Here is a 56,129-nt window from a genome sequence, read left to right as displayed (position 1 = left end):
CAAGCTGGTGACCTACGTGGCCACCGCGATGACGCTGGTCTATGCACGCCAGTACACGCAAGACCGCGCCATGATGTCCGGTAACCTCGGCGGCGAGTTCTACGTGCTCGCGCTGTTCTCGATGCTCGGCCAGATGATCATGATCTCGGGTAACAGCCTGCTGTCGATCTACCTTGGCGTCGAACTGATGTCGCTGTCGCTCTACGCCCTCGTTGCGATGCGCCGCGATCACGCCATCTCGACCGAAGCCGCGATGAAGTACTTCATCCTGGGCGCGCTGTCCTCGGGCTTCCTGCTGTACGGCATGTCGATGGTCTACGGCGCCACCGGCTCGCTCGACCTGAACGCTATCGCGCAGGCAAGCAGCGGCGTCGACGCCAACCGCACCATCCTGGTGTTCGGCCTGGTGTTCATGGTTGCCGGCCTGGCATTCAAGCTCGGCGTGGTCCCGTTCCACATGTGGGTGCCGGACGTGGTGCAGGGCGCCCCGACCTCGGTCACGCTGCTGCTGGGCGGCGCACCGAAGCTGGCGACCTTCGCCATCGTGGTGCGCATCCTGGTCGAAGGCCTGCCCGCCATGGCCTTCGACTGGCAGCAGATGCTGCTGGTGCTGGCCGTGCTGTCGCTGGCCGTGGGTAACATCACCGCGATCGCGCAGACGAACATCAAGCGCATGCTGGCCTACTCGACCATCGCCCAGATGGGCTTCGTGGTGCTGGGCATGATGACCGGCGTCGTCAATGGCGACAGCAGCAATGCCGCCGCCTCGTACAGCGCCGCGATGTACTACACCATCACCTACGTGCTGACCACGGTCGGCAGCTTCGGCCTGATCATGATGCTGGCGCGCGCCGGCCACGAGGCGGAAACCATCGCCGACTTCAAGGGCCTGGGCAAGCGTTCGCCGTGGTTCGCGGTCGTCATGACCATCATGATGTTCTCGCTGGCGGGCGTGCCGCCGGCGATGGGCTTCATGGCCAAGTGGGCCGTGCTGCAGGCCGTCGTCAATGCGGGCATGGTGTGGCTGGCCGTGGTGGCAGTGCTGTTCTCGCTGGTGGGCGCCTTCTACTACCTGCGCATCGTCAAGACCATCTGGTTCGACGAGGCTGCGGACACCGCCCCGATCAACACCCCGGCCGACATGCGCGCCGTGATGTCGCTCAACGGCGTGGCCGTGGTCGTGCTGGGTGCCGCTCCGGGCTGGCTGCTGGCGGTGTGCTACGCCGCGATGCAGGCCACCCTCGTCAAGTAATCAGGCGCCTGGGTGGATTCCTCCCTCGCTGCCTGGCTGGTGGTCGCGATCTCGATCGCGGCCGCCAACCTGCCATTCCTCACCGAGCGCGTGTTCGGCGTCATTCGCTTGACGCCGAACAGCGCCGGTGACGGCAACCCTTCCTCCGCGCGCACGAAGTCCTTCCCGCTGCGCCTGCTCGAGTTAATTGTTTTATACTTTGTCGTCGGCTTCCTGGCTCGCATGCTGGAATCCCGGATCGGCGGTGTGTTCGCGCAGAACTGGGAGTTCTATGCGATCACCGGCTGCCTGTTCCTGGTGCTGGCGTTCCCCGGTTTCGTCTTCCGTTACCTGCGCAAACGCCGCACCTGATTCCTGTAACGCTGTACAACTGGAGACCGCATGGTTTCAGATTTACGCGAGACCCGCATCGACGGCGGCGTCGCCTATGACGGCAACTTCCTGAAAGTCGAACGCGACCGCATCAGGCTGCCCGACGGATCCATCACCCATCGCGAATTCATCCGCCATCCCGGCGCGGTCGTGATCCTGCCGCTGCTGCCGGACGGCCGCATTCTGCTGGAACGCCAATTCCGCTATCCGAATGCGCAGGTCTTCATCGAGTTCCCGGCCGGTAAGATCGATCCGGGCGAGGACCACCTCGACTGCGCCAAGCGCGAACTCGAGGAAGAGACCGGCTATACGGCCGCGAAGTGGCGCTTCGTCTGCACCATCCACAACGCCATCGCCTATTCGGACGAGCACCTCGAACTGTTCCTGGCCGAAGAGCTCAGCGCCGGAGAACAGAAGCTGGACGAGGGCGAGTTCCTCGAAACCTTCAGCGCGAGCTTGCCCGAGCTGCTCGAGATGGTGAAGCGCGGCGAGATCACCGACGTGAAGACCATCATCGGCACTTTCTGGCTCGAGAAGATCCTTTCCGGCACCTGGAGTCTGGCCCCTGCGGCCTGACGCTTGACGTCATGATGCGGCTGCTCGTGCTTGCCCTCCTGTGCTGGGCCGCGGCAGCCGCATCGGCGGTGCAGGCTGGGCCACGCACCGATTTCCAGGCGCGCTGCGAGGACACCATGGGCGATACCCTGTCGGTGCTGACCGGCACCCAGAACGGCTTTCGCATCGATAACACCGTGGGTTTCCGATCGCTCACGGCCATGAAGGGCAAGGCACCGAATCAAAAGTTGAACCCCGGCCAAGTGGTGCTGGGCCTGACCCGCACCGAGTCGCGCGTCAGCATCAACGTCGGCGGACGCCTGCTCAGCGACCCGGCCAGCGGCTACGAATGCATTGCGCCGCACATCGAGATCAAGCTGTACTACCCTCCGATCGTGGTCTACATCAGCCGCGAATTCCGGCCCGGTTCCTGCGCGTACGAAGAAGTGCTGGCGCACGAGATGCGCCACCTGAACGCCTACCTCGACTACCTGCCCAAGGCCGAGGCCAGGGTACGCCTTGCCCTCGAGCGCCGCTTCGAGGAAAAGCCCCTGTACGCGCGCATCGGACAGGCACAAAGCCTGCTGCAGCGCGAAATCGACCGTGGCTGGATGCCCTACATTAAAAGCGAAATGGCGAAGGTCGAGGCCTTGCAGGCCGCGATCGATTCGCCGCAGGAATATGCCCGCCTCGGCAAGGTTTGCGGAGGTGAGGTACAGTCGCTGCTTCGACCTGTACAGAAACGCAAGCAATAATGACAAACCCGGCAGTACAAGCCAATCCACCGTTGCCGCAGCGCTCGCAGCGTTATTTCGCGCTGCTCCCCGCGGCCGGGGTCGGCGCACGCATGGGAGCGAGCAGCCCCAAGCAATACCTGCAGATCGGCGGCAAGCCGATGCTGCGCCATACGCTCGACGCTTTCCGCTCGAGTCCCCTGGTCGCCCACACCTATGTGGTGGTCAGCGCCGACGATCCCTACATCGATGGCGTCGTTCCGCCGGACGGCGTGACCGTGCTGCGTTGTGGCGGCGCTACCCGCATGGAGTCGATCCGCAACGGCCTGCGGGTGCTGCACGGCAGCATCGGCGTCGACGACTGGGTCCTCGTGCACGATGCCGCCCGTCCCGGCCTGGATGCGGAACTCATCGAACGCCTGATCGTCGAAACGGGTGAGCACCCGGTCGGCGGACTGCTGGCCTTGCCCGTGGTCGACACCGTCAAGCGCAGCGTCGCGGGTAAGGTCTCGACCGTCTCGCGTGACCGACTCTGGCTGGCGCAGACGCCGCAGATGTTCCGCTACCGGCTCTTGCTGCGGGCCCTCGACGCGGCGACCGACCCGTCCGCGATTACCGACGACGCCAGCGCGGTTGAAGCGCTGGGACTGGCCCCCAAGTTAGTGGAAGGGCATCCCCGCAACCTCAAAGTCACGCTGCCCGCCGACATCCGGATCGCCGAGATGTACCTGGCAGCTTCCGAACGAACCTTCTTGATGGATAACGAAGCGAACTGAACCACCATGGCACAAGCATCCTGGAATCCTACCCCGCCGTTCCGCATCGGAACCGGCTATGACTGCCACGCGCTGGTCGAGGGGCGCAAGCTCATCGTCGGCGGCGTGACCATCCCGCATCGTCTCGGCCTGCTCGGCCACTCGGATGCCGACGTGCTGCTGCACGCGATCATCGATTCGCTGCTGGGCGCCGCCGCACTGGGCGACATCGGCAAGCACTTCCCGGACACCGATCCAATGTTCGCCGGCGCCGACTCGCGCACCCTGCTGCGCGAAGTGGCCCACCGCGTGGTGGCGACCGGCTACACCATCGGCAACATCGACGCGACCATCATCGCCCAGCAGCCGAAAATGGCGCCGCATATCCCGCAAATGGTCTCGCGCATCGCCGAAGACCTGGGCGTGTCGCCGCAGCAGGTCAACATCAAGGCCAAGACCAACGAGAAGCTCGGCTTCCTCGGACGCGAAGAGGGCATGGCCGCGGAGTCCGTGGCCATGCTGATCCGCGCTGCCGAACCGGGATGACATGATGATGCTCTGACATGTACGTGCATATGCACTATAATCCTTCGGTGGCGCGATCTGGCCCAACCGAGTAGGAGCCGTACATGTCTCACCTGAACGAGCAAGGAGCGATGACGCCGCGCGCGGCCTGGATGTTGATCCTGGCCGCCAGCACGATCCTGATGATCACGATGGGTGCCCGCCTGACCACAGGCCTGTTCCTGTCGCCGATCAATACTTCTACCGGCCTCGGCGTCGCCACGATCAGCTTCGCGATGGCCGTGGCCCAGCTCATGTGGGGTGCTTCGCAGCCCGTCTTCGGCGCCATCGCCGACAAGTATGGCGCGGCCAGGGTCATTGTCATTGGCGGCATCATGCTCGCCGCGGGTACCGCCGCCACCCCCTTCGTCGAGTCCGAGTGGGGCTTGTTGCTCACGATGGGCATCCTGTCCGCAGCCGGTGCCGGGGCCGGCAGCTTCTCCATCCTGATCGGCGCCACTGCCCAGCGCCTGCCCGCGGAGCGCCGCGCCTTCGCGTCCGGCTTCATCAATGCCGGCGGTTCCTTCGGCCAGTTCGTGTTCGCACCGCTGATGCAGGCGATCATTGCCGGTGCCGGCTGGGTGACGGCCATGCTGACGATGGCGGCCACGACCCTGCTGACGATTCCCCTTGCGCTCGGCATGCGCAACAAGAAAGCAGCCGCACCAATGACGAGTGCCGGCGTTGCCGCTGCCGCGCCAGCCGCCACCGCGCCGGCAGTGCCGGCGCCACCCGGCATCACACTCACCGAACAGCTGCGCCGGGCCATGCGCGACCGCAGCTACCTGTGCCTGCACCTCGGCTTCTTCACCTGCGGCTTCCATATCGCCTTCCTCGTCACCCACTTGCCGCAGGAAGTCGCCCTGTGCGGCCTGCCGGCCGGCGTCTCGGCCACCGCGCTGGCCCTGATCGGCCTGTTCAACATTGCGGGCAGCCTGGCCGCGGGCGCGCTGGCCGGTCGCTATCGCATGAAGTCGCTGCTGGCCATCATCTACGCCAGCCGCGCCGTGCTGATCGTGATCTACCTGCTGGCGCCCAAGACTGCGCCGACCTTCTACCTGTTCGCGGGTGCCCTTGGCTTCACCTGGCTGGCCACCGTGCCGCCCACGGCCGGCCTGGTCGGCAAGCTGTTCGGCATGCGCTACCTGGCGACCCTGTTCGGCATGACCCTGCTGTCGCACCAGATCGGCGGCTTCTTCGGCGCCTGGCTGGGCGGCTTGTCCTTCGTCCGCTTCGGCGACTACACCTGGATGTGGTACGCCGACATCCTGTTGGCCCTGGGGGCCGCGCTCGTCAACCTGCCGATCCGTGAAGCGCCGGTGGCCCGTCCGGCGGGCTGGGCGAAGGGCTGAGCCGATGGCGCGTGACACCTGGGCCTACCGCGACGTTGCCGTCGAATCCGCCATCGATCCGCGCACCGGGCGGGTATGCATCCGCCCGGTCTCGGGCCAGGCCTACGCGACATCGCTGCGGATACAATGTTCGCGCGCACTCGGCGATCTCGAACGCTATCCGCTCGGCACGCGCTTCCTGGTGTCGGCCAAGCTCACCGACCGCCAGGGAGGGGAGCCTTTCCTCTATGTGTGGCACGGCGATCCGGTGGTGGTTCTCTCCGCTGCCGCCTTGAAACGTTTTCTTGCGGAGCGCAAGCGGCTGCGGATCTGAGGCGCCGCCGGCGTCCCGGGCACCCGTTGTTTCCCGGACACGAGAGTTCCCAACAGTTGGGTTAGGATAGGAGGATGGACGGTCACCTTCTTCCTGAACAATTCAAAGCGATCTTCGAGGCACTGCCGGGCGCCTTCCTGCTGCTGTTTCCGGATCCGGACTTCACCATCGCAGGCGTCAGCGAAGAGTACCTCCGCGCCACGCTGCGCCGGCGCGCCGAGGTCGTCGGCCGTCCGGTCTTCCAGGTCTTTCCGGACAACCCGGACACGCCGGAGGCGAACTCCACCCACAACCTGTCGCGTTCGCTGCGGCGGGTGGTCGAGACACACAAGACCGACGTCATGGCAGTCCAGCGCTACGACGTGCCGAACGCCGACGGCACGGGTTTCGAAAAACGTTACTGGAGTCCGGTCAATGCACCCGTATTCGGCCGCGATGGCGAGCTGCTCTGCATCATCCACCGTGTCGACAACGTGACCGAATACATGAGCCTGCTCGAAGAGCATGCCCGGCAGCGCAGCTTGAGCGAACGGCTGAGCGCCGACAACCTCAAGATGGAAGCGGAGATCGTCCAGCGCAGCCGCGAACTGGACAGGCTCAACGATGAACTGCGCGACGCCAACGGGGAGTTGTCCGAGTATGCCCGCCGGGCCCGCGAGGAGGCGGTGCGCAAGGATGAGTTCCTGGCGATGCTGGCCCATGAATTGCGTAATCCGCTGGCGGCGATCTCGTCCGCCCTGCAGCTGTGGAATGTCGTGCCGGCGGACGAGCAACGCAAGGCAAACCTGCTGGACATTTGCCGGCGCCAGGTAGGCAACCTGACCCGCTTGGTGGACGACCTGCTCGAGATGTCACGGATCGACCGCGGCGCGGTGGAGCTGCAGCGCGCGCCGCTCGACCTGCGCGACGTGGTCGAGGATGCGATGCACGCGGCGCGCGAGCTGTTCGAACGGCGTGGACTGGGCGTCGCGACGCGCATCGCACCCGGTGGATTCGCCGCCTACGGCGACGCGGCCCGCCTGGAGCAGGCCTTGAGCAATCTGCTGACGAACGCAGCCAAGTACAGCGAGCCGGGCGGGCATGTCGAGGTCAGCCTCGAACCGATCCGCTCGGGGGACGCGGCCTGGGCCCGGATCGAGGTGAGGGACGAAGGACGCGGCATCCCGCCGGACAAGCTCGAGGCGATCTTCGACATGTTCGTGCAGGTGGACGTCAGCCTCGACCGTTCTCGCGGCGGGCTGGGCATCGGCCTGGCCCTGGTACGCGCGATCGTCGAGCTGCATGGCGGCCGGGTCGCGGCCTGGAGCAAAGGCCTGGCCTATGGCAGCAGCTTCACCATCGAGCTGCCGCTGACGCCGCAGTTGGTACAGCAACAACGCGAGGACCGCTGCCTGGCCCCAGGCGCCACGCCGCTGCCTCAGCCATCGGGCAGCCTGCGCCGGGTCCTTATCGTCGAGGACAATGTCGATGCGCGCGATACCCTGAGGGATCTCTTGAGCGCGTCGGGCTACCTGGTGACGGCGGTCGACAATGGCAGGGACGGGCTGGAAAAGATCATCAACGAGGCGCCGGACCTGGCCATCGTCGATGTCGGCCTGCCGGGGCTGGACGGCTTCGAAGTCGCCCGCCGCGCGCGTACCGCGATCGGCAATGCCACCCGGCTGGTTGCCTTCACCGGCTATAACTCCCCGGCGGTGCGCGCCGCCGCGCTGGAAGCGGGGTTCGACATGCACGTCCCGAAACCGTGCACGGCGGAGCGCCTGGCAGAGATCCTGAGGCCACCCCTTGACGGTCCTGCTTGAGTGCCGCGTGCATGGGAGCCGGCGCTGGCGCCGCCAGCGCGATGCTGTCAAATTGGCTACCATCACGCTTTGCAACCGGAACTGTTGAAAGGAACGCCATGACCACTCGGAACATTGCCATCATCGTCGGCAGCCTGCGCAAGGACTCGTTCACCCGCAAGGTGGCGCAATCGATGATCGAGCTGGCGCCTGCCAGCCTCAGCATGGAAATCGTCGAGATCCGCGACTTGCCGCTCTACAACCAGGACGACGAGACCGACAATCCGCCGGCCGCGTTCACGGCTTTCCGCGAGCGCGTCAAGCAGGCCGACGGCATCCTGTTCTGCACGCCGGAATACAACCGCTCGGTGCCGGGCGCGCTGAAGAATGCGATCGACGTCGGCTCGCGCCCGTACGGCGCGGCGGCCTGGGCCGACAAGCCCTGCGCGATCGTCAGCGTCTCGCCCGGCGCGCTCGGCGGCTTCGGCGCCAACCACCACCTACGCCAGATGCTGCCCTTCCTGAACATGCCCTGCATGCCGGCACCGGAAGCCTATGTCGGCATGGTGGCGGGCAAGTACGAGGGCGACAGGCTCATCGACGAATCCAGCCGCGCCTTCTTCCAAGCCTTCATCGACACCTTCGCCGCCTGGGTCGAGCGCCATGCCAGGTAATCCAATCGCTGTCCGCGGGCTCGACCACATCGTACTGCGCGTGGCCGACCTCGAGGCCATGATCGCCTTCTACGGCGAGGTGCTGGGTTGCCGGGTGGAGCGCCGGTGTGACGACATCGGCCTGGTCCAGCTGCGCGCCGGCCATTCGCTGATCGACCTGGTGCCCGTCGACGGCAAGCTGGGACGCGAAGGCGGCGCAGCGCCGGGTGTCGGCGGGCGCAACCTCGACCACCTGTGCCTGCGGGTCGACCCTTTCGACGAAGCGGCGATCCGGGGGCACCTGGATGCGCATGGCGTCGCCGCAGGGCCGGTCGAATCACGCTACGGTGCTGAAGGCGAGGGGCCGTCGATCTACCTGCGCGACCCCGAACGCAACACGGTCGAGCTCAAGGGGCCGCCGGCACGATGAGCGCAAGGAAGCGCCAGCGCGACGCCTTCTTCCCGGTCGACTACGCCGGACCGCCGGGAGGATGGCGCGCGCGCGTACATGAGGTCATCTTCGGCATCGACACCCCGGCGGGACGGGCCTTCGATATCGTGCTGGTGGCGGCCATCCTGCTCAGCATCCTGGTCGTGGTGCTCGACAGCGTACCGACGATCGGCGGCGCCCATCGGAAGGTAATGTATGCCCTCGAATGGTTCTTCACGCTGCTGTTCACGGCCGAATACGCGGCGCGGCTGCTGACGGTGCGCCGGCCGCTGCGCTATGCCCTGAGCTTCTACGGCATCATCGACTTGCTGTCCGTCCTGCCGACCTATATCTCCCTGCTGGTACCTGGCAGCGAAGCGCTGCTGGACATCCGCATCCTGCGCCTCCTGCGCGTGTTCCGCATCTTCAAGCTGACCCTGTACATCGAAGAGTACACGCGGCTGGGCGAGGCGCTGGCCGCCAGCCGGCGCAAGATCATGGTGTTCCTGTCGGTGGTGCTGATGGCGGTCCTGATCCTGGGGACGGTCATGTACGTGGTGGAAGGGCCGGAGCACGGTTATACCAGCATTCCCATGGCGATGTACTGGGCGATCGTCACCATGACCACTGTCGGCTATGGCGACATCACCCCGCATACGCCGCTCGGCAAGGGCATTGCTTCCTTCATGATGCTGCTCGGCTGGGGCATCCTGGCGGTGCCGACCGGCATCGTCACCGCCGAGATGACGGCGCGCCGCGGCGACCGCCGCCTGGGCCCGACGCGCCCGGCGCGCACCTGTGATGCCTGCAACAGCAGCGGCCATGATGCCGGCGCAAACTTCTGCAAGGATTGCGGCGCCGAGCTGCCTGCGGCGCTGGCCCGCCGATGAATCCCGACCGGTGCACGTTTGGTTTACATCAAACGTGTTCCCGCCAGTCTCTTTAGCCTTCTACCTTCGTGTCACGGCTGCTTCGTCGGTCGTGGCGTGCCTTTTATTGCAACCACATAATGAGGTCAATGCATGTATTTCCTTCCGCAATCCGTGACCCCGGCCGTGCGTACCCACATGGACGCGCAGACCGCCTTCCTGAATGACATGTCCAAATCGATGTTCCGCTCGTTCCAGCAGATGTGCGACCTGAACATCCAGCTCGTCCAGACCATGGTCGAGGAAAGCACGCTGGCGAGCCAGCAGGTGCTGAGCGCCGAGCGCCAGACCGAGGCGCTCAGCGCCGCTTCCGCGCGGGCCCAGCCGACCACCGAGAAGCTGCGCGCCTACCAGCAGCACCTCTCGCGCGTTGCCGCCGATGCCCAGGTCGAGCTGGCGCGCGTGACCGAGCAGCACGTGCAGAACACGACGCGCACCGCACGTGCCCTGGTCGATGAGGTAGCGCGCACCACCGCCGAGGAAACCGAGCGCAATCTCCGTAACCGGCAAGAAGCAATGCGCAACATTGCCGATCCGTTCGCACAGCCCAATGGCGATGCCCACGCCGCGTCGGGTGGCAATGGCGAGGCGCAGCGGGGCCAGCAGGCGCAGCAAGGCCAACAGGGCGGGGGGCAAGGCGGCCACCAGGCCGGCGGCGGCCAGGGTAGCCGTCCGACCGGCGCCCAGACGCACTGAGCGCTCGGTGAGTAGATAGGGCCTGGGTGTCTAACCGGCCGTAGCCTGCACATCAGCAGGCTGCCTCAGCGCCGGCGGGGGAGGGGCTGCTTCCTCTGCCGGCGCCACATCGCGGCGCCGAGGCGCCAGCCCGAACAGCGGACGCATTACAGGTGCGCGCCTGAGCAGCTCGAAGGCGCCGAAGCTGAGGCTCACGGTCAGCACGACCAGCAGCACGGCCTCGGTACCCGGGGCGATTCGCAGCGGCTTCATCCCATGCGCGAGGACGACGATGAGCGTTTGGTGCAGGATGTAGACGGGGAAGATCGCTTCGTTCAGGTAGCGTCGAGCAGGGCCGTCGCGGTCGAGGTGGCGCGCGGCGAACCCGCAGGCGGCCACGATCGCACTCCAGGCCAGCAGGGCATATATCGCATGCATGATCGCCCGAATCACGGCCGCCACTTGCGGGCCAACCACATCATACGTCACCGCATTCCACATCACCAGCAAGGTCCAGCCGGTGGCGGCGATACCGAGCGCCTGCCAGCGCAGCAGCGCGGGCCGCGTCCAGAACCCCGGCACCCGCGCCACCAGTGCGCCGAGCAGGAAGGGCAGGAAGGACATCGCATGGTTGTACCAGTCGCCGACGACACTGTGGTTGGTCGGGAAGTGCTCGACCAGGTTGATGCGCGCCAGCGCGAGCACGGCGGCCGGTAGCGCAATCAGCCTCCAGCCCTGGAGCAGGGCCCCGGCGCGCGCCGCGATCCGGTCGAAGCGCGTCCCCAGCATGCCGGTGATGGCGCCGAGCAGCACCGTGTAGATCCACAGGTAAGCGACAAACCACAGGTGGTTCCAGGTCGGCAGGATCAGGCAATGCTCGCGGCAGAAACCGTTGTAGGCTTGCAGGTACAGGCCCATGAAGGCCGGATAGCCGTCCGCATAGCCCAGCTTCTCGACCACCTCGAGATAGGGCTGCGGCGGCACGATCACCAGCATGCCGAAGACCAGCGGCACCAGCAGGCGTACACTGCGCCGGTGCAGGAAGGAGGCCGTGCCGAGCTTGCGCAGCATCATGCTGGCCCCCACGCCCGCGACGAAGAACAGCAGGCCGAGCCGCCATGGCGAGGAAAGCATCATGAAGGCTTCCGGACCGGTGCCTGCGAACGGGCTTTTCACGTGCCAGTCCCAGCTCACGTAGTACATGCCGACGTGGTAGAGGATCAGGACGAAGAAGGCAAGGATGCGCACCCAGTCGAGGAAGTACAGGCGCGTGGCGGATGGAGGAATGTCGCGGTGCATGGCTCGCTCTCGTTGGAATAGTGGCGCCAGCATGCCGTGATGGGCTGAGCGCGGCGAGCGCTTTGTGGCGAGATGGGTCCGCCATGGGGCGGAACGGACGGCCGATCCGTGCAGGAGAGGAGTGCCTAGGCGGCCTGGAGCGCAGCCATGAGTGCGCCGCGGTACTGGCGGCTGCAGGCTACTTGCGCGCCGCTGCGCAGCACCAGCTCGCAGTCGCCCTTGTCGAGCGGGACGATACGTTCGACGGCGTCGGGACGCACCGCCGCGCGCCGGTGGCAGCGCACGAAACCGCTGCCCAGCTGTTCCAGGAGCGCGGACAGGGTCTGGCGCAGCAAGGGCGCTCCCCGCGCCGTGTGCAGGACCACGTAGTTGTCGGCCGTCTCCAGCCATTCGATGTCGGCAACCTGCACCACGCGCGTGGCGCCGCGCTCCGTCACCAGGAGCTGGCGCGCCGGCAGGCCGGACGATGTGGGAGGCCTTGCAGCGCCGAGGCCCTGCAAGGCATGCCGCCCGCGCAGGCGTTCCAGCGCCCGCCTCAGGCGCGCCTGGTCGAAGGGCTTGAGCAGGTAATCGACGGCGTTCGCATCGAAGGCGCGCAGCGCGTACTCGTCGTAGGCCGTGACGAACACGACCAGTGGCGAAGGCAGGGGCAGCGAGGCCGCCAGGTTGATGCCCGACAGCTCCGGCATCTCGACGTCGAGCAGCAGCGCGTCAGGTCGGAATCCCGGCAGCATGCGCAGCGCCTCGATGCCGTCGGCCGCTTCGGCAATGGCCTCGATGCCCGCTTCCAGCGTGAGCATGCGGCGCAGGCGTTCGCGCGCCGGGCGCTCGTCGTCGACGATCAGGATGCGCATGGCATCCTCAGTTCGGTCCGCACGCCGGAAGGCAGGAGCTGGGCCAGGGTCAGGCTGGCAGCGCCGCCGTGCAGTCCCGCCAGGCGCGCGCGCAGGTTGGCCAGCCCGATGCCCGACCCGCCGTCGTGCACTTCCTTGCCGAGCATGCCGCCATCATCCTCGATGCGCAGGACGAAGTCCTCGCCCTCGCGCGCCGCGCTGACCGTGATCCGGATCGTATCGCGCCGGCGTTCGACCGTATGCTTGAACACGTTTTCCAGCAGCGGCTGCACGCTCATCGCAGGCAGCGACACGCCCAGCACCGTGCTGTCGATGCGCCAGTCCACCTGCGCGCGGCCGTCGAAGCGCCCCTCCATCACGCCGGCATAGGCGCGCGCCAGCCGCAATTCTTCCTCGAGCGTGGCCAGCGGACGCTGGCCAAGCGCCAGGGCGGCGCGCAGCAGGTCGGCCAGTTGCACCAGGGTGGCGTCGGCGCGCGCCACGTCGGTGTGCATCAGCGAGGAGACGGTATTGAGCGCGTTGAACAGGAAGTGCGGCTGCATCTGGCGCGCCAGCGACTGCAGTTGCGCTTCGCGCAGCAGGGCATTGGCTTGCTCGGCGCGCAGTTGCGCGCCAAGCAGTTCGCGGTAGGACAACAGGCCGAAGCCGATCACGGTGAACAAGCTTGCGAACACCGTCACCTTCAGCGATTCATAAACGAACAGCTGCGGCCATGGTGCATGGCTGTAGCTGTGGCCTGCCAGCGCATACACGGTGTGGCGAATGCCGAAGGCCAGCGGCACGAAGGCAATCCAGTAGAGCGGCAGGATGCGCGCTTGCAGCGCGAACCAGCGCCAGGGCGCCACGACCAGGCGATCGTAGCGGGCGCTGATGCGGCGCTGGACCATCAGCAGCGCCGTGAGCGCCAGTGCCGAGGAGGCTTCCCAGAGCACCGGCTGCCAAACCGCACTGCCGCCGTCGCGCCGGTAGTCCTCGACGGCAGCGAACGTCATCAGGGTCCAGAACAGCAGCCAGGCGATGCCGGCGGCGATCTTGCTGCGGGTCGAATTCATGGGCACGAGCGCTGTTGCGATGCCCGGATCATCCTGCATCCGCCGGCGCTTGTCAAAGCGGCAAAGCCAGGCCGGGCCTGCCGCCCGTTCAGTTGCCTCCACCGGCCGCCGGCTGGACCTCCCGCTCTTCTTCCAGCTCAGCGCGCATCGCCTCGACATCGGCGATGTACTCCGCCACCGTGGCATCCGGGCTGGCGCGCAGTTCCGGCGGCAGCAGCACCGACATGTAGAGTTCGTCGGCGAGGCGGCCGTGCTGCTGCTGGTTCACGATCAGCACCAGCCCGGATCCCAGCACGGCCGCGGCGGCGCAGATTGCACGCAGCCGGCGCCGCAGGGACGGCTTGATCGTCGCCAGGTGGAAGTAGATGATGCCCGCGACGGTGGCCACCGCCACGTGCGAACCGTAGCGCGTGAGCCATTCCAGCGACCAGGCATAGGCGATGACGGCCGCGAGCAGGCGGAAGCCCACCAGCGCCGCCACTCCGCAGCCGAAGATGAACAGGTGCCGCCCCAGCCGCGTATAGCGGCCGAACAGGCGGTTCAGGAAAGCCCACAGGCTGCTCCATAGCAGGGCCGCGCCGATGCCGGCGCCCGGGGCCAGCACATAGTTCAGCAGTTCGAAGGGCTCGGCATCCAGCAGCCAGGTCACGAACAGCGCCACCAGGCCGGCCAGCAGCACGCCCACGACGCCGGGCAGCAGGCCCTCCCAGCCGTGCATGGTGCGGTCGCGCAGTTCGGCCGGCACCGGGAAATCGGCCGCTCGCACGCGTAGCGAGGTGTGCCCCATGCGCACCACGGTGTCGCCGCCGAGGGTGAGTTCCTTGACCCGCTTGCGGCCGATGTTCAGGCCATTGCGCGTGCCGAGGTCGCGCATCACGAGCGCGCCGTCGGGTCCTTGTTCAATGAGGGCGTGGTGGGCGGCGGCATACTCGTCGTCGAGGATAAAGTCGTTGTCGTAGGCGCGGCCGACGCGGATCGGCAAGCTTGCCGCGCGATGCCGGTGCAGCACCTCGCCGTTGCGGGCCAGGATCTCGACGGTCCAGGGACCTTTCATCGTGCGCCTCCCGGTTCGGCAGCGGGCGCTGGAGCGCGCCGGATATTGCGCCCGAACGAGCCGAGGAAGGCGCGGGTCACGCGCATGCCGTTTTCATAGGACACGCCGGACACGTCCAGCCGGCTCTGCAGGCTCGATTCGGCCGCATTGGTGCTGGCGATCAGCAGGGTGAAGTTGTACAGCCCCCCGAACTTGCGGTAGGCGCGCACGCAGGTCACGGCGCGCAGCGGGAGGGTGCGCGTGTGCACGAAGCGTTCCGTGCACATCGGCTTGGTCAGGTGCCCGCCCCCCGTGCCCCCCAGCTTGGCCGAGCCGAACAGGCGGCTGCTGAGTGCCGCGAAGGGCAGTCGGGCCAGGTTGTCGGAACGGATGTACTGGTGGGTCATCGACACGTGTCCGGTCTGCTGGGTCGAGGACACGTAGATCGCCGACTCCATCGCGCAGCTCATCGAGTCCGAGGTGTAGGCGGTCTCGGCCTTCACGTTCGAGCGTCCCCAGCAACGCAGCTGGCCCGATTCGCGCACCGGCACCAGGTAGGGTCCCATGCTCTTGATCGCCAGCGGCTCTTCCAGCAGGCGGTCGACCATGCCGCGCTGGTGCTCCAGCAACTGGGCCGCGATCAGCGGGTTGAAATCGTCCGGCGGGACCGGCTGGCTCTCCACCTTGCGCAGCAGTTCCTGCACATACTTTACCGGCACCAGGAAGCTGACCGACTCGCCGTCGCGCCGCTTGGACACGTTGACGCCGGCCACGGTGCCGTTGCTGGTCACGCTGGGGCCACCGCTCATGCCGGAATTGATCGGCCCGCCGAACATGAGCTGGTCGTAGAAGCTGCGCGTAACGATGCCGTTGTAGGCGCCTTCGGAAATCGCGAAGCCGAGGTCGAGAGGATTGCCGAGCGAGTACAAGCGCTGCCCCTGGTTCAGCCGCATGGGCCGCTCGGGCACCTTGAAGAAGCCGCTGCCTTCGCGGTTGACGCGCAGGACGGCCAGGTCGCGCAGCACGTCGACGGCCAGCAGCTCGACCGGGCCGCTGTTGCCGTCGGTGTCGATGTATTCGGCGGTGTAGACGTCGGGGTCGAGCGCCATCTGCGACACCACGTGGTAATTCGTGACGACCAGGTTGCCGGTGCCCACCAGGAAGCCCGAGCCGACGGTGGACTGGGTGCGGCCGTTCTTGAGCAGCATGCGGATCTGCAGCAGGTCGCCGCGCGCCGCGGAGTACAGGTCCTGGGCGGCGGAGGAGGGCGGCGGCAGGGCGTCCTGGGCGTCGATCTCGCCCGGCGCCGGGGCCGGCGGCGTGGCGCCGGGCGCGGCCGTGGGCGGTAGGTGTGGAGGCGGCGCCGGCACCGTGGTGGCGCTGGCGCGCGGTGGGCGGTCAGCCTGCTGTGGCGGTGCGGTGGCTGCGCCCGCCGCGAGGCAGTAAAGCAGGAGGGCGGCGGCAGTCCGTTTCATGCAATCCAATCAATGGCAAGAAAGAAGCACTATCTTGCCATCGGACGCGGGCGCCGTGCGCGCGCTAGGGTGGACGGAGGAAATCAGGACGCGTCGGCAGGCACCTCGGCGGGGCCCATCATGTGGCCCAGCTTGGCCTGCTTGGTATTCAGGTAGCTGTTGTTGAACGCATTGCGGTTGACCAGCAGCGGCACGCGCTCGGCGACCCCGATGCCCAGGCGGGTCAGGGCGTCGATCTTGCGCGGGTTGTTGGTCATCAGGCGCAGCGAGCGCACGCCGAACTGCGCCAGCATCGGCTTGCACAGCTCGTAGTTGCGGGCGTCTGCATGAAAGCCCAGCTGCAGGTTGGCCTCGACCGTGTCGGCGCCGGCTTCCTGCAGGCGGTAGGCGCGAATCTTGTTGACCAGGCCAATGCCGCGGCCTTCCTGGCGCAGGTACAGCAGGACGCCGCGGCCTTCCTCGGCGATGCGCCGCAGCGCGCCTTCGAGCTGGGCGCCGCAGTCGCAGCGCTGCGAGAACAGCACGTCGCCGGTCAGGCATTCGGAATGCACGCGCGCCAGCACCGGCTCGCCGTCGCCGATGTCGCCCAGCACCATCGCCAGGTGCTCCTTGCCGGTCGAATGTTCGATGAAGGCATGCAGCGTGAATTGCGCCCATGGGGTCGGCAGGGCGCACGAGGTGACGTAATCGAGCAGCTGGTCGGTGTTGACGGGTGGGGTGGACATGGCGGTTATCTTGGCGTTTCTTGTTGTTGCATGGTGCACAGGGCGGGTGCGCACGGCAGCGTGCGAATCGGTAGCCGTCTAGTTTACAGGAAATCCGTTTCCCCCGTGCGACGCCCACCGCCATGTTCATGGTCTGTCGAGCTGACGTATGTTACGCTGACGCAATTGTTTCAGCAACGAGCCAGCATGGATACACAAGCAACTTCCCCTAGCCGGCAGCGCAGGCGTGGCCTCGGCGCCTGGCTGGCGCTGGCTTTTTCGCTGTTGACGGTGATCCTGACCTTGCTGCTGGTCATGGTCATCGAGCAGTCCTCGACCGAACAGGTCAAGGAAAGCATCGGCCACAACCTGGGCGAGATGGCGCGCCAGACTGCTGACAAGCTCGACCGCGGCATGGCCGAGCGCTACCGCGAAGTCAGTTTGATGGCGCGCCGGCGGACGCTGCGCGATTCCGGCATTGCATTGGTGGAGCGCCGCCAGGTGCTGTCCGACATGCGCGAGACCTACGGCTACTACGACTGGATCGGCCTGACCGGCCTGGACGGCCGCGTCATCGTCGAGGCGCGCGGCCTGCTCGAGGGCGTCGACGTGTCGCAGCGCCCGTGGTTCCGCGATGCCCTCCAGGGCGTCAACGTGGGCGACGTGCACGAGGCGGTCAAGCTCGCCAAGCTGCTCCCCAGCGAGAACGGCGAGCCGCGCCGCTTCGTCGACGTCGCCTTCCCGTACACCGACCTGGCCGGCAGGACCGCCGGCGTGCTGGGCGTGCACCTGTCCTGGCAATGGGCGCGCGACGTCGAGCGTTCGATCATCGCCCCGGTCCAGGCCCGTGGACGGGTACAGGCCCTGATCGTCAGCCAGCAGGGCGTGGTCCTGCTCGGACCGAAGGGGCTGCAGGGCAAGAAGATCGCCACCGGGAGCCTGCGGCTGGCGCAGCAGAAGCGCACCGGCTACCTGGTCGAGCAGTGGCCCGACGGCGCGTCTTACCTGGTCGGCTACGGCGCTACCATCGGCCGCGGCATGTACCCCGGCCTGGGCTGGACCGTGCTGGTGCGCCAGGACGTGGAGGACGCCTACGCGCCGGTGCGCCGCCTGCGCGAGAAGGCGCTGTGGAGCGGGGCGGCGCTGGCGGTGCTGTTCTCCGTGGCCGGCGTGCTGGTGGCGCGCCGCATCACCCGCCCGCTCGGGGCGCTGGCCGAATCGGCCGAGCGCCTGGGGCGCGGCGAGGCGGTCCAGTTGGTGCCGAACGCGAAGGACTACTTCGAGGTGCAGGCGCTGTCGACCACGCTGAACCAGCTGGTGACCGACCTGGTGCGGCAGCGCGGCGAACTGCGCGACCTGAATGCCACGCTGGAGCAGCGGGTCGAGGAACGCACCCGCGAGCTGGAGCGGGCGCTGGCCTCGGTGCGGGCCAACGAGCAGCGCATCAATGCCATCGTGGAAGCGGCCCAGGATGCCTTCATCGCGGTCGACCAGCGCGGCATGATCCTCGACTGGAACAGCGCGGCCGAGCGCATGTTCGGCTGGCGCCGCCACGAGGCGGTGGGCTGGCCGCTGTCGGAACTGGTGCTGCCGGAGCGCTACCGTGCCAGCCTGGGCCAGGCCCTGCACGCCTTCCGCCAGACCGGCCATCTGTCCATGCTCGACCAGCGCCTGGAGCGCGCAGTCATGGACCGCCAGGGCCGCGAATTCACGATCGAGATGACGGCCGGCCTGGCCGGCCAGGGCGAGGATGCCTTCTTCAGCGTGTTCCTGCACGATATCTCGGAGCGCAAGCGGGTCGAGCAGATGAAGAACGAATTCGTCTCGACCGTCTCGCACGAACTGCGCACGCCGCTGACCTCGATCCAGGCCTCGCTGGCGATGCTGGCCGACGGCATGGCGGGCGAGCTGCCGCCGGACGCCTTGCGCTTGACTGCCATCGCCAGCCAGAGCAGCGAACGGCTGGTGCGCATGGTGAACGACCTGCTCGACATCCAGAAGATCGAAGCCGGCCATATGCACTTCGAACGTTCGCCGCAGCCGCTGCTGCCGGTGGCCGAGCGCGCCCTGGCGGCGATGGAAGGTCATGCGCAGAAGGCCGGCGTGCGCTTGCTGCACGACTGGGATACGGGCGCCGCGCATATCGCGGCCAGCATCGACGCGGACCGCATGGAGCAGGTGCTGACCAATCTGCTGTCGAACGCCATCAAGTTCACCCCGGCGGGCAAGGCCGTCACCCTGGGCCTGGCGCAGGGGCCGGGCAAGGCCCGCCTGTCCGTCGCAGACGAGGGACCCGGCATTGCGCCGGAATTCCAGCAGCGCCTGTTCCAGCGCTTCGCCCAGGCCGACGGGGCCGACTCGCGCACGCGCGGCGGCACCGGCCTGGGGCTGGCGATCAGCAAGGCCATCATCGAAGAGCATGGCGGCACGATCGGGTTCGACACCGCCCCGGAGCGCGGTACGCGCTTCGTGGTCGAACTGCCCCTGGCGAGCGCCTGAGCTAGCGGCTGGACAGGACCTCGCCAGCGACCTGGCTTCGGGTGCATGGGCCGAGGTAGGCGGCGCCCATCGCCAGCGCGTAGCGCAGCGCCATCGCATCGGGCCCTGCGGCGAGCATCGCCGTCGGGGCGGCGAAACCGGCCAAGCCGGTCAACGCGACCAGGATGAACATTTGGACACGTGGGAAGCCCTCGCGCAGCAGGCGGGCACGCATGCGCAGGATCGCCGTGGCGCGCGCGACGGCAGGCAGACGGACGGGGACGTTTTGCATCACATTCCGCATCACATTCCGTATCACATTCCTTTCGCTAAGGGTCGATAGTAGCTGCGGTCGATGAAGCTGACGACATCGAGCGGTCCCGAGAACGCGATGCTGCTGTCGTCCGCGATGCGGCCCGGATCGCTGAACAGCACCCTGCAGCGGCCTTCGGTGGCGTCGGCAACCGCCTTGCCGTCCACCAGGATCGCGCCGCTGTCGTCGTGGAAGCAGGCCTTGATGCCGTCGTAGGGCTGGCGCTTGACGGTCTTCAGGTAGAGATGCGAGTGGCCCGAGATTTTCCCCTGTACTGCGGCGATCTGCGCCCGGGCACGGCGAACGTCGGCGTAGGCCATGCGCCGGCTGTCCGGCACGCGCAGCGTCCACCAGACGCCCAGCCAGGGCCTGGAGGTGCCGCCGACCACGAGTTCGGCATCCTCGTCGTAGGCGTCCTGGATCGCGGGCAGCGAAAAGTAGGCGCCGCGGCGCATCGGCACCGTTGCCCGAACCGACTTGCCGTGCACGGTAATGGTCCGTTCGGGCGGCACATGTGCGTCGCGCTCGGTCTCCCGCATTCCGGAGTAAGAGAGGCGATACCACAGGTCCACCAGGTGCGACTCGGGCGGCATGTGCTGGTGCAGTTCGTATTGCACGCCGAGGAAGAAGCGGTAGGACAGTGCGGCGGTGTCGCGGGAGGCGGTCGTCACCACCACATGGCCTGCCGGCCCGTCCTGCGTTTGGTTGCGGGCAGCAGCCTGCTTCCGATCGACCGAGTGGGCCGGGGAGGCGCATCCACCCAGGGAGGCGGCAAGGACGGCAAGGTGGAGCAGGCGCATGAGCAGGAGCTTTCCGGTAGGGGCGACGCCTCGACTCTACTGGTAAAACGCACCTGAAATTTCACCGAAACTCACGCCCGGCCGATCAGGGCAGGCAGGATGTGCGCGGCACTCCCCCTCAGGTTCCATGTGCATGCACGATCCAGCTCGCTGGCCGCCGGGTTGACCTGGACGACCGGGCATCCCGCCCGGCGCGCCACGTCGGGAAGCTGGGCAACCGGATAGACGGTTCCCGAGGTGCCGACGACGATCAGGAGATCGCTGGATGTGCACGACGCGAATGCCTGCGCGAGGATGTCTTCGGGAAGCGATTCGTTGAACCACACCACGCCGGGCCTGACCGCCCCCCCGCATGCCGGGCAGCTAGGCGGCGCCAGGCGCCGGCCGCCTTCGGGCTCCACCGGAGCGGCCGCCGGCAGGGAGAACGGGCGGGCGCAGCCGGAACAGCGGGGATGATGCAGGCTGCCGTGCAGGTGCCGCACGTCTGGGCTGCCGGCGCGCTCGTGCAGGTCGTCGACGTTCTGCGTGAACAGGTTCAGATGTCCGGCGCGGCCGGCCAGCCGGGCGATCGCGACGTGCGCCGCATTTGGCTGGGCCGCAAGCGCTCGCATGCGCCGCCACTCGTACCAGCCCCAGACCAGGGCCGGGTCGCGCCTGAAAGCGTCGGGTGTGGCAAGCGCGGCCGCATCGAAGTTCTGCCACAGGCCCGTCAATGCGTCGCGGAATGTCGGGATGCCGCTTTCGGCGGACACCCCCGCACCCGTCAGTACCGTGATCTTGCGCGCCTTCCGCAGCGCACCGATCAGGTCGGGATCGAAATCGATTGCCATCTTGGTCGTGTCATGCGCTAGCCCGGTGAGGGCGAAGACTGGTTTGGGCGCCAGAAGCGGTTCAGCAGCGGCGTGACGCTTGTTCCATGCAGGAAGATCGAGCCGATGATGACAGCGAGGGTGGCATTGACCAGGTCACGCGCGAGCGGGTCCGGCAGGCCGTGGTTGATCGCATAGGTAAGGTAGTAGATCGAGCCGATGCCGCGCACGCCGAACCAGGCGCTGATGGCGGTTGCACGTGCGCCAATGCCGGCCCCGACCATGCTGGCCAGCACACTGACCGGGCGCACGAGGAAGAACACGAACAGGGCAAAGGCCCAGAGTTTCCAGTCGAGCAGGAACCACGATGCAGCACCGCCCAGCAGCAGCACGAGGGTCAGCTCGGAAAGCCGCTCCAGGTGCTCCTTGAATACCAGGGCGCCGCCGCTGACGGTCGGGGCTTCCGGCACCACGGCAGGCGCATGGGCCTCGTCGGTCTTCGGTTCGAGCAAGCCTTCCCTGTTGGTCGGTGCCTGGATCAGGCGCAGCTCGGTCTGGCGCAGCGCCACGCCGGCGGCGAAGACAGCCAGGAAGCCGTAGGTATGGATGGACAGGGCGATCCCGTAGGAGAGGGCGATCAGTCCCAGTCCGAGCAGGTCATCCAGCACTTCATGCTTCGCGAAGCGCTTGTGCACAGCCCCCCCGGCCCAGGCCAGCAGCGCCCCGCAGGCCGCGCCGACGCCAAGCCCGCCAAGGGTAGCCCAGGCCACGTCGACCAACAGCCAGCGCGATCCCATGGCGCCCAGTTCGTGCAGGCCGAGCAGCCCCAGGCCGAGCATGATGAATGGGAACGCACTGCCATCGTTCAGCCCGGCCTCGCAGGTCAGCGTAAAGCGCAAGGGATCGTTGTCACCTGCGTGCCGGACCTGGACGTCGGTGGCGAGGACCGGATCGGTCGGCGCCAGGACCGCGCCCAGCAGGATTGCCGCACCGACCGGCAGGCCCAGCACCAGCCAGCCGAATCCGGCGATCAGGGAAACCGAGAGGAACATCGCCAGCCAGGCAAGCCGGATCGCGGGCATCCAGCGCTTCAGCGAAAACGGTACGGGCATCTTGATGCCCGCGGAGAACAGCGAAATGAGCACGGCGACTTCGGCGATCGGTTCGAGCACCTTGGCTTCGCGTAGTGGATCGAAGGCGAACAGGCCGAGCGCCAGGGGGCCCAGCAGCAGCCCGATGGCAAGGTAGATCATTGCGGACGTGAATGGCAGCCTGGCGATCGTCTGGCCCCACAGGCCGCGCACGAGCATGAGGCCGCCGAGCAGCATGAACCACTGATAGTTTTCCAATTCGCGCTCCGGAAGATGGTGACTGGCCCGAGCTCGCAAGCGGAGCGGCAGGCGAGGTTGATTCTATCGATAAGGACGAAGTCCTTGCGTTGAGTCGCGCACGTAAGGACTCATTTTCGATAAATCGTCATCCCGCTCGAGGACCCTGTTCCGTAAGGGCAGCGTCGGTGCAGCTCGGCTATACTGGGCGAGGGGGCGTTGCCCACATTCCAGGGAGGCCATGTTGGATGTCGTGATCGTACTCGCTGCACTGTCCTTGCTCATGCTGGCCGCGTACCGCGGCTATAGCGTGATCCTGTTCGCCCCGCTGTGCGCGCTGCTCGGGGTGCTGCTCACCGATCCGGACGCGGTGCTGCCGATGTTCAGCGGCGTGTTCATGGAAAAGCTGGTCGCCTTCGTCAAGCTGTATTTCCCCGTTTTCGTGCTGGGGGCGATCTTCGGCAAGGTGATCGAGCTATCCGGGTTTTCCCGGGCCATCGTCGGCGCGGTGATCGGCCTGGTGGGAAGACAGCGCGCCATTCTGTCGATCGTGCTGGTGTGTGCGCTGCTCACCTATGGCGGAGTTTCCCTGTTCGTGGTCGTGTTCGCCGTCTACCCGTTTGCAGCGGAAATGTTCAAGCAGGGCGACATCCCGAAGCGGCTGATCCCGGCGACGATCGCACTGGGCGCCTTTACCTTCACCATGGCGGCCATGCCCGGTTCGCCCCAGATCCAGAACATCATCCCGACGGGCTTCTTCGGGACCACCACCTGGGCCGCGCCTTTCCTCGGCCTGCTGGGATCGGCCTTCATCGCGACCGTCGGCATCTTCTACCTGGAAGTCCGGCGGCGCCGGGCCGCGGCGGCGGGGGAAGGTTACGGCAGCGGCCACCGCAACGAGCCCGAGGCGCTGGACAGCGCCGGACTGCCGCATCCCCTGCTGGCGGTCTCGCCCCTGTTCGTGGTCGGCGCGCTGAACTGGCTGTTCACCCAGCTCATCCCGCAATACTTCGGCAGCGCCGTCACGATCGACGTTTCCGGCACGCCGCTGACCGTCCAGGTGACGCCCCTGGTCGCGATCTGGGCCGTCGAGGGGGCGTTGTTTTGCGGAATTCTTTGGGTACTGCTGTTCGCATTCAGGCAAGTGGCGGCCCGCTTTGCGGAAGGCTCCACCAGCGCCGTCGGCGGTGCACTGCTGGCTTCACTGAATACGGCTTCCGAATACGGGTTCGGCGCGGTGATCGCGGCGCTGCCGGGATTCACGGCCATTACCGGTTTGCTCAAGAGTATTCCGAATCCGCTGCTCAACGAAGCGGTCAGCGTCAGCGTATTGGCGGGGGTTACCGGTTCCGCCTCCGGCGGCATGAGCATTGCGCTGGCAGCGCTGTCCGATACCTTCATCGCCGCCGCGAATGACGCCGGCATTCCGCTCGAAGTGCTGCACCGCATCGCCTCGATGGCCAGCGGCGGCATGGACACGCTGCCGCACAATGGCGCCGTCATCACCCTGCTGGCCGTGACCGGACTGACACACAAGGAATCCTACCGCGACATCTTCGTGGTGTCGGTCCTGATCGCCACTTCGGCCGTCCTGCTGGCGATCGGCGCCTATTACCTGTTTGGCCTGGTCTGAGCCAGGCGCCGCGACTCAGCGGATTTCGTGCAGGGCGATGCCGGCGAAACCCGGCCAGGCGCCGAAATCGGCCTCCAGGCGGGGCAGCAGCGCGCGCAGCGCGTCCTTGTCCTTGTGGAAGGTGGTGGCGGAACCGTCGATGCGGCGGGTGTCCACCAGTCTGTAGGGCGCGGCACGCGGATGCGCCATTGGCTGGCGCAGCAATACCAGCACCTGCTGGTCCTCGACCGTGAACAGCAGCATGTCGCCCGCGCCGCCGTCCTGGGTGCGGAGGTAGCGGCGCTGGGTTTCAAGCGGCAGCGGGCCCGCCTCCAGTGCGATGCGCACGCGCTTGCCGTTGGTCGCCCCCCAGTCGAGGAAGGGAACGGCAAAGCGGAGGATCTGGCCCGGATCGGTGCGGTAGTCCATCACCGAGACCGCGTCCGCATGGCGCGCCAGGGCGTCCAGCACCTCCTGCCTGCCGCCCCACCAGAAGGGTACGACGAATTCGAGCGGCATGTCGCCCGCCGCCTCGCGCAGCGCCGCCAGGGTGGCCACGTATTCCCCGTCCAGGCGTGCGGCCGGCAGCACGTGCTCGGGCAGCAGGTAGGGTTCGATGTCGAACTGGATGCCCCGCAAGCGCGCCGCCGGCTCGGCCGCGGCATTGTAGGCGGCGTAGGCGCGCGCGCGCGCGGCGGTGGCGGCGCGTTCAAGCGGCAGCACCATGTGCGGGTCGCCTTCCACCGCGCTGATGCCGATGCCGCGCCGGCGCGCGTGGCGGACAAACGCCGCCAGGGCGTCCGGGTCCTTGACCCGGCCTTCTTCGAGCTGCACCACGATGAACAGTTCGCCGAGGCGTTCGCGCACGGCCCAGTCGAGCAGCTCGTCGCCGCGTTCGAGCCACGCGCTGCGGTCCCAGATCCAGGTCGAGCGCGGCGCGACGACTGGCACATCCGGTTCGAGCGTGAGCGCGTCGAGCGCCAGGGTGCCGCCGGCGGCCGGGCAGGCCAGCGCGAAGTGGCGCCAGTTGGTCCGGTCGAGACCGGCCGGTAGAAGCAGGGACGCAGTGCCGGCGCCCGCGGAAATCTGGCCCATCCCGAGGGCGGATTCGCGCGCGGCCTGGGCCGCGTCCGCTGCCTGCCACGCGAACCTTCCCTTGCCGGAATAGGTGGCCTTCAGGCTCGCACGCAGGCGCGGGATGGTCCAGGGGCCGGTGAGCAGGACGCCGGCCGGGCGTGCGCCGGCGCGGCAGTCGATGCGCAGGCGGCCCCGGTCCAGGCGCGCCTGCACGCGCTCTTCGACACCGTAGGGGCGCACCTGCATCGCGGCCAGCAGGTTGGTGCGCAGCGGCATCGGCTCGGGCGCCGCGGGTTCGTTGCCGCCGCCGTCCGGCACCAGGGTCTGCTCGCTGACGGCGAAGCGCCCGTCCTTGTCGTCGCCCTGCAGCAGGATGGTGGTGGTCGGTGTTGCCGTCGGCCCCAGCACATGCAGGGCCTCGACCTGGGCAGCCCCCAGGTCCAGCGAGCGGCAGCCGGGCAGCGTGGCCGCGCCGGTGACGACGAAGCGCAGTTCCTTGCCTCCGGGCCCCAGGGCCTTGGCGGAAAGGGCGCCGCCAGGTGCCGACGCCGCGGGACAGAGGTGCAGGAAGGCGGCGTGGGCGGGAGCGCTCATCGACAACAGGAAAAGTAGGGCAAGCCGTGACATGGCGTTCAGTGTAGCCGCGATGGGAAGGTACCTGCGCTCATTTGCCGGCCGGGGTCTGGCCGTCCTGGCTTTGCCAAGACCCCTTGCGCTTCATGGTGCCCCAGCTCGACTCCTTCTGCATCGCCCAGCGCCACAGCCCGGTCAGGCGCCAGACGGTATTGAGCTGGCGGTAGCCGAAATTCTCCAGGATCACCACCAATCCGAGCATCAGGAGCTGCTTGCCGCGCGGGTAGATGTGGAAGGACATCTCTTCCAGCAGCAGGCCGGAGGCCGACAGCAGGATGCCCATGCCGATGGCGACGAACAGGAAGGCGCCGAAGGCCTCCCAGGAGATCATCCCCGTGAAGAAGGCCCAGGTCATGAAGACATAGCCGCCCAGTTCCACGAGGGGCCCGAGCCACTCGAACAGCAGCATGAAGGGGAAGGCCACCCAGCCCGGCACGCCGCCGTTGCGCGAGAAAGGCAGGCCCCAGTTGGCGTTCAGGCTCTCGGCCAGCCCGCGCTGCCAGCGGATGCGCTGGTTCTTCAGCGTGCGGTAGTCCTCGGGCGCCTCGGTCCAGCACACCGGGTCCGGGACGAACTCGATGCGGTAGGGCTGGCGTTTCTCCCGCAGCAGGCGGTGCATGCGCACCACCAGTTCCATGTCCTCGCCGATGGTGTCGCGCCGGTAGCCGCCCGCCAGCACCACGGCGTCCTTGCGGAACACGCCGAAGGCGCCGGAGATGATCAGCATGCCGTTCATCGACGACCAGCCGAGCCGCCCGAACAGGAAGGCGCGCAGGTATTCGACCACCTGGAACAGGGCCCAGATGTTCTTCGGCAGGCCGACGCTGGTGAGGAAACCGCCGCTGACCGTGCAGCCGTTGGCCACCCGCACCGTGCCCCCGGCCGCCACCACGGTCGGGTCGCGCAGGAAAGGCTCGGTAACCTTGGCAAGGCTGTCGCGCTGCAGGATCGAATCGGCGTCGACCCCGCACACCAGCGGATAGCGTGACACGTTGATGGCGGCATTGAGGGAATCCGCCTTGCCGCCGTTGACCTTGTCGATCACGCGTACGTTCGGGTAGCGCGTGGAGCGAAAGATGCCGCGCACCTCGGCGGTCGGGATCTGGCGCCTGTAGGCCTCGGGGAAGGGCAGCAGGGCGAACTCGCGCTTGAGCACGTCGAGCGTGCCGTCCTTCGAGCCGTCGTTGACCACGATGATTTCGAACTCGGCGTAGGTGAGCTGCAGCATCGAGCGGATCGAGGCGGCGATGGTCGCTTCCTCGTTATAGGCCGGCACCAGGATGCTCACCGGCGGCTCCAGGCCGGAATAGGCGCGCGGCAGGTCGGCGATGAACAGTTCCTGGCCCTTGATGCGCAGCGCGCGCAGGGCGATCGCGTTCAGCAGCAGGTAGCCGCCGTTGAGCGCGATGAAGTAGCAGAACACGAACCAGGTGATGAAGTCGGTCAGCAGCCGTCCCCAGTGAAGCTCGTTCATGCTTCCTCCTCGGCCAGCACCTGGTCCAGCATGTCGAGCGCGAAGCGGTCGCTGAGCGAGGCGCGCACCGCCTCCAGGTCGGCGCGCGACAGCAGCGGCAGTTCGCGCAGCGCCTGTGCCGCGCGGTAGCGTACCCACCATTGCGGGTCGCCCAGCAGCGCGGTCAAGCGGGCGGCGTCGCCGCGCTGGCCCACCCGGCCCAGGGCGCGTGCCGCCTGCACCCGCACCTGCCAGTCTTCGTGGCCGAGCAGGGCGCGGACGTCTTCCAGCGTCTCGGGCGTGAGCACCCCGCGCAGCGCGGCGATCACCACCGCGCTGGACGGGCTGCGCAGGGCATCTGCCAGCACCCCGGCCGGCAAGCTCACCCGCAAGGATTCGGCGATGCGCAGCGCACGCGGCAGGCGCTCCTCCGCCAGTTGCGGCAGGATACGCGCCAGCACTTGCGCCACCGGACTGCTGGCCTGTTGCAGGATGCCGGCCACGTGCGACAGCGCCCAGTCGTCGCGCTCGATGAACAGCGGCGTCAGGTAGTCGGCCGCCGCCTCTGGATCGACCCGCACCAGGGCCCACAGCGCGGTGAGGGACAGCACGCTGTCGGGGGCGCTGGCCAGCGGTAGCAGCGCGGGCCAGGCGGCGCGGTCGCGCAGGTGCCCCAGCACCAGGGCGGCCAGCAGGCGTTCGTCGCGGGCGCCGCGCGCCAGCATGCCGCGTGCAAGCCGGTCCACGCCGAGCCGGCGCGCCACGTCGTTCAGGGCTTCGCCGGCCTCGCCGCGCAGCGAACCCTGCAGGTGCGCCCACAGGTGCAGGAAGGGCAGGCGTTCGCTTTTCCGCAGGGGCGGCAGTTCCGGTTCCTCACCGACGATGGCCTGGTTCAGCAGCGGGCGCCAGCGGGCGACGGCGCGCGCCGCGCGCCGCTCGCGCCGGCGCAGTCCCATTCGCAGCAGCACGATCTGCAGGGCCAGCAGCAGGGTCAGGATGAGCGCGACCGTCCCGGTCCAGACGGCGGCGGTGACGAAAGGGTCGCTGGCGCCTGCAGGCAGGGCGCTCGGGATCATGGTCCCGTCTTCAGGAAACGGCGTACCCGCGCCAGCAGTTCGTTCGGCTGGAAGGGCTTGATGACGAAATCGTTGGCGCCGGCATCGAGGGCGCGCACGGTGTCGCGTTCGGTATTCTTGGCAGTGAGCATCAGGATCGGTACGCCGGCCCAGTCGCTGCGTTCGCGCGCGAGCTGCACCAGCTCGAACCCGTCCACGTAGGGCAGCATGACGTCGAGCAGCACCAGGCCGGGCCGCTCGCTGGCGTTGCGGATGTGCTCGCTCGCGACGCGGCCGTCGGCCAGGTGGACGACGCGGTAAGCCTGGCGCTCGAGCATGAAGCGCAGGACCTGGGCGATGTGCTCGTCGTCCTCGACGACCAGTACAAGGGGAGCGTGTTCGTTTTCCATCGAATTCGGGAGAGACTGTTTGGCGGCCAGTATAGCCGACAAGCATGCCTGCGGCGCCCCACGCTGTTGCGCAGGATGGGCGGCGGGCCTGGCGCTCAGCGGGTCCGAAGCGGGTCGAGCAGGCTGCGCAGGTTGTTATGGTCGAGTTCGTACATCAGGGCCAGCAGCTGGCCCAGTTCGCCGCGCGGGAAACCTTCGCGCGCGAACCAGCCCAGGTAATGGCCCGGCAGGTCGGCGATCTTGCTGCCCTTGTATTTTCCGTACGGCATATCACGCACGAGTAGTAGAGAGAAGTGATGGGTGTCCATTGGCGCGTCCTATGGAACGCACTTTAGCAAATAATCTCAAAGTTGTAGCATTAGTCCGACCAGGAGGATGAAAAATGGACAATGAATTTGACCTGGAACGATTCGTCCAGGCCCAGGAGCCGGTGTACGCCACGGTGCTCGCCGAACTGCGCGCCGGCCGCAAGCGCAGCCATTGGATGTGGTTCATCTTCCCCCAGATCGCCGGGCTCGGCAGCAGCGAGATGGCGCAGCGCTATGCGATCGCATCGGCCGATGAAGCGGCGGCTTACCTGGCGCATCCGGTGCTGGGCGCGCGCCTGCGCGAGTGCGCGGGCAGCGTGGCTAGCCGTGAGGGCCTGTCGGCCGAAGAGATATTCGGCCACCCCGACGATCTCAAGTTCCACTCGTCGATGACCCTGTTCGCCGATGTTGCGCCGGACGAAGCGGTCTTCCAGGACTGCATCGACAAGTACTTCGATGGCGAGCCGGATGAGGCAACACTGGCGCGCTTGTAAACGCTTCTCATGAACGCAGGCATCGCCTAGCTGAAAGCTCTGTTCAATGCGCAATCCATTTTGATAGCGGAGTCCGTTCGCGTCGTCGTACCCGTCGTCCGCGTTTGCGGTAGTTCGTCCTGTTCGCTCTGGCAGGGCCCTACATTGGTCCTGCCTCATGCAGGCGCATGAGCACTCTACCGGAGACAGACATGCGAACTTTCTCGATCGGGCGGTTTTCCATGATGACAGGCATGGTGGCGATGGCGACGGCGGTGGCCACCGCGAATGCCAGCGATGGCGTCGGCAGCGGCAATGCGACAGCCAGGCCAGGGGAGCAGGAGCAGCACAAAGCCGGCAGCCAGGGCAAGGACGTCTATGGCATCGTCAATCTTTCAGGAGGAACCGTCGGCTACTTCGCCGACATCAATGCGCGCGGCCAGGCCGTGTTCGAATACGAAGGACTCGATGGCCTGTTGAAGGTGGGCTACTTCGACGGTAGGCGCGTGATCGATATTTCGCCGCCGAACAGCGGATCGGTCCGCTTTGGCGGCCTGAATGAACAGGGCGAAGTCGCCCTCTCGGCGAGCATCATCGAACCCGCTGCGCCCCGGGGCGGCCCGTTACGGCCGTTCCGCTGGTCGGCGTCGCGCGGCCTGGTTCCCTTGCCGAGCCTGAGCAGCGAAGGTTCCACCTTCGTCACGGCCATCAACAACCGCTCGGAGATCATCGGACATTCCGCCCTCTCGGCCGAGAGGGGCACGAACCGGGCCGTGCGCTGGACGGCCACCAACCGCCTGATCCCGCTGCCTGCCCCCGCAGGCATCGACCAGAGCTTTGCCAGCGACATCAACGACCACAACGTCACGGTCGGGTCGGGAGACCGGGCGAGCGGGGAGCCGAATCTGCTGGCCTGGGATGCCGCAGGCCGGATGATGCACCTCGGCGCCTTCGGCAAGCGCTTCGCATTCGCTTCATACAACAACAACCGCGGGGAGGTCGCCGGGATGCTCGACGTTCACACCCGGAATCGCAGCGCATTCCTGTGGAGTCCGGGCAAAGGCGCAGTACGTATCGGCGCAGGCACCGTCGCGCACCAGCTGAACGAGCTCGGCGAGGTGGTGGGCCGCAGGGATGGCGACAACGCCAATGGCACACCCCGCGCCTTCCTGTTTTCCCGGGCGCGCGGACTGGTGGACCTGCACCCGCGCGGGCTTGACGCATCCGAAGCCGACGACCTCAACGATCATGGCGTGGTCGTCGGGGTGGGATATCGCGCCTCGGGCGAACGCATCGCGTATCGCTGGACGCGTGGCGGCGCGGCCGACCTGAATACGCGCCTGCTCGACCCGCCGGCGGGCCTGGTGCTGACCTCGGGGCTCGCCGTATCGAACAACGGCGACATCATTGCCGATTCCAATGCCGGGGTGCTGCTCCTGCGGGCCAATGGCGGCGGGACCGATGCGCCGGTGCTGGGGCCGATCCGGCACGCCGACCCGCGCCTCGACCAGCCGCTCGGGATCACGCTGTCCTTCCGCGACCGCAACGTGGGCGACACCCATACCGCTACGGTCGACTGGGGCGACGGCAGCGGTCCGCAGGCGGTGCCGGTGCGCGAATACCGGGGCAAGGGCGAAGTGCGCGCCAGCCACACCTACAAGGCTAGCGGCGACTACAACATCATCGTCCGCGTCAGGGATTCGACCGGCAGGGCCACCCAGCTGTTCGAGCGGATCACGGTCCTCGAGCTCGGGGCGCCGGGCGTCCAGGGCCAGGGCGCGGTCTCCTCTGGCGCAGACGCGCGTCGGCAGTTGCAGGCGCGCGCGCCGGCGGAGCGGCTGCGCCACAGGCCGACGCAGATGTTCCGGTAGGGAAGGGCAAGAGGCGGGGGGGGCGGGCCCGGCTTTCCGGTGCCGCAAGCGCGACGGGAGAGTTGGGACGGCCTAGGCAGTGGCCAGGATCGCCTCGAGCCGCTCCATGTCGACAGGCTTGACCAGGTGGTGGTCGAAGCCGGCGGCCATGATCTGCTGGCGCTCGCCGTCCTGGCCATAACCGGTGACGGCCACCAGCAGGGCGCCCGCCGTGGCCGGATCGGCGCGCAGCCGGCGCGCCAGCTGCTTGCCGTCCATTTCCGGCAGGCCGATGTCGAGCAAGCAGACCTGCGGCGCCGACCTGCGCGCACGATCGAGGGCGGCCAGGGCCCCATGCTCGACCAGCGCCTCGTGGCCGGCCGCCTCCAGCACCATCGAGAGGGTCACGGCCGCGTCGACATTGTCGTCCACGACCAGGACCCGCAGCGGCGCCGCCGTGCTGGCGACCTCGGCAGTGACAGGGAAGTCGGACGCCGTCCCCGCTGCGCTGTCCGGGCCCAGGCAGGGCAGGCACACGGAGAAGGTGCTGCCCAGGCCCTCGCCCGGGCTCGAGCACGCGACCGAACCGTCGTGCAGTTCGACCAGGCTCTTGACCAGCGCCAGCCCCAGCCCGAGGCCGCCCATCGCGCGGTCGACACTGCGCTCGGCCTGGGCGAACAGATCGAACACGCGCCCGGTCAGCTCCGGAGCCATCCCGATGCCGTTGTCGATCACCTCGATGCACGCGTGCCCGTTGTCCGCACGACCGTGCACGGCCAGTCGCCCACCTTCCGGCGTGTACTTGGCGGCATTGTTGAGCAGGTTGGCGACCACCTGCACCAGCCGTTTCTTGTCGCCCATGACCATGGCCGCGCCTTGCGGCAGCGCCAACGACAGGTCGTGACGGCGGGCGCGCGCCAGCGGCGTCACCTGTTCGGCCGCATCCCGCAGTACCTCGCGCTTGCGGCGCGAAGCCTTGAGGAAGGCGTCGTTCACAGCCAGCACGACGGCATCCGGTGTGGGCGAGAGCAGGTAGGCACCGCTGGGCGAGCTGTTGAACGCTGACTCGAAGACGGCTGGCGCAGGCATGGGTCGATTCCGGGTCAGGGAGTGGAGGAGCCGGGATGATATAAGCGAAGGTATCTGAAAAGCAGCATTGTGAAATGAATCGTGTTCGACTATCGCTCCTGGGTAAGCGCGCGCCACGCCTTCATCGGGCGGGTTGCGTATAATCGCGGTCAGTTTGTCCTACTATTATCTGAAAGCAATACTTCATGGCTTCCTCCGACAACATCAGCATGGCGGTGTTCTGCGACTTCGAAAACGTCGCGCTCGGCGTGCGTGACGCCAACTACGAAAAATTCGACATCAAGCCCGTGCTGGAACGCCTGCTGCTCAAGGGCAGCATCGTGGTCAAGAAAGCCTATTGCGATTGGGACCGCTACAAGACCTTCAAGGCCCCGATGCACGAAGCGAACTTCGAGCTGATCGAAATCCCGCACGTGCGCCAGTCGGGCAAGAATTCGGCCGACATCCGGCTCGTGGTCGACGCGCTCGACCTGTGCTATACGAAGTCGCACGTCGACACCTTCGTGATCATCTCGGGCGACTCCGATTTCTCGCCGCTGGTGTCGAAGCTGCGCGAGAACGCCAAGCGCGTGATCGGCGTGGGCGTCAAGCAGTCCACCTCGGACTTGCTGGTGGCGAACTGCGACGAATTCATCTTCTACGACGACCTGGTGCGTGAAGTGCGGCGCGCCGCCGCCCAGCGCAAGGAAGAACTCGATGCGCGCCGCGGCCAGCCTTCGGCACGCCGCCCGAGCAACGACAAGCGCCGCGAAGAACTGGAAGCGCGCAAGGCGCAGGCGCTCGAGATGGTCGTCGAGACCTTCGATGCGCTCGTATCCGAGCGCGGCGACACCGGCAAGATCTGGGCCTCGCTGCTGAAGGACACCCTGAAGCGCCGCCGCCCGGACTTCTCCGAGACCTTCTACGGCTTCCGCACCTTCGGCAACCTGCTGGAAGAAGCCCAGGCGCGCGGCCTGTTCGATTTCGGCCGCGACGAGAAATCCGGCACCTATGTCTACCGCAGCGCCGCTGCGCCGGTCGCGATGCCGGCGCCGGAGCTGGTCGTGGTACCGGAGACCCAGGCCGCCGAGGACAGCGCAGCCGTCGAGCAGGCAGGCGAGGAAATCGCAGCGCAAGAGGCCAAGGCGGAGCCGCGCCGGCGCGGACGGGGCGGACGCGGTGGAAGAGGCCGCGACCTGCCGCCCGCCGTGCCCGAGCTGACCGCAGTGGACGCTGCCCTGGCGGCCGAGCTGCCTCCGGCACCGGACGCCACCGAAGAGACAGCACCGGAAGCGCCTGTCGAGCAGGAAGCCGCAGTGCCGCCGGCGGAGCCGGCAGCCGCAGCGCCGGCCCCGGAAGCCTCCGCGGAGCCGGCGCCGGCGCCTGCCAAGGAACGCCGCCGCGCGCCGCGCAAGCCGGCCGCGAAGAAGGCAGCGCAAGAGGCGCCGATCGCCGTCGACCCGGGCCCGGAAGCGCAGCCCGCGCCGACGGTGGCGCTCGACAGCGCAGCGGATGCCGTCATGGATGCCGCGCAGGTGACCAGTGATGCAACGCTGGCCGACGCCGACGCCGACGCCGACGCCGACGCCGACGCCGACGCCGACGCCGACGCCGACGCCGACGCCGACGCCGACGCCGACGCCGACGCCAAGCCGGCACGCCAGAAGTCTGCCCGCCCGGCCCACAAGGCGCCGGCCCGCAAGGCCGCTCCACGCGGCCGCCGTCCAGCCAAGCCGAAAACCACGCCGGAGAATGGCTGAGGTGGGTAGGGAGGCCGGCTGCGCCGACCGCGCGTTCACGTCACGCAGGAACGGACCCATCGGCTCAGCAACTTCTGCTTGAACGCGCGCTCGGCAAGCCGAGCACCCTACGGCCGAGAGTCGGTGGAGCGGCGCGTGCGCCGTGTGCGCGCCGCCGCTGCAATAATGGCGTCGTCCGCATGCGCGGGCCTGCCGCGGCGTCCGCCCGGCTGTCGCAACGTGGGAAGGAGCCTGCCATGCGTGTGCCTGCCGCAGTGTTCACTGGGGCCGTATTGTTGTCTGCCTTGATTTCCGTGCCGTCCGGTGCGCAGGCCGCGCCCCCGGCCGACCATCCCATCCTCGGCATCTGGAAACTCAGCCTGCCCGACCTCGGCTGCTCGGAAACCTACCGCTTCCGCGCCGACGGCACCACTCTCGTCACCAGCGCCGAGGAAGTGTCGGAAAGCGAATACCAGATTCCCGCCAAGCCCAGCGCCAAGGGCTTCTATCGTCTGGAAGACCGTGTCGTCAAGGACAACGGCAAGAAGGACTGCGCGGGCGCCATCATGAAGCCGGGGACGAAGGCCACCAACTACATCCGCTTCCATCCCTCGGGAGCGCTGTTCCTGATGTGCGCCGACGAGTCGATGAATACCTGCATCGGGCCGTTCGAGCGGGTGCAGGGCGAGGAAGCGTAAGGACGCGGGGGCGGGGAAAACCAGCCTGCCAGGCATAACCACCAGGCATGGCAGGGCAAGCTTGCGGCATTCCGGCTTGGTTCCCGGTGGCATCGCTTAGGTGTATATTGCTGGGCGAAACGACAACCCCACTGGAATTCCATGTCCCCGGCACTCCTTTTCGCAATCCTCATCGGCTACTTCGCGCTCCTGCTCGGCGTGGCCTGGGCCACCTCCCGCAACGCCAACAACGACAGCTTCTTTATCGGCAACAAGAGCAGCAACTGGATGCTGGTCGCCTTCGGGATGGTCGGCACCACGCTGTCCGGCGTGACTTTTGTGAGCGTGCCGGGCGCGGTCGGCGCCGACGCCTTTGGCTATGCCCAGATCCTGATCGGCTACGTGATCGGCTACATCGCCGTGGCTTACCTGCTACTGCCGCTGTACTACCGCCTGCAGCTGACTTCGATCTACCACTACCTCGACGTCCGCATCGGCCGGCGCGCTTACCAGAGCGGGGCGGGTTTCTTTATCGTTTCGCGCCTGCTCGGCGCCACCGCGCGCCTGTACCTGGTGGTGAACATCCTGCAGGCGATCATCCTCGACAGCCTCGGCGTACCGTTCTGGCTCAGCACTCTCGTCGTGCTTGGCATGATCCTGCTCTATACCTACAAGGGCGGCGTGAAGACCATCGTCTGGACCGACACCCTGCAGACCAGCGCCATGCTGTTCGGCCTGTTCGCCTGCGTCTGGATCCTGCTGGGCGAACTGAACATGTCGGTGCCGGAAAGCCTGAACCAGATGCAGTCGCAAGGTCTGGCCAGGATCTTCACGCACGACCTGGATAGCCCCAACTTCTGGCTCAAGCAGATCGTCGCCGGCGCCCTGATCACGATCACGATGACCGGCATGGACCAGGAAATGATGCAGAAGACGATTTCCGTCAAGACGCTCAAGGATTCGCAGAAGAACCTCCTGACCCTGACCGCCGTGCTGGTGGTCGTGCTCATGAGCTTCCTGTTCCTGGGCGGCCTGCTGTACCTGTACGCGCCGACCGTCGGTGTGAGCGCCACCGGCGACAAGATCTTCCCGGCCGTGGTCATGGGCCACCTCCCGGCCACGGTACAGATCATCTTCCTGATCGCCCTGATCTCGGCGCTGTTCCCGAGCGCGGACGGCGCCATCACGGCGCTGACCTCCTCGTTCTGCATCGACATCCTCGGCATCAAGCGCCGCACCGACCTGAGCGAAGAAGCCAAGGAAGGACTGCGCCGCCGCGTGCACCTGGGCTTCGCCGGGCTGTTCCTGCTGCTGGTGATGGGCTTCAAGCTGGCCGACAACCCGAGCATGATCGTGGTCATCCTCAAGCTGGCTGCCTATACCTACGGTCCGCTGCTGGGCCTGTTCGCCTTCGGCATGCTCACGCGCCGGACGCTGACCGATCGCCTGGTGCCGTATATTACGATTGGCGCGCCGATCCTTTGCGCGCTCCTTGAGTACAATCAGGAACACCTGCTCGGTTCCTACCGCTTGGGACTGGAATTGCTCATGGTAAATGGCATACTCGTGTTTGCCGGCCTGTTCGCCATCTCCCAGAAGGAGAAGGCGAGTACGGCCGCGGTGACGGCTTAATGATGTATTGACTGGAGACGGAGTTCCGATGGCTTTCAAACCCCTGAGTGCGCTGCGCCGCGCCTTCGGCATGCTGTGGCACGCGGTCGACGTGTCGCGCCGCACCTTCATGAACCTGTTGTTCCTGCTGTTCGTGATCCTCGTCGTGATGATCACGACCTCCGGCGGCGTCAAGCCGATCGGCGAGAAGACCGCCCTGGTGCTGGAACTGAAGGGCGACCTGGTCGAGCAGTACCAGTCGAGCTTCCAGGACACCGTGCTCGACTCGGTCGGCGGCGACAGCAAGCGCAGCGTGCGCCTGCGCGACCTGCTGCGCGTGCTGGATACCGCAAGCAAGGACAAGAACATCGGCACCGTGGTGCTGCTGCTCGACCAGATGGACGGCGGCGGCCTGGCCCAGCTGCGCGAGATCGGGGCCGCCATCGACCGCGTCAAGGCGTCCGGCAAGCGGGTGGTGGCCTGGGGCGGCACCTATGACCAGAAGCGCTACCTGGTGGCGTCGCATGCCGACGAAGTCTATGTGCACCCGATGGGCATGGTGCTGATCGAAGGCTTCGGCGGGCGCCGCAATTATTATCGCGACGCCCTCGACAAGCTGGGCGTGACCGTCAACCTGATCAAGGTCGGCACCTACAAGAGCTTCGCCGAACCCTACATCGCCAACGGCCCGTCCGAGGCGGCGCAAGAGGCGGACGCCTTCCTCTACAGCGCCTTGTGGCAGGACTACACGGCCCAGGTCGAGAAGAACCGCAAGCTCCCCGCAGGCAGCGTGGCAAGATGGGTCGAGACCCTGCCGCAGCAGATGGAGGCGGCCGGCGGCAGCGCGGCCCGGGTGGCCCTGGGAGCCAAGCTGGTGGACGGCCTCAAGACCCGCGACGAGATCCGCGACATGCTGGCCAAGCGCGGCGCCTGGGACGAGCGCATCAAGTCCTTCCGCCAGGTCGGCTACCAGGACTACCTGGCGCGCCACGAGCCCAGGCCCTTCGGCGACGCCGTGGGCGTGATCACCGCTTCGGGCAACATCACCGAAGGCACGAGCGGTCCGGGCGTGGTCGGCGGCATCACGGTCGCCAACCTGATCCGCCAGGCGCGGGAGGACGAGCAGGTCAAGGCCGTGGTGCTGCGGGTCGACTCGCCTGGCGGCAGCGCCTACGGCTCGGAACTGATCCGGCGCGAGCTGGAACTGACGCGCGCCGCCGGCAAGCCGGTGGTGGTGTCGATGGGCAGCGTGGCGGCATCGGGCGGCTACTGGATCTCGATGGCGGCCGACGAGGTGATCGCCGACCCGGCCACCATCACCGGCTCGATCGGCGTGTTCACCATCCTGCCGACCGCCGAGAAGGTGAGCGACAAGCTGGGCATCCATACCGGCGGCTATACCACGACCTGGCTGGCGGATGCCTACAATCCGCTGCGCCCGATCGACCCGCGCTTCAGCTCCCTGGTACAGAGCAGCATCAACCACGTGTACAGCGAGTTCACGACCAAGGCCGCGCAAGCACGCAAGACCACCGCGGCGAAGATCGACGAAGTGGGGCAGGGCCGTGTCTGGACCGGCGCCCAGGCCAAGGAACGCGGCCTGGTCGACCGCCTGGGCGGCTACCGCGACGCGCTGGCCTCGGCCGCCAAGCGCGCCAAGCTGGGCGAGGACTACCGCGTCGCCTATATCGAGCGTCCGGTCAGCCGCATCGAGCGCTTCCTGAACATGATGGGCGCCTCGACCGCGCAGGCCGTCAACATCCAGGTCAAGCTCGGCTTGATGGAAGAGGTGCTCCCTGGCGGCCCGGTAGCTCAGGTGGCGCAGGACATGGCCTTTTTGAAGGAAGTCGCCGACGGCCGCAAGCCCTTCGCTGCGGTGACGCATTGCATGTGCGACTCGCCATGAACGCGTCGATCGCGCTGGGATTTGTAGCGGCTTTGTAACCGGCTGCAAGGACAAACAGACGGGTGCGGAAGCTGTTCCGCACCCGTTTTCCGTTTGCCCTTGTCCGTCCACTGCCCGGCTGACTGCGCGATCACGCGGACATCGGTGTAAATCGGTGCGAAGACCGTTCGAGACAGGTAACAGCATCGCGCACGCAATGCAGCGTACGAAACATATCGGGGCGCGCTCGGCGCATCGGCGTGGTGCCGGACCCACGCAACCGGGGTATCATGGACGCTCAGCGAAACAGACCACCATCGGGAGATCCCATGCTGTGCGGTTCGACCCCGGCCCGCCGGTACAATGCCTTGAAGTCGACCGCCCTGGCCGCGGCGTTCGTGTTGGCCGCCGGTGCGGCCGGCGCGGCGGCGCCAGCGGATACCCAGCGCACCGCCTGGGTACTGGCTTACGAAGGACAATCCAGCAACAGCTTCGTCTGGGACCGCCGTGCGAAGAGCCTGGTTGCATCGCGCGTTCCCGCGACCCTGTCGGGTGAGGTGCTGCGCGGTATCGGGGGGCCGCCGGACCCGGTGCTCGTCACGCAACGCCGCTACCTGGCCGTTTCCGGATGCGTTGCGCATTCCTGCCCCGACAAGGGATTCTTCTGGATCGACGCCGGCACGGGCATCGGCCTGGGCGCCTATTACTCGGGTGGCGAATTGCGGCTCGGTTCCAACGCCATGCAGGCGAGCCGGATACCGGCACCGGCGCAATTGGCGGTGACTGCCTGGTTGCGCGAACTTGAAATCAACCCGGTCTCGGTCCAGTTCGTGTCGCGCACGGGAAAGACGACGTCGCTGCCCGCCGCGCATTTCACGCCAGCCGGGCACTTCCGGCCATCGTCCACGGGCCCCTCTTTCGATTGCCGCAAGGCGTCCACGCGGATGGAGAAGGCGGTGTGTGCCAATGCCTCGTTGTCGATGCAGGACCTGGAGCTGGGGATGCTGGTCAAGCAGGTGCGCCATGGGCACGCGACCGTTGGCGCCCGCGACGAACTGCGCGCACTGCAGCGCCGGTGGCTGCAGGAGCGTGACGCGCGCTGCATCCCGTCGACCGACCTGGAGGCCTGCCTGGCCTCGCAGTATCGCGCCCAGTACGAACGGATCGGTAACTGGGTGCCGAGCGGGCGCCCGATGTAACAGCGCGCCAACGAAGCCTGTCATTACGCCAAAAAACGACCTCGTGCATATGTAACAAAGCTATACTGTCGGGTGCATTTTTATTCACCCGGGGTCTCATCTTGTTCAAATCGTTTGTCCTGCCCGTTGCCTTGATGGGCGCCGCGAGCCTCGCGGTCGCCGATGAAGGCCAATGGCAACCGCACCAGCTGCCGCAACTCAAATCCGAACTCAAGCGCATCGGCATCGCCATGCCGGCCGAGAAACTGGCCGACCTGACCAAGCATCCGATGAGCGCCATCGTCTCGCTGGGCGGCTGCTCGGCCTCCTTCGTGTCGCCCGAGGGCCTGGTGGTCACCAACCACCACTGCGCCTACGGCGCCATCCAGCGCAACTCGACCCCGGAAAAGAACTACATCGTCAATGGCTTCCTGGCCAAGGACCGCGCCGAGGAACTGCCGGGCGGCCCGAACACCCTGGTGTACGTGACCGAGAAGGTCGAGAACGTCACCGAGCGCGTGCTGAAGGGCTTGAGCTCCACGATGTCGGGCCGCGAGCGTCACGAACTGGTGGCGTCGCGCATCAAGTCGCTGGTGGCCGAATGCGAGACCGACAAATCGGTTCGCTGCTCGGTGCCGGCCTTCCATCGCGGCCTCGAGTACTACCGCATCAAGCAGCTGATGATCCGCGACGTGCGCCTGGTGTATGCGCCGTCCGACCGCATCGGCAACTTCGGCGGGGACATCGACAACTACGAATGGCCGCGCCAGACCGGCGACTACGCTTTCCTGCGCGCCTACGTCGGCAAGGACGGTCGCCCAGCGGATCCCTCGCCGGACAACGTGCCCTACAAGTCGAAGGACTTCCTGGTCGTCTCCGCCGAAGGCCTGAAGAACGGCGATCCGATCCTGCTGGCCGGCTACCCGGGCCGCACCAGCCGCTACAAGCTGCCGAGCGAGATCCGCTTCGCGCGCGACGTCGACTTCCCGGCCAAGGTGGCCAGCATCACCGCCGACCTGTCGGTGATCTCGGCCGCCACCATGGGCAACCCGGCCTGGGACGTGCGCTATGCGAGCGTGGCCAAGAGCCTGAACAACGTGTTGAAGAAGACCCAGGGCCTGCTGGACGGCTTTGCGCGCAAGGACATCGCCGCGATCAAGGACGTGCAGGATGCCGAGTTCCGCGCCTGGCACAAGCAGAACGGCAAGGGCGCCAAGGGTCTGCTGGGCGAGCTGGATGGCGTGATCGCCCAGGACATGGCGGCCTCGCGCCAGGAAGCCGCCTGGCTCGAGGCGACCCACAGCGACCTGCTCAAGAGCGCACGCACCCTGTACCGCCTGGCGCTGGAGCGCCAGAAGCCGGACGCGCAGCGTGAAGCCGGCTACCAGGAGCGCGACCTGTCCTTCATCAAGGCACGCTTGACCCGCCTCGAGCAGTCCTTCGTGTCCCAGGTCGACGAAGCCCGCTGGGGCGCCGCGCTGGCGCGCTATGCCCGCATCGACACGAAAGTGCGCCCGCAGGGCCTGGACGGCCTGCTGCCGCCGCCGAACGCGCTGAACGCGATGTACAAGGGCACCGAACTGGCCGATACCGCCAAGCGCCTGGCCTGGATCGGCAAGGATGCGGACGCCTTCCGCAAGTCGAACGATCCCTTCATCCAGCTGGCCGTACGCCTGCACGAGACCGGCATGACGCTGGAGAACCGCCGCAACGAGATCGACGGCAACCTGGAACGCGTGATCCCGCAGTACATGGCGGCCGTCATCGCCTGGAAGAAGTCGCAGGGCAAGCCGGTCTACCCGGACGCCAACTCGACGCTGCGCGTGACCTACGGCACCGTGTCGCCGTACTCCCCGCGCGACGGCCTGGTGAAAGGTCCGTTCACGACCGTGGAAGGCATCGTCGAAAAGGCGACCAACAAGGACCCGTTCATCGCGCCGGCGGCGCTGCTCGACGCGATCAAGGGCAAGCGCTACGGTGAGTTCAAGGACCCGGTGCTGGGCACCGTGCCGGTGAACTTCCTGTCGAGCGCCGATACCACGGGCGGCAACTCGGGTTCCGCGGTGATGAACAAGCACGGCGAACTGGTGGGCCTGAATTTCGATTCGACCTATGAATCGATCACCAAGGACTGGTACTTCGACACCGGGATCACGCGCGCGATCCACGTCGACATCCGCTACATGCTGTGGGTGATGAAGGAAGTCGACCGCGCCGACAACCTGCTGAAGGAAATGACGGTCAAGTATCCGAAGAAATAATCAGCGTGGAAGTGCAATGAACAGCGCCGGGATGTCCCGGCGCTTTTTTTTGTGCTGCGGTGCCGGGCGCCGGGACGACTGGCGCCGCTCAAGGCTGGCCGAGATGCCGGCCCAGGAAGCTCTCGAGCCGGCGGTAGAACTCGGCCTGGTTCTTCGTATCGTAGAAGCCGTGTCCCTCGGACGGTGCGACGAACCATTCGGGTGCCCGGCCAGCCGCGGTGAGCGACTTGCGCATCGCCTCGGCATGGGCGATCGGCGTGCGCTTGTCCTGGCCGCCGTGCACCAGCAGTACCGGTGCCTTGATTCGTTCCGCCTGCGTCACCGGAGAGGAGCGGGTCAGTTCCGCCTCCTCCTTGCCGACGAAACGGTCGACCGCCACCCCGATGCGACGGTCGAGAACGGCCTCGTCGGTTTTCGTGAGCAGGTTCAGGTCGTAGACGCCGGCATAGCCGACCGCGCACCGGAACATGCCGGGCTCGCGTGCCGCCAGCATCATGGCCGAGTAGGCGCCGAAGCTCGCGCCATAGACGCAGATGCGTCGCGGATCGATGTCGCCCTGGGCGATCGTCCATTTGACGCCGTCGACCAGGTCGTCCTGGATCTTGCCGCTCCACTGGCGGTAGCCGGCGTCGCGGAAGGACGGGCCGCGACCACCCGAGCCGCGGAAGTTCAGCTGCAGGACGGCGTAGCCGCGGCTGGCGAGGAACTGGGCGTCGGTGTCGAAGAACCAGTTGTCGTACACGCCGTGCGGACCGCCGTGCGGGATCAGGATTAGCGGCAGCTTGGCGCCCGCGGCGCGGCGCGGCATGGTGAGGTAGCCATGGATTTCCAGGCCGTCGCGTGCGCGGTAGCCAACCGGGCGGCGCTCGGCCATCTGGTCCGGCTCGATCGCTTCCATCGATGTGAACAGCAGGTCGGCCTTGCCGCTCTTGCGGTCGAACAGGTAGTAGGAACCGGGATCGCGGTCGCTGCGCACGCTGAACAGCATGGTCTGGCCATCCCTGCTGGCGCTCTCGAAGTTGACGAAGTTGCCGGGGAACTGATCGCTCAGCAGCTTGTGCAGGCGCGCGTCCTCGCTGGCATCGTCGAAATAGCTGGCGCGCGGGATGCCGACGCTCGATGCCGCGCCGAAGGGCAGGCCCCCGCGTCCGCCGTACAGGCGCAGCGGCATGGCGACCGGGTCCGCGTACAGTGTCTTGCGCTCGCCGCTGCGCGCATCTTCCACCACCAGCGACTCCGGCTCGCCCGTTTTCGAGTACAGCGCCGCGAAGCGGCTGTCGTCCGGGGAGAACGCCAGCGGCGTGTACCGGCTGCCCATGCCGGTGATCTTGTCCCAGGCGCCCTTGGCCTCATTGTTGCGGAAGACGACGGCGTGGAAATCGGCGTCAACGCCGAAGGCGAAGCGCGGCCTGCCGTCGTTCTGGACCAGGAAGTTCAGTTCCTTCATTGGCAGTTCGGCGATCAGCTTGCGCGCGTTGTTCTGCGTGTTGATGTCGTAGAGCAGGGTACGGTCGGCTTCCCATAGCTGGGACGAGACGAACACATGGTTGTTGTATTCGCGGGCCACGCCTTCCACGACGCCAGTGGCGTGATCGTCCGGATGGCGCCCGCCCCGCACCATCGTCCTCGGCATTCTGTAGCCGTGCAGGTAGACCTGGTTCTTGCCGTCGATGTCGCTGGCCAGCAGTTCGCCGTGGTTCAGCAGCGTGGTGCGCGAACCCTGCTCGAAGCCGCGCGCGATGACCAGGCGCGCATTGCTGACCCAGTCGTAATCCAGCGGGACTTCGTGCACCGGCAGGCGAATGCCGCCGGTGACCTTCAGGTCGGGCAGCGAGTAGACCATGATGACCGGCACGGTGCGTTCGCCCGAGGGCACGCGCACCGTGATCGCGAGCTGCTTGCCGTCCGGCGACAAGCGCGGGATCGTGTACTTGTTTTCGTCGACGAAGGCCGAGATCGGCACGATGGGCGCCGCCGCGAAGGACGGCAGGTGAAGCGCCAGCAGGGTGGCGCAGAGCAGGGTCGCACGCAGGCGCATGGCATCTCCGGTGATGCGCCGCATCGGCGTGCGGACAGTATAGCCAGGCCGCTCCGGCGTAAATATCTCGCTTTGTCACAGCGGCCGGCCCCTGCGGCGCCGTCCGGCTTGCGGATTCCCGCGCCAGCTCCCATAATCGACTGTTGACCTGGATTGGCCGTCCGCTTTGCACCTGCCAGGACCGAGGCCACGCAGCCCGTACTTTTCCTGCACTTATTTGCTGCACATACTCTCGCATTCTCAATCAGCGCATGAACGAACCGCTTGCCTTGCTGGGCTTTAGCACTACCCCGCTGGAACTCATCTCCTTTCTGCTGGCGGCGACCACCGTGCTGCTGAACATCCGCCAGAAGCACTGGGCCTGGCTGTTCTCGATCGCTTCGTCCGCCACCTATGCCGTGGTGTTCTACGACGCCAAGCTGTACGGCGACATGGGCCTGCAGTTCGTGTTCATCGGGGCCTCGGTCTGGGGCTGGTACCAGTGGCTGCATGGCGCCGGCGAGCAGCCGCTGGTGGTCACGCGCCTCAAGCGGGCAGCTTGGGGCTGGGCCATCGCCGGCTGGGCCGCCGGCTTCGTGCTGCTGTCGCAGTTCCTCGACCACCTCACCGACACCGACGTGCCGCATGCCGACGGCTTCCTGACCGCCGGCAGCCTGGTGGGCCAGCTCCTGCTGGGCCGTAAGAAAGTGGAGAACTGGCTGGTCTGGATCGTGGTGGACGTGCTCTACGTCGGCTTGTACGTCTACAAGGGCTTGAACCTGACCGCCATCCTGTATGCCGTGTTCGTGGTGCTGGCCTGGACCGGCTGGCGCGCCTGGTCGAACATCGCGCGGAGGGACGCATGAAGCCTTCAGTCCAGCGCGTCGCGGTGCTCGGCGCCGAATCGTCCGGCAAGTCGACCCTGTGCGAAGCGCTGGCCCGGCACTACGGCACCGTGTGGGTGCCGGAATACCTGCGCGAATTCGTCGACAGCCGTGGGCGCGTGCCCTTCGAGAGCGACCAGTACCCGATCGCCTGCACCCAGCTGGTGCGCGAAAACGAGGCTGAGGCCCGTGCCCATCGCTTCCTGTTCTGCGACACGACGCCGCTGATGACGGCCCTGTACAGCCGCCAGTACTGGGGCCGCGTCGACCTGCAGCTGGCGCGCCTGGACGAGCGCCACGACTATGCCTGGACCTTCGTCACCGCGCCGGACAGCCCATGGGAGCCCGATGGCCTCCAGCGCGAATCGGAAGAGGTACGCCAGAAGGTGCACCGGATGCTCGTCGAAACGCTGAAGGAGAGGAAGATCCCTTATGTCCTGCTCGAAGGCGGCCTGGAGCACCGGATGCGCCGGGTGGAGGGTTTGCTGGGGCCGGCCTGTCTTATTGATCAGGATCCAAATGACAACTGATTACATTTGCCTTTTTGTTGCCCTGTGGTATTAGAATAGCTTCTCCTACTGCGTAAAGACGGCGGTGCGCTGTGAAAAACTGGATAGGCCGCCTGCTGGGCGGCACCGAGAAGGAGCCCGCTGCCGCGGCGAACATCGAGGCGGCCGCGGCGGCGAATGAAGAGAACATGGCGGCCGATGTGGACGCCGCCTATTATCGCTGGCTGGCCGCATCGAGCGGCACCAACGCCAGTCCGGAAATCGAGCAGCAGATCCTCGACGAGGTCCGCGCCCTGGCGGACGACCCGGAAAGCGCCTCCGGGCTGGTGCCGCGCGTGCCGGAACTCGTGACGCAACTGCTGGGCGCCTTGTCGGACGAGAACATCTCCACCGCCGCGCTGTCGGCCGAGGTGGGGCGCGACCTGGTGCTGGTCGCCGAGGTGATCCGCGAGGCGAACAGCGCCTATTACCGGCCGGCCAAGCCGATCGAGACCCTCGAGGGCGCAGTGACGATGCTCGGCCTGAACGGCCTGCGCATGCTGCTGGCGCGCATCGCGATGCGGCCGCTCATCCGGGTCAAGGTGCAGGGCGTCGCGCGCCAGGTGGCCCCGAGCGTCTGGCGCCACTCCGAGCGCTGCGCCTTCGCCGCCAGCGTGATGGCGCCGGGCCTGTCCGCCGGCGTGTTCGAATCCTACCTGGCCGGCCTGATGCAGAACGTCGGCTTGCAGGTCGCGTTCCAGGTGGCGGACCGGGTCTGCCATGGCAAGGTGCCGGGTTCCGGAACCTTCGGGGTTGCGCTGTTCGAGGCCAGCCGCCAGCTATCGGCGGTGATCGCGCGGCATTGGGACTTTCCCGCGGACGTGGTCGAGGCGATCGCATGGGCGGGCGACCCGGACGGGCCGCACCTGGCCCAGGCGCTCACCCAGGGCGATCGCATCGCCAAGCTGCGCCTGCTGCTCGATGCGGAGGTGATCGGGCCGGAAGACAGCTTCGTCACTGCCGGGCTGGATGGATTCCAGCGGCGCTGCCTGGGCAAGCTGGCCGAGCTGGCCGACTGAAGACGCCACCGTAGGGTGGGCGGCGAAGCCGCCCACCCTACTTATCTCAGAAGTCGAACTGCGCCGACACCCTGAACGTCCGCGGCGCGCCCGGCAGCAGGTAGCCGCCCAGCGACTGCGTCACGTCGCGCCAGTAGAACTTGTCGAACACGTTGTCCACGCGGGCGCGCAGGATCGTGTTCATGCCGCCCACGCGCAGCGCGTACGAGGTGCCCACTGCCGCCACGTGGTAGCCCGGCACGATGGCGCGGTTGGCCGGGTCGAAGGCCTTGCTGCCCGAGTACTGCCAGGTCGCATCCACCTTCATGCCGCGCACCAGCGGCAGCGCATATTCCACCCATGCCGTCGAACGGAACTCCGGCACGTTGGTCACGCGCTTGCCTTCGACGCCGGCGTCGCCGGTGCCGGTCTGCTCGGCATCCAGCGCCATCAGGGACAGGCTGTAGTTCAGGTCTGCATTGACTTTGCCCTGGGCCGCCAGTTCGACGCCGCGATGGCGCTGCTGGCCCGCGCGTACGAAGACGTTGGCGGCGTTGACGTACTCCAGGCCCTGGCGGATGTCGAAGGCGGCGGCCGACAGCATCACCGCATTGTTGACCAGGCCCTTGACGCCCACTTCGACCTGCTTCGAGCGGCCCGGCGGCAGCACCGACGCTTCGTTGGCGGTGCCCATCTCGGCGATGCCGCCGTGCTGCAGGCCGTGGCTCAGCGAGCCGTAGACGCTCCAGTCGCGCGCCGGCTTGTAGACCAGGGCGACGCTCGGCAGCACGAAGGAATCATCGGCATGTACCCAGCCCTGTTCGATCTCGGCCAGCTCGTCGCGCTTGAGCTTCACCCAGCGCAGGCCGGTGTGCAGGGTCAGCCGGTCCGACAAGGTGGCGACGTCCTGCACGAACAGCGCGCTCTCGCGATCGCTGCGGCGCTCCATCACCGGGCCGGTGCGCGGGTTGCCCGGGGCCGGATCGACCGTCCGGTTGTTCCAGATATTGCTGTAGCCGGCGTAGTCGTAGACATACTCGCCGAAGCTGTCGTGGCGCTCGGACATCGACGCGCCGACGGTCAGCTGGTGGCGCACGGCGCCCGTGGCGAAGCGGCCCTGCAGCATGGCCTGCGCGCCCCACGGGGTCTTGCGCTCGCCGACGCTCTGGTAGTCGTAGACGTCGTAGTCGCCGTTCGAGCAGTAGCCCGGATAGAAGCCTTCGGCTTCGTTGCTGCAGCCGTAGGGGAAGGCGGTGTAGTCGTCGCGCTTGAACCAGTGCTTGTTGGCGTTGACCGTGGCCGTCCAGTCGGGGCTGAAGCGGTACTCGAAGCGCAGGCCGAGGTTGCTGCTGTCGGTTTCCACCGGCCTGGTCCAGGGCTGGTCGTTCAGCAGGGTCTTGGGCGAGACTCCCGTCGGCAAGGCTTCGTTGCGCAGCAGCTGGTAGCCCGGTGCGGTGATCTGCGACTTGCGCTGGTGGTCGAGGTCCAGCGCCAGCTGCGCATTCGGACTGAGCTGCCAATCGAAAGCGGCGGACACGAACTGGCGCTCGCCGTCGGCGCCGCGCACATAGGATTTCAGGTCCTCGGCCGCGGCATTGATGCGATAGCCGAAGCGGCGGTCCTCGAATCGGCCGCCCAAATCGATCGAGCCGTGCAGGGTGCCGCGTTCGCTCACTTCGACCAGCGCCGAGCGCAACGGTGCATCGGTTGGACGCTTGGTGACGAAGTTGACCATGCCGCCCGGCGCCGCGACGCCCGCCTGCAGGCCAGCCAGGCCGCGCAGCACTTCGATGCGTTCCTTGTTCTCCAGCGGGATCTGGGTGTCGGCGGGGATTGCGATGCCGTCCTTGCGGTAGCTGCTGGCATTGTCGAGGGCGAAGCCGCGGATCGAGAACTGCTCGGCGTAGCCGACCGCGTTGTAGGCGTCGCCGATCGAGGCGTCGTAGCGCGCCGCGTCGGTCACGTTGCGGATCGACAGGTCCAGCATCTGGGTGCGGTTGATGGCGGTGATCGACGCCGGGGTGTCGAGCAGGGGCGCGCTCGAGAAGCCGCCGATGCTGGCGCGGTCGCTGGCGACCCAGCGGCTGCCGGTGACGACCACCGAGGCCACGCCCTCGGCCTGCTCGGTGTGTTGTGCGGATGCGGTGGCGGAGAAGGCCTGCAGGATGGCGCAGGCGATCAATGAAAACTGCGGGGAATACTTCAGCTTGGATGTCATGGGTTGCTCGTCTTCGCGCACCACGCTGGAACGTGGCGCGCTGCTTTTAATGAAAAAGCCGGAGCCAACGTGGGGGAAGGGCAAACAAGAATGGGAACTGCGTTGCGCTTTCCTTCGCTGGCATTATCCAGATCAGGTACGAAGGGTATCTCTCACCCGGCAGCGCGCTTGTGCGCACACCAGGACCCCTAGCGAGGCGGCAGTGTACCACGGACCCGGGCGGGTGTGGTGAATGTGGCAATGGCTGGGCATCGTGGTGCGGCTGCGCGTGCCTCACCGGTCGCTTCGACCCGCTTTGTCATTGCAGGCTGGAGACCTTTGCATCGAGCGCGTTCAGCCGCGCCGGGCGTGCGCCGCCCTTGGCGCGATCGCCGCGCTTCAAGCTTCGGCCGTGGCCGGCGCCTCGACCGTGTGCGCCTGCGCGCTGGCGGCCGGGACCATGTGTCGCAGCATGGTGGTGCGGGTGGAGTCGCCGATGGCACGCCAGAATTCACGGCGCTGGGCGGCGCGTTTGCGGTGCTTGGACGGCATGTCGGCCAGCGGCTTGAGGTAGAAGGGCAGGCGGATCAGGTAGCTGCGGCCCGGCATTTCGACGCCGCCGAGGATTTTCCAGAAGCCGTCGTAGGCGTTCTCGAAATGCTTCACGTCGAGCGGATCGTAGGCGATGTGCGAGGTGCACTTGATGGCCACTACCTGGTCGATGCCCAGGGCCTGGGCCACACCTTGCATCGCGGCGAAACAGAAGAAGCTCGGCGAGTTGTTGGGGAAGGCTTCCTCGAAGGCCTCGAAGGCGGCGCCGGAATCGGTCCAGCGGCCCTGGTTGCGGGTAACGAAGGGCACGGTCGGCAGGTCGACGCCGGCCAGTTGGCCGTCGATCCAGGTATAGGACAGGCGGTGCAGGTACTTGCCGTCGGCAACCAGCGAGATGGTAAGGTCGCCTTCCGCGTCGTGGCGCGGCGCCATTTCAAGGCGCATGATGAAGTTGTGCTCGCCCGTGTCATGCTGCCACAGCGTAAGCCCGCCCCCGCCATAGACGGCCTGGTGGTAGGCATTGCTGAAAGCGGCGTCTTCGAATCGGTAGTGCGAGAGCACGCACTGCACGCGCTGGCGCGCGCTGAGGTCCCTGGACAGGTAGCTGCGGTGACTCAGGTGGTGGAACAGGTCATCGTTGGGAGCGGCCGCGACGAAGCGGCGCACCAGGTCGAGACGGCACAGGGCTTGGTGCTCGCGCCAGTAGCGCAGCACGCGCAGGCTGCGCACGATGCTCAGCATCCAGGAAGCAGGCGTGTACTGGCTGCGGCGTGCGAGCCAGTGTCGTGTCAGGTGAGCGAATATCATGTGAGCGCTCCAGTCGGCGTAAAGTTGCGGGCGCCACCACGGCGCCACTGCTTTATCTTCGATGCCCGCTATGTCAACGGGCTTGCATCGCAGAAATCACATTCTGCCATGCAATTTGCCGGGAGGCTAACTGGTGCTGTGGTAATACGGAGAAAGCTGGGGGAAGTGAATGAAACCGCTGGGACGGGTTGCGTTCATGTTGTCTCTCTCTCGTGGTTCGAATCTTGTTTCTTCTAAGTTTTTACGACTTTTTGTTTTCGCCTGACAAGCACTACAAGATTACCATGTTTGTGCGGCGACACGCTTCCGATTCATCATCGATAATTGCGCCAGACCGAACGAGACCGGAGGTGCGAGATGGCATATGAACTTTTTTACTGGCCGGGTATACAGGGACGTGGCGAGTTCGTCCGGCTTGCCCTGGAAGAGGCGGGGGCCGAATACGCGGACGTGGCGCGCCGTGAAGGCGGCATGGAACTGTTGCTGTCGGCGCTCGAGACCGAAGCCCATCCCTCGTTCGCGCCGCCCTTCCTGCGCGCCGGCGAGCTGACCATCGGCCAGGTCGCCAACATCCTGCTCTACCTGGGCGAGCAGCATGCGCTGGCGCCGCGCACCGATCCGGGCCGGCTGTGGACCCACCAGTTGCAGCTGACCATCGCCGACCTGGTCAGCGAAATCCACGATACCCACCACCCGATCGCCACCTCGCTCTACTACGAAGACCAGAAACCGGAAGCGCAGCGGCGTGCCGCCGACTTCATCGAGACGCGCCTTCCGAAGTTCTTCGGCTATTTTTCGCGCCTGCTCACCAATCCGGAGCCGCGCGACTGGCTGGTGGGCGACAAGCCGACCTATGCCGACCTGTCGCTGTTCCAGGTGGTCGAAGGCTTGCGCTATGCCTTCCCGAACGCGATGAAACGGCTGGAGGGCGACTATCCGGCGCTCGGCGCGCTGCGCGACCGCGTGGCGGCGCGCCCCAACATCGCGGCCTACCTGGCATCGCCGCGACGCATCCCGTTCAACCAGAACGGGATCTTCCGCCACTATCCCGAGCTGGACGAGTAGTTTGGTTGCCATGGCACTCCCATGGCTCACTCCCAGCCAGGCCCAAACTCGGGGCTGACCAGGCGCTCGCCCCGGTCCGGCGCATCGATCCGGGCAGGCCGTCGCGGCGATTCAGCCGGCGCGCGAGCAGGGCCAAGGCAAAGGCGCCGGCGACGATCAGGGCTCCGATCCATGACGTGGCCATCAGCCCGAGCCGTGCCACGATCAGGCGCCGCCGAGGCTCCCAGCGCGATGCCGACATTGACGGTAGCGATGTTCAGGCCGGAGGCCACGTCCACCGCATGCGGCGCACCGCGTTCGGCGCGCTACACCGCGTGGATCTGCAGGCCCGGCACGTTGCCGAAGGCGACCGTGCCCAGGCCAGCACGGTGGCCAGCACCAGCCACTTGTCGGGCGCCGCACACCAGCATCACCAGGCCCACGCTCGAGGAGGCAAAGCCCGAGACTTCCTGCGGGATCGGCGCCAGGTAAGCAAAGGCGATGAAGGAGCCGCCGTAGCCGAGCGTGGCCATCGCGTGCACCAACAGCAGGCGCGGCTTCTTCAGAACCGCGAGCTGGGTGAGCAAACTGGATGGCTGTCATCCAGGCCACCATGGATACGGGCTCGTTCTCGAATGCTGCCGAGCGGCTCGAGGATTATCTGCGGATGACGCTGATGCACCGCACGACGCGGCGCTTGCAGCTGACGGAAGAGGGCAGCTGGCTGCTGGGCCGCGCGCGCAGCCTGCTGGCCGACCTGGCCAACACCGAGGCGGAAGCGGCCGCGCGGCGCTCGCAGCCTTCTGGCCTGGTGCGGGTGAATGCGGCAACGCCGGCGCTCGACCACCTGCTGGCGCCCCTGGTGCCCGAGTTCCTGGACCAGTATCCTCTGGTGCAGCTGGAGCTGGTCAGCGGCGAGACCTATGTCGACCTGATCGAGGAGCGGGCCGACCTGGCCATCCGCATCGGCGCCTTGCCGGATTCGACGCTGAACGCGCGCCGCCTGGGCAGTTCGCGCGTACGCGTGCTGGCGGCTCCCGCGTATATCGAGAGGCACGGCCTTCCCGTCGGCGTCGAAGCGCTGAAGGAACACCGCACGCTCGGCTTTACGGCGCCGGCGCTGCTCAACACCTGGCCGCTGCGGCACGCGGGCGGGGAAGGGTGGACGGTCGCGCCCGGCGTGGTTGCGTCCAGCGGGGAGACCATACGCCACCTGGCGCTGGCCGGTGCGGGCGTGGCCTCGCTATCGGATTTCCTGACGCGCGCCGATGTGGCGGCGGGGCGGCTGGTGCCGGTGCTGGAAGAGGCGACCCTGCCGTGGGCCCAGCCGGTGTGGGCGGTGTTCTACAAGCAGGGATCGCTGGCGCCGCGCGTGGCGGCACTGGTGGATTTCCTGGCCCGGCGCCTGCAGGAGGTGCTGGACCGGTAACGGGCGCCTTTGCTAGGCCTCCAGCGTCCCCGCCCGCTCCAGCCGCTTGTAGTAAAGGAGCGAATACACCGCCGGCAGCAGCGCCGATGCCACCAGCGCCGCCACCGCCACCGGTCCCGGCAGCGCAAAGGCCGCCACCAGCGCCAGCAGGCCGCCTCCCACCATGCTCTTGGCCGCCAGCCGGTGCGTCGCGTACCACACCCGCTCGTTCGCCAGCGTCCACGGCGTGCGGATGCCGAGCCAGAAATTGCGGCGCACCTTGCCCATCACGTTGCCGAGCAGGACGAACAGCAGCCCGAGCCCGCCCAGCACCGCGCTGTCCATGGGGAAACCGGGCTTCCATGCGGCCCACAGGTGCATGCACTGGAGGTAGCCCATCAGGCAAACGATGAGCATCCCGCTGAACCACCAGGTGCTGTCGAAGCCGTCCACGGCGAAGCGCTGCGGCGACACCTTCGGCAGCACCAGCCATAGCGCGGCCACGCCGAGCATGAAGGCCGAGTGGACCAGCAGCGTGGGGCGCTCGTCCCAGCCGTCGATCTCGCCGGCGGCATTCCAGTGCACCGGCACCCGCGCCGGCAGTTCCGGATAGATCAGCGCGATCATGCCGGCTACCGCCAGCAACGCCACCACGCATACCCAGATAAAACGCCTCTTCATCGCTTCTCTCCCCTGGCGCCGCGCGCCATGTCCATCGACCAGGCCAGCACGTCCTCGAGCACGGTGGTGTCGAGCGCATACCAGATGGTCTGCCCCTCGCGCCGGCTGGTGATCAGGCCGGCCGCCTTGAGCACTGCAAAATGATGCGACATGGTCGGCTTGGTCATGTCGAACCGCGCCGCCACGTCGCCCGCGCTCATCTCTTCGTGACGCAACAGGCGCAGGATCTCGCGCCGCGTCGGATCGGCGATCGCCTTGAACACATCGTTCAGCGGTCCTGCCATATTCGATCGCTTTCTAATTAGATGATGATCTAAATACTAGTGCCGACCTGGCCATCGGTCAAGCTTTTTGGCGATCGCCAGAACCTTCGGGCGGCGCGCGTGTCTGTAGGCTTGTTCCTAACCGAGGAGACCTCCATGAGCACACGAGATTCCACCGTCAAGCCCGTCGAAGACGGCATGCACACCATCACGCCCCACCTGGTGTGCGCCGGCGCCGCCGACGCCATCGCCTTTTACGAGCGTGCCTTCGGCGCCGTCGAAGTCATGCGGCTTCCCGCGCCCGGCGGAAAGCTGGCCCACGCCGAGGTGCGTATCGGCGATTCCATACTCATGCTGATGGACGAATTCCCCGACTGGGACGCCAGCGGCCCCGCGGCCCTGGGCGGCACGTCGGTCACCCTTCACCTGTCGCTGCCGGACGTCGACAGCGCGTTCGAGCGCGCGGTGGCGGCGGGCGCGATCGCCCGCATGGCGCCGGCCGATATGTTCTGGGGCGACCGCTACGGCGTCGTCGAAGATCCCTTCGGCCACCGCTGGTCGATGGCCACCCATATACGCGACGTGTCGCCCGAGGAAATGGCGGCTGCCATGCAGCAGGGCTCGCACTGAACGGCAAGTCGGGGCCCTTCCTGCAGCCGGCGCGCGGCCGGATTATGATGGCAGTCGCTCAACCATAAGAAAGGGATTGCCATGAATGACTCCGCGCATCTGTCCACGCATCTGGCCAACACGCTTCGCATTGCCGCCTTTTCCGACGGCGACGAGGGTGGCAACCCTGCCGGGGTCTGGATTGGCGACGCGCTGCCTCCTTCGTCCGAAATGCAGGCGCTGGCCCACGCGATCGGTTTTTCCGAAACCGCTTTTGCCGCGCCGCAAGCGACAGGCGCGGGCACCGGCACGGCCTGGCGCGTGCGTTATTTTTCGCCCGAGTCCGAAGTACCGTTCTGCGGCCACGCCACCATCGCACTGGGCGCCGCGCTGGCGCGTCGCTTCGGCGACGGCCGCTACGACCTGGCGCTGAACGCCGCCACGATCTCGGTCGAAGGACGGGTGGAGGGTGACCGGGTGGCGGCCAGCCTGCAATCGCCGCCGACGAGGAGCAGCCCGGCACCGAACGCGCTGGTCGACGCCGCACTGGCACTGTTCGGCTATACCCGCGCCGACCTCGACGAGCGCATCCCGCCGGCGCTGGCCCACGGCGGCGCCGACCACCTCGTGCTGGCGCTGAACAGCCGCGCCGCGCTGGCGCGCATGGCCTATGAGCTCGACGCGGGCCGTCGCCTGATGAACGAGCACGGCCTGGTGACGGTGCTGTTTGCCTGGGCGGAAACGCCGCAGCTGTTCCATACGCGTAATCCCTTCGCTTCCGGCGGCGTCCTCGAAGATCCGGCAACCGGCGCCGGCACCGCCGCCTTCGCCGGCTACCTGCGCGACATCGGCTGGCCGCACGGCGGGCGTATCGAAGTGGTGCAGGGAGAAGACATGGGCATGCGCTCGCGCCTGTCTGCCGAGATCGGCCCCGATTCCGGCGGCTCGATCCGGGTATCCGGAACGGCAAGAACGATGTAGGACTACAACGCCGCCGTGCAAGGGTTGCGGCGGCGTTCTCGCGACGGACTTTGTGACATCCCAGGGGAGAAGTGTCAATATTTTGTTAAGCACGGGCGTGCTTTTGTGTAGGACAAATCTTGCATTTGTGTAGGACAAACAAAGGGCGAAAAGTGCTTCAGCTCAGCAATTAGAATATTGCTGAGCGGATTGATAATTTGATTCAAGCAAGTTCTGTTTCATAATTTCAATTCGGAGTGGTTTCATGTCGTTGTTTGACCCAGTCGTTTCCAATCCCGCCGATGCCGCACGCGCCGCCCGCAGAGCACGCGCAGCCGGGCGCCCCGTCGAGCGCCTGCCGTTCACCGTTCGCCGGGTGGAAACCGAGGCAGAGCTGCTCAAGGCCGTGAAGATCCGTCATGCGGCCTACGCCCGCCACGTGCCGGATTTCGCACGTTCGCTGGCCTTGCCCGAAGCAGCCGACTACGAAGACGACACCATCGTGCTGCTGGCCGAGTCCAAGCTCGACGGTACGCCGATCGGCAGCACCCGCATCCGTACCAACCTGTTGCGCCCGCTCGGCGTCGAGGAATCGATCGAGCTGCCGTCCTGGCTGCAGGGCCGCCGCCTGGTCGAAGCGACCCGCCTGGGCATCGACGAGGGCCGCACCGGCCGCGTGGTCAAGATGGCACTGATCAAGGCCTGCTTCATGTACTGCGAAGACAATGCCATCGACTACTCGGTCGCGACCGGCCGCCCGCCGGTCGACCGCCACTACGAGCAACTGCTGTTCACCGACGTGTTTCCGGAGCAGGGCGCGGTGCCGCTGCGCCATGTCGGTAATATTCCGCACCGCGTGATGGCCTTCGAAATCGCCGGCTTCGAACAGCGCTACCGCGACGCGCGCCATCCGCTGTCCGCATTCTTCTTCGATACCCAGCATCCCGACATCGACGTGGGTCCTTCCACACCGCCTGCGTTCGCCAAGACAGACGTGAAAAAAATGACGGATTTGACGTTGCAGCGACGTCAAATTGCGATCGCTTGAGCACATATTGCATGACGGCATCACTTTAAAGCTGTATCCTTGCGGCTTGACGCTCCGCCGGTACCGGCGGCGGCATTGATTCGCACTGATCCAGTTTATGCCCATCTCAACACCCCGACGTCGTTCTTCGCTTCCGGCCGCCGCGCATGCGGTAGTGGAGCGGGTGTTGAAGTTGTTCTCGTACTACCTGATCCCGCTCGGGATCGGCCTTGTTTCCCTCATCGCCCTGGTGTTCTGGCACGACCAGTACCGGACCAGCGGCGACGTGCCGCTGTCAATGCAGGTCACGGTCCAGCAGGAAGCCGCGCTGTCT

General features: G+C 66.9%; 53 protein-coding genes, 1 pseudogene and 1 riboswitch (2 of these 55 running past the window's edge). Of the genes and pseudogenes, 32 read left to right on the top strand and 22 right to left on the bottom strand.

Annotated features, from left to right (window positions below; all coding sequences use genetic code 11):
- From nuoN to MA09_RS12860, 13 genes are all read left to right on the top strand, one after another.
- Positions 1–1,252, top strand: partial view of an NADH-quinone oxidoreductase subunit NuoN gene (gene nuoN, locus MA09_RS12920; protein WP_036249059.1) — the 3' portion only. It extends 242 nt beyond the left edge of the window; 1,252 of the gene's 1,494 nt are visible here — the last part of the coding sequence; its start codon lies off the left edge, out of view; the stop codon is at positions 1,250–1,252.
- Positions 1,253–1,264: 12 nt separating this feature from the next.
- Entirely contained in the window at positions 1,265–1,603 is a 339-nt protein-coding gene (locus MA09_RS12915; protein ID WP_036249057.1) for a DUF2818 family protein, read from the top strand.
- Positions 1,604–1,633: 30 nt separating this feature from the next.
- A complete protein-coding gene (locus MA09_RS12910; RefSeq protein ID WP_036249056.1) occupies positions 1,634–2,200 on the top strand; it encodes an NUDIX domain-containing protein in 567 nt (188 codons plus the stop codon).
- Positions 2,201–2,211: 11 nt separating this feature from the next.
- Complete coding sequence (locus MA09_RS12905) at positions 2,212–2,934, top strand: hypothetical protein (protein ID WP_036249053.1); 723 nt, start codon at positions 2,212–2,214, stop codon at positions 2,932–2,934.
- Entirely contained in the window at positions 2,934–3,689 is a 756-nt protein-coding gene (gene ispD / locus MA09_RS12900; protein ID WP_036249050.1) for a 2-C-methyl-D-erythritol 4-phosphate cytidylyltransferase, read from the top strand. The genes MA09_RS12905 and ispD overlap by 1 nt, the downstream gene beginning before the upstream one ends.
- A 6-nt stretch (positions 3,690–3,695) precedes the next feature.
- Positions 3,696–4,214: a 2-C-methyl-D-erythritol 2,4-cyclodiphosphate synthase gene (gene ispF, locus MA09_RS12895; RefSeq protein WP_036249048.1), complete on the top strand. Its 519-nt coding sequence runs from the start codon at positions 3,696–3,698 to the stop codon at positions 4,212–4,214.
- Positions 4,215–4,297: 83 nt separating this feature from the next.
- Positions 4,298–5,584, top strand: a complete 1,287-nt coding sequence (locus tag MA09_RS12890; RefSeq protein ID WP_081897576.1) for an MFS transporter — start codon at positions 4,298–4,300, stop codon at positions 5,582–5,584.
- A 4-nt stretch (positions 5,585–5,588) separates the two neighbouring features.
- Positions 5,589–5,897: a hypothetical protein gene (locus MA09_RS12885; RefSeq protein WP_036249041.1), complete on the top strand. Its 309-nt coding sequence runs from the start codon at positions 5,589–5,591 to the stop codon at positions 5,895–5,897.
- Between the two features lie 74 nt (positions 5,898–5,971).
- Complete coding sequence (locus MA09_RS12880; RefSeq protein ID WP_036249039.1) at positions 5,972–7,699, top strand: ATP-binding protein; 1,728 nt, start codon at positions 5,972–5,974, stop codon at positions 7,697–7,699.
- A 98-nt stretch (positions 7,700–7,797) separates the two neighbouring features.
- Entirely contained in the window at positions 7,798–8,352 is a 555-nt protein-coding gene (locus tag MA09_RS12875) for an NADPH-dependent FMN reductase (RefSeq protein WP_036249037.1), read from the top strand.
- The gene (locus MA09_RS12870; RefSeq protein WP_036249035.1) at positions 8,342–8,761 is read left to right on the top strand and encodes a VOC family protein; all 420 of its coding nucleotides are present in this window, start codon (positions 8,342–8,344) and stop codon (positions 8,759–8,761) included. The genes MA09_RS12875 and MA09_RS12870 overlap by 11 nt, the downstream gene beginning before the upstream one ends.
- Complete coding sequence (locus MA09_RS12865; protein WP_051933410.1) at positions 8,758–9,651, top strand: ion transporter; 894 nt, start codon at positions 8,758–8,760, stop codon at positions 9,649–9,651. Before MA09_RS12870 ends, MA09_RS12865 begins: the two co-directional genes overlap by 4 nt.
- A gap of 132 nt (positions 9,652–9,783) precedes the next feature.
- A complete protein-coding gene (locus MA09_RS12860) occupies positions 9,784–10,386 on the top strand; it encodes a phasin family protein (RefSeq protein ID WP_081897575.1) in 603 nt (200 codons plus the stop codon).
- Positions 10,387–10,416: 30 nt separating this feature from the next.
- Here the strand turns inward: MA09_RS12860 and MA09_RS12855 are convergent, their stop codons facing one another.
- The 6 genes from MA09_RS12855 to ribA form a co-directional block, all read right to left on the bottom strand.
- Entirely contained in the window at positions 10,417–11,664 is a 1,248-nt protein-coding gene (locus MA09_RS12855) for an acyltransferase family protein (protein ID WP_051933409.1), read from the bottom strand.
- A 125-nt stretch (positions 11,665–11,789) separates the two neighbouring features.
- Positions 11,790–12,518, bottom strand: coding sequence for a LytTR family DNA-binding domain-containing protein (locus tag MA09_RS12850; protein WP_036249031.1), 729 nt, complete (start codon positions 12,516–12,518; stop codon positions 11,790–11,792).
- Positions 12,506–13,570: a sensor histidine kinase gene (locus tag MA09_RS12845; protein WP_036249029.1), complete on the bottom strand. Its 1,065-nt coding sequence runs from the start codon at positions 13,568–13,570 to the stop codon at positions 12,506–12,508. The genes MA09_RS12850 and MA09_RS12845 overlap by 13 nt, the downstream gene beginning before the upstream one ends.
- A gap of 88 nt (positions 13,571–13,658) precedes the next feature.
- Entirely contained in the window at positions 13,659–14,624 is a 966-nt protein-coding gene (locus MA09_RS12840; protein WP_036249027.1) for an FHA domain-containing protein, read from the bottom strand.
- Entirely contained in the window at positions 14,621–16,078 is a 1,458-nt protein-coding gene (locus tag MA09_RS12835; protein ID WP_036249025.1) for a serine protease, read from the bottom strand. Before MA09_RS12835 ends, MA09_RS12840 begins: the two co-directional genes overlap by 4 nt.
- A gap of 83 nt (positions 16,079–16,161) precedes the next feature.
- A complete protein-coding gene (ribA, locus tag MA09_RS12830) occupies positions 16,162–16,803 on the bottom strand; it encodes a GTP cyclohydrolase II (RefSeq protein ID WP_036249022.1) in 642 nt (213 codons plus the stop codon).
- Between the two features lie 186 nt (positions 16,804–16,989).
- Between ribA and MA09_RS12825 the strand changes: the two genes are divergently transcribed.
- Entirely contained in the window at positions 16,990–19,281 is a 2,292-nt protein-coding gene (locus MA09_RS12825; protein ID WP_036249019.1) for an ATP-binding protein, read from the top strand.
- 1 nt (position 19,282) lies between these two features.
- On the opposite strand, the gene MA09_RS12820 is transcribed toward MA09_RS12825, so the two are convergent.
- From MA09_RS12820 to MA09_RS12805, 4 genes are all read right to left on the bottom strand, one after another.
- Positions 19,283–19,552, bottom strand: coding sequence for a hypothetical protein (locus MA09_RS12820; RefSeq protein WP_036249016.1), 270 nt, complete (start codon positions 19,550–19,552; stop codon positions 19,283–19,285).
- A gap of 23 nt (positions 19,553–19,575) precedes the next feature.
- A complete protein-coding gene (locus tag MA09_RS12815) occupies positions 19,576–20,373 on the bottom strand; it encodes a hypothetical protein (protein ID WP_036249014.1) in 798 nt (265 codons plus the stop codon).
- A 71-nt stretch (positions 20,374–20,444) separates the two neighbouring features.
- Entirely contained in the window at positions 20,445–21,203 is a 759-nt protein-coding gene (locus MA09_RS12810; RefSeq protein WP_036249012.1) for an NAD-dependent deacylase, read from the bottom strand.
- A gap of 17 nt (positions 21,204–21,220) precedes the next feature.
- Positions 21,221–22,531, bottom strand: a complete 1,311-nt coding sequence (locus tag MA09_RS12805) for a sodium:proton antiporter (protein WP_152594646.1) — start codon at positions 22,529–22,531, stop codon at positions 21,221–21,223.
- 223 nt (positions 22,532–22,754) lie between these two features.
- On the opposite strand from MA09_RS12805, the gene MA09_RS12800 reads away from it, so the two are divergent.
- The gene (locus MA09_RS12800) at positions 22,755–24,143 is read left to right on the top strand and encodes a GntP family permease (RefSeq protein ID WP_152594667.1); all 1,389 of its coding nucleotides are present in this window, start codon (positions 22,755–22,757) and stop codon (positions 24,141–24,143) included.
- A gap of 15 nt (positions 24,144–24,158) precedes the next feature.
- Here the strand turns inward: MA09_RS12800 and MA09_RS12795 are convergent, their stop codons facing one another.
- The 5 genes from MA09_RS12795 to MA09_RS12775 all read right to left on the bottom strand — a co-directional run bounded on the left by MA09_RS12795 (position 24,159) and on the right by MA09_RS12775 (position 29,058).
- The gene (locus MA09_RS12795; protein WP_161783219.1) at positions 24,159–25,826 is read right to left on the bottom strand and encodes a hypothetical protein; all 1,668 of its coding nucleotides are present in this window, start codon (positions 25,824–25,826) and stop codon (positions 24,159–24,161) included.
- A gap of 37 nt (positions 25,827–25,863) precedes the next feature.
- On the bottom strand, positions 25,864–27,306 hold the full coding sequence (locus MA09_RS12790; RefSeq protein ID WP_051933408.1) for a glycosyltransferase family 2 protein: 1,443 nt from the start codon (positions 27,304–27,306) through the stop codon (positions 25,864–25,866).
- The gene (locus MA09_RS12785; RefSeq protein ID WP_036249005.1) at positions 27,303–28,361 is read right to left on the bottom strand and encodes a HEAT repeat domain-containing protein; all 1,059 of its coding nucleotides are present in this window, start codon (positions 28,359–28,361) and stop codon (positions 27,303–27,305) included. The genes MA09_RS12790 and MA09_RS12785 overlap by 4 nt, the downstream gene beginning before the upstream one ends.
- Entirely contained in the window at positions 28,358–28,750 is a 393-nt protein-coding gene (locus MA09_RS12780; protein ID WP_036249004.1) for a response regulator transcription factor, read from the bottom strand. The genes MA09_RS12785 and MA09_RS12780 overlap by 4 nt, the downstream gene beginning before the upstream one ends.
- Before the next feature lie 95 nt (positions 28,751–28,845).
- Positions 28,846–29,058 carry a DUF3820 family protein gene (locus MA09_RS12775; protein ID WP_036249003.1) on the bottom strand — a complete coding sequence of 71 codons (213 nt, stop codon included), beginning with the start codon at positions 29,056–29,058 and terminating at the stop codon, positions 28,846–28,848.
- Between the two features lie 74 nt (positions 29,059–29,132).
- On the opposite strand from MA09_RS12775, the gene MA09_RS12770 reads away from it, so the two are divergent.
- On the top strand, positions 29,133–29,552 hold the full coding sequence (locus MA09_RS12770) for a DUF1810 domain-containing protein (protein WP_036249001.1): 420 nt from the start codon (positions 29,133–29,135) through the stop codon (positions 29,550–29,552).
- A gap of 191 nt (positions 29,553–29,743) precedes the next feature.
- Positions 29,744–31,402: a PKD domain-containing protein gene (locus MA09_RS12765; protein ID WP_152594644.1), complete on the top strand. Its 1,659-nt coding sequence runs from the start codon at positions 29,744–29,746 to the stop codon at positions 31,400–31,402.
- A gap of 72 nt (positions 31,403–31,474) precedes the next feature.
- Here the strand turns inward: MA09_RS12765 and MA09_RS12760 are convergent, their stop codons facing one another.
- Positions 31,475–32,470: an ATP-binding protein gene (locus tag MA09_RS12760; protein WP_051933407.1), complete on the bottom strand. Its 996-nt coding sequence runs from the start codon at positions 32,468–32,470 to the stop codon at positions 31,475–31,477.
- 185 nt (positions 32,471–32,655) lie between these two features.
- Here MA09_RS12760 and MA09_RS12755 point away from each other — a divergent pair, with 185 nt between their 5' ends.
- From MA09_RS12755 to MA09_RS12730, 6 genes are all read left to right on the top strand, one after another.
- Complete coding sequence (locus MA09_RS12755; RefSeq protein ID WP_036248999.1) at positions 32,656–34,209, top strand: NYN domain-containing protein; 1,554 nt, start codon at positions 32,656–32,658, stop codon at positions 34,207–34,209.
- A 236-nt stretch (positions 34,210–34,445) separates the two neighbouring features.
- Positions 34,446–34,886: a hypothetical protein gene (locus MA09_RS12750; protein ID WP_036248998.1), complete on the top strand. Its 441-nt coding sequence runs from the start codon at positions 34,446–34,448 to the stop codon at positions 34,884–34,886.
- 141 nt (positions 34,887–35,027) lie between these two features.
- Positions 35,028–36,497 carry a sodium:solute symporter gene (locus MA09_RS12745; RefSeq protein ID WP_036248996.1) on the top strand — a complete coding sequence of 490 codons (1,470 nt, stop codon included), beginning with the start codon at positions 35,028–35,030 and terminating at the stop codon, positions 36,495–36,497.
- 28 nt (positions 36,498–36,525) lie between these two features.
- A complete protein-coding gene (sppA, locus tag MA09_RS12740) occupies positions 36,526–38,382 on the top strand; it encodes a signal peptide peptidase SppA (RefSeq protein WP_036248994.1) in 1,857 nt (618 codons plus the stop codon).
- 308 nt (positions 38,383–38,690) lie between these two features.
- A complete protein-coding gene (locus MA09_RS12735; protein WP_051933406.1) occupies positions 38,691–39,560 on the top strand; it encodes a lysozyme inhibitor LprI family protein in 870 nt (289 codons plus the stop codon).
- Positions 39,561–39,661: 101 nt separating this feature from the next.
- The gene (locus tag MA09_RS12730) at positions 39,662–41,800 is read left to right on the top strand and encodes a S46 family peptidase (RefSeq protein ID WP_036248992.1); all 2,139 of its coding nucleotides are present in this window, start codon (positions 39,662–39,664) and stop codon (positions 41,798–41,800) included.
- An 88-nt stretch (positions 41,801–41,888) separates the two neighbouring features.
- Here MA09_RS12730 and MA09_RS12725 read toward each other — a convergent pair whose 3' ends face one another.
- Positions 41,889–43,838, bottom strand: a complete 1,950-nt coding sequence (locus tag MA09_RS12725) for a S9 family peptidase (protein ID WP_161783218.1) — start codon at positions 43,836–43,838, stop codon at positions 41,889–41,891.
- A 251-nt stretch (positions 43,839–44,089) separates the two neighbouring features.
- Between MA09_RS12725 and pnuC the strand changes: the two genes are divergently transcribed.
- From pnuC to MA09_RS12710, 3 genes are all read left to right on the top strand, one after another.
- Positions 44,090–44,683 carry a nicotinamide riboside transporter PnuC gene (gene pnuC / locus MA09_RS12720; RefSeq protein WP_036248991.1) on the top strand — a complete coding sequence of 198 codons (594 nt, stop codon included), beginning with the start codon at positions 44,090–44,092 and terminating at the stop codon, positions 44,681–44,683.
- Positions 44,680–45,231: an AAA family ATPase gene (locus MA09_RS12715; protein WP_036248988.1), complete on the top strand. Its 552-nt coding sequence runs from the start codon at positions 44,680–44,682 to the stop codon at positions 45,229–45,231. Before pnuC ends, MA09_RS12715 begins: the two co-directional genes overlap by 4 nt.
- A gap of 71 nt (positions 45,232–45,302) precedes the next feature.
- Positions 45,303–46,268 carry an HDOD domain-containing protein gene (locus tag MA09_RS12710; RefSeq protein ID WP_036248984.1) on the top strand — a complete coding sequence of 322 codons (966 nt, stop codon included), beginning with the start codon at positions 45,303–45,305 and terminating at the stop codon, positions 46,266–46,268.
- Positions 46,269–46,314: 46 nt separating this feature from the next.
- Here the strand turns inward: MA09_RS12710 and MA09_RS12705 are convergent, their stop codons facing one another.
- On the bottom strand, positions 46,315–48,465 hold the full coding sequence (locus tag MA09_RS12705; RefSeq protein WP_036248982.1) for a TonB-dependent siderophore receptor: 2,151 nt from the start codon (positions 48,463–48,465) through the stop codon (positions 46,315–46,317).
- A gap of 92 nt (positions 48,466–48,557) precedes the next feature.
- Positions 48,558–48,665, bottom strand: a riboswitch (TPP riboswitch).
- 178 nt (positions 48,666–48,843) lie between these two features.
- Positions 48,844–49,803, bottom strand: a complete 960-nt coding sequence (locus MA09_RS12700; protein WP_081897573.1) for a DUF535 family protein — start codon at positions 49,801–49,803, stop codon at positions 48,844–48,846.
- 357 nt (positions 49,804–50,160) lie between these two features.
- On the opposite strand from MA09_RS12700, the gene MA09_RS12695 reads away from it, so the two are divergent.
- Positions 50,161–50,868: a glutathione S-transferase gene (locus MA09_RS12695; protein ID WP_036248977.1), complete on the top strand. Its 708-nt coding sequence runs from the start codon at positions 50,161–50,163 to the stop codon at positions 50,866–50,868.
- On the opposite strand, the pseudogene MA09_RS24595 reads toward MA09_RS12695, so the two are convergent.
- Positions 50,822–51,443 (bottom strand): annotated as a pseudogene (locus MA09_RS24595) (hypothetical protein); the annotation flags it as partial. The gene MA09_RS12695 and the pseudogene MA09_RS24595 overlap by 47 nt on opposite strands.
- Between MA09_RS24595 and MA09_RS12685 the strand changes: the two are divergent.
- Positions 51,440–52,276 carry a LysR substrate-binding domain-containing protein gene (locus MA09_RS12685; protein WP_036248975.1) on the top strand — a complete coding sequence of 279 codons (837 nt, stop codon included), beginning with the start codon at positions 51,440–51,442 and terminating at the stop codon, positions 52,274–52,276. The pseudogene MA09_RS24595 and the gene MA09_RS12685 overlap by 4 nt on opposite strands.
- A gap of 12 nt (positions 52,277–52,288) precedes the next feature.
- On the opposite strand, the gene MA09_RS12680 is transcribed toward MA09_RS12685, so the two are convergent.
- Both MA09_RS12680 and MA09_RS12675 read right to left on the bottom strand, forming a co-directional pair.
- On the bottom strand, positions 52,289–52,936 hold the full coding sequence (locus MA09_RS12680) for an SdpI family protein (protein ID WP_036248974.1): 648 nt from the start codon (positions 52,934–52,936) through the stop codon (positions 52,289–52,291).
- Complete coding sequence (locus MA09_RS12675; protein ID WP_229440699.1) at positions 52,933–53,220, bottom strand: autorepressor SdpR family transcription factor; 288 nt, start codon at positions 53,218–53,220, stop codon at positions 52,933–52,935. The genes MA09_RS12680 and MA09_RS12675 overlap by 4 nt, the downstream gene beginning before the upstream one ends.
- 135 nt (positions 53,221–53,355) lie before the next feature.
- Here MA09_RS12675 and MA09_RS12670 point away from each other — a divergent pair, with 135 nt between their 5' ends.
- The 4 genes from MA09_RS12670 to MA09_RS12655 all read left to right on the top strand — a co-directional run.
- On the top strand, positions 53,356–53,829 hold the full coding sequence (locus MA09_RS12670) for a VOC family protein (RefSeq protein ID WP_036248972.1): 474 nt from the start codon (positions 53,356–53,358) through the stop codon (positions 53,827–53,829).
- Positions 53,830–53,910: 81 nt separating this feature from the next.
- Positions 53,911–54,789, top strand: coding sequence for a PhzF family phenazine biosynthesis protein (locus MA09_RS12665; RefSeq protein WP_051933402.1), 879 nt, complete (start codon positions 53,911–53,913; stop codon positions 54,787–54,789).
- A gap of 244 nt (positions 54,790–55,033) precedes the next feature.
- The gene (locus MA09_RS12660; protein ID WP_036248969.1) at positions 55,034–55,816 is read left to right on the top strand and encodes a hypothetical protein; all 783 of its coding nucleotides are present in this window, start codon (positions 55,034–55,036) and stop codon (positions 55,814–55,816) included.
- A 163-nt stretch (positions 55,817–55,979) separates the two neighbouring features.
- Positions 55,980–56,129, top strand: partial view of an EAL domain-containing protein gene (locus MA09_RS12655; protein WP_229440696.1) — the start only. The gene runs 2,733 nt beyond the window's last position; the window shows 150 of its 2,883 coding nt (coding positions 1–150); it begins with the start codon at positions 55,980–55,982; its stop codon lies off the right edge, out of view.

This window comes from Massilia sp. BSC265, from assembly GCF_000740675.1.
GTDB lineage: Bacteria > Pseudomonadota > Gammaproteobacteria > Burkholderiales > Burkholderiaceae_D > Telluria.
The sequence above is the reverse complement of the archived record's forward strand: the minus strand, read 5'-3'. Positions and strand labels throughout refer to the sequence as shown.

What these genes read in the sequence shown, in the direction of transcription:
- MA09_RS12775 (WP_036249003.1), bottom strand. Translation starts at nt 29,058, where the DNA reads ATGGACACCCATCACTTCTCTCTACTACTCGTGCGTGATATGCCGTAC.
- MA09_RS12715 (WP_036248988.1), top strand. Translation starts at nt 44,680, where the DNA reads ATGAAGCCTTCAGTCCAGCGCGTCGCGGTGCTCGGCGCCGAATCGTCC.
- MA09_RS12760 (WP_051933407.1), bottom strand. Translation starts at nt 32,470, where the DNA reads ATGCCTGCGCCAGCCGTCTTCGAGTCAGCGTTCAACAGCTCGCCCAGC.
- MA09_RS12685 (WP_036248975.1), top strand. Translation starts at nt 51,440, where the DNA reads ATGGCTGTCATCCAGGCCACCATGGATACGGGCTCGTTCTCGAATGCT.
- MA09_RS12780 (WP_036249004.1), bottom strand. Translation starts at nt 28,750, where the DNA reads ATGGAAAACGAACACGCTCCCCTTGTACTGGTCGTCGAGGACGACGAG.
- MA09_RS12755 (WP_036248999.1), top strand. Translation starts at nt 32,656, where the DNA reads ATGGCTTCCTCCGACAACATCAGCATGGCGGTGTTCTGCGACTTCGAA.
- MA09_RS12905 (WP_036249053.1), top strand. Translation starts at nt 2,212, where the DNA reads ATGATGCGGCTGCTCGTGCTTGCCCTCCTGTGCTGGGCCGCGGCAGCC.
- MA09_RS12765 (WP_152594644.1), top strand. Translation starts at nt 29,744, where the DNA reads ATGCGAACTTTCTCGATCGGGCGGTTTTCCATGATGACAGGCATGGTG.
- MA09_RS12670 (WP_036248972.1), top strand. Translation starts at nt 53,356, where the DNA reads ATGAGCACACGAGATTCCACCGTCAAGCCCGTCGAAGACGGCATGCAC.
- sppA (WP_036248994.1), top strand. Translation starts at nt 36,526, where the DNA reads ATGGCTTTCAAACCCCTGAGTGCGCTGCGCCGCGCCTTCGGCATGCTG.
- MA09_RS12745 (WP_036248996.1), top strand. Translation starts at nt 35,028, where the DNA reads ATGTCCCCGGCACTCCTTTTCGCAATCCTCATCGGCTACTTCGCGCTC.
- MA09_RS12700 (WP_081897573.1), bottom strand. Translation starts at nt 49,803, where the DNA reads ATGATATTCGCTCACCTGACACGACACTGGCTCGCACGCCGCAGCCAG.
- MA09_RS12910 (WP_036249056.1), top strand. Translation starts at nt 1,634, where the DNA reads ATGGTTTCAGATTTACGCGAGACCCGCATCGACGGCGGCGTCGCCTAT.
- MA09_RS12840 (WP_036249027.1), bottom strand. Translation starts at nt 14,624, where the DNA reads ATGAAAGGTCCCTGGACCGTCGAGATCCTGGCCCGCAACGGCGAGGTG.
- MA09_RS12865 (WP_051933410.1), top strand. Translation starts at nt 8,758, where the DNA reads ATGAGCGCAAGGAAGCGCCAGCGCGACGCCTTCTTCCCGGTCGACTAC.
- MA09_RS12815 (WP_036249014.1), bottom strand. Translation starts at nt 20,373, where the DNA reads ATGCGCCTGCTCCACCTTGCCGTCCTTGCCGCCTCCCTGGGTGGATGC.
- MA09_RS12855 (WP_051933409.1), bottom strand. Translation starts at nt 11,664, where the DNA reads ATGCACCGCGACATTCCTCCATCCGCCACGCGCCTGTACTTCCTCGAC.
- MA09_RS12750 (WP_036248998.1), top strand. Translation starts at nt 34,446, where the DNA reads ATGCGTGTGCCTGCCGCAGTGTTCACTGGGGCCGTATTGTTGTCTGCC.
- MA09_RS12860 (WP_081897575.1), top strand. Translation starts at nt 9,784, where the DNA reads ATGTATTTCCTTCCGCAATCCGTGACCCCGGCCGTGCGTACCCACATG.
- MA09_RS12890 (WP_081897576.1), top strand. Translation starts at nt 4,298, where the DNA reads ATGTCTCACCTGAACGAGCAAGGAGCGATGACGCCGCGCGCGGCCTGG.
- MA09_RS12770 (WP_036249001.1), top strand. Translation starts at nt 29,133, where the DNA reads ATGGACAATGAATTTGACCTGGAACGATTCGTCCAGGCCCAGGAGCCG.
- MA09_RS12675 (WP_229440699.1), bottom strand. Translation starts at nt 53,220, where the DNA reads ATGGCAGGACCGCTGAACGATGTGTTCAAGGCGATCGCCGATCCGACG.
- MA09_RS12790 (WP_051933408.1), bottom strand. Translation starts at nt 27,306, where the DNA reads ATGAACGAGCTTCACTGGGGACGGCTGCTGACCGACTTCATCACCTGG.
- MA09_RS12875 (WP_036249037.1), top strand. Translation starts at nt 7,798, where the DNA reads ATGACCACTCGGAACATTGCCATCATCGTCGGCAGCCTGCGCAAGGAC.
- MA09_RS12785 (WP_036249005.1), bottom strand. Translation starts at nt 28,361, where the DNA reads ATGATCCCGAGCGCCCTGCCTGCAGGCGCCAGCGACCCTTTCGTCACC.
- ribA (WP_036249022.1), bottom strand. Translation starts at nt 16,803, where the DNA reads ATGTCCACCCCACCCGTCAACACCGACCAGCTGCTCGATTACGTCACC.
- MA09_RS12660 (WP_036248969.1), top strand. Translation starts at nt 55,034, where the DNA reads ATGTCGTTGTTTGACCCAGTCGTTTCCAATCCCGCCGATGCCGCACGC.
- MA09_RS12835 (WP_036249025.1), bottom strand. Translation starts at nt 16,078, where the DNA reads ATGAAACGGACTGCCGCCGCCCTCCTGCTTTACTGCCTCGCGGCGGGC.
- MA09_RS12825 (WP_036249019.1), top strand. Translation starts at nt 16,990, where the DNA reads ATGGATACACAAGCAACTTCCCCTAGCCGGCAGCGCAGGCGTGGCCTC.
- MA09_RS12820 (WP_036249016.1), bottom strand. Translation starts at nt 19,552, where the DNA reads ATGCAAAACGTCCCCGTCCGTCTGCCTGCCGTCGCGCGCGCCACGGCG.
- MA09_RS12845 (WP_036249029.1), bottom strand. Translation starts at nt 13,570, where the DNA reads ATGAATTCGACCCGCAGCAAGATCGCCGCCGGCATCGCCTGGCTGCTG.
- MA09_RS12680 (WP_036248974.1), bottom strand. Translation starts at nt 52,936, where the DNA reads ATGAAGAGGCGTTTTATCTGGGTATGCGTGGTGGCGTTGCTGGCGGTA.
- MA09_RS12725 (WP_161783218.1), bottom strand. Translation starts at nt 43,838, where the DNA reads ATGCGCCTGCGTGCGACCCTGCTCTGCGCCACCCTGCTGGCGCTTCAC.
- MA09_RS12880 (WP_036249039.1), top strand. Translation starts at nt 5,972, where the DNA reads ATGGACGGTCACCTTCTTCCTGAACAATTCAAAGCGATCTTCGAGGCA.
- MA09_RS12810 (WP_036249012.1), bottom strand. Translation starts at nt 21,203, where the DNA reads ATGGCAATCGATTTCGATCCCGACCTGATCGGTGCGCTGCGGAAGGCG.
- MA09_RS12665 (WP_051933402.1), top strand. Translation starts at nt 53,911, where the DNA reads ATGAATGACTCCGCGCATCTGTCCACGCATCTGGCCAACACGCTTCGC.
- MA09_RS12885 (WP_036249041.1), top strand. Translation starts at nt 5,589, where the DNA reads ATGGCGCGTGACACCTGGGCCTACCGCGACGTTGCCGTCGAATCCGCC.
- ispD (WP_036249050.1), top strand. Translation starts at nt 2,934, where the DNA reads ATGACAAACCCGGCAGTACAAGCCAATCCACCGTTGCCGCAGCGCTCG.
- MA09_RS12870 (WP_036249035.1), top strand. Translation starts at nt 8,342, where the DNA reads ATGCCAGGTAATCCAATCGCTGTCCGCGGGCTCGACCACATCGTACTG.
- MA09_RS12795 (WP_161783219.1), bottom strand. Translation starts at nt 25,826, where the DNA reads ATGTCACGGCTTGCCCTACTTTTCCTGTTGTCGATGAGCGCTCCCGCC.
- ispF (WP_036249048.1), top strand. Translation starts at nt 3,696, where the DNA reads ATGGCACAAGCATCCTGGAATCCTACCCCGCCGTTCCGCATCGGAACC.
- MA09_RS12705 (WP_036248982.1), bottom strand. Translation starts at nt 48,465, where the DNA reads ATGACATCCAAGCTGAAGTATTCCCCGCAGTTTTCATTGATCGCCTGC.
- MA09_RS12695 (WP_036248977.1), top strand. Translation starts at nt 50,161, where the DNA reads ATGGCATATGAACTTTTTTACTGGCCGGGTATACAGGGACGTGGCGAG.
- MA09_RS12735 (WP_051933406.1), top strand. Translation starts at nt 38,691, where the DNA reads ATGCTGTGCGGTTCGACCCCGGCCCGCCGGTACAATGCCTTGAAGTCG.
- pnuC (WP_036248991.1), top strand. Translation starts at nt 44,090, where the DNA reads ATGAACGAACCGCTTGCCTTGCTGGGCTTTAGCACTACCCCGCTGGAA.
- MA09_RS12850 (WP_036249031.1), bottom strand. Translation starts at nt 12,518, where the DNA reads ATGCGCATCCTGATCGTCGACGACGAGCGCCCGGCGCGCGAACGCCTG.